Source organism: Zwartia hollandica (assembly GCF_019923725.1).
Lineage (GTDB): Bacteria > Pseudomonadota > Gammaproteobacteria > Burkholderiales > Burkholderiaceae_B > Zwartia > Zwartia hollandica.
On record NZ_JAHXRI010000010.1, the window covers coordinates 606438 to 664108 of the forward strand.

A 57671-nucleotide genomic window follows, 5' to 3' on the forward strand; every position below is an offset into this window, starting at 1 on the left:
CGGAGCCCACGCCCGTGGACCCGACCGTGACCTTACCTGGATTAGCTTTGGCATAGACGACCAAGTCTTTCAAGGTTTTAAACTCGCTCGATGTATTCACCGTAAAGGCACCGGGGTCATCAATCAAATTACCAATCAAGTCATAGTCCTTCCAGTGAAAGGTCGATTGGCGCTCAATTGGAATCGAGATCAAGTTAGGCGTGTTCAAAAAGCCAATGGTGTAGCCATCGGGTGCGGCTTTAGCTAGCTCGGCAAAACCGATCCCACCGCCCGCACCTGCCTTATTGGACACAACAATACGCGCGTTATTACCCAAATATTTTTCAATGTAGGGCGCAATCAATCGGGCAACCAAGTCCGTGCCACCACCTGGTGCATAGGCGATGATCATCGTAATAGGCTTGTTCGGGTACTGTGCTTGCGCACCACTGGACCACGCCAAGGCAGATAGCAAAGCCACGCCAGTCAGACGACTCAATTTACGGATGAAGCTACTCATACAATCTCCTTATATATTCGTGCTGCTTTTTATATTTTTGTACTACTTGTCTTTTCTAAGCCGAACTAAATATAGAGCCCTTCTGACGACTTGGATGTTATGACTTACCCGAACATCTTTTTATAACGCTCAACGAATACCGGCCAAACTTCGGGGTTGGCCATACGTGGCGCGCGCTCGCATCGCAACAACCCCTCTATTTGCTCGGCACCCATGCGCGCAGCATTACGCCGCGCCTCGTGCGTGACACCTGCTGTGTGATAAGTTGCAGTCACGTTTGGCAAAGACAATAGCGGGTTATCGACAGCGGGGGGCTCGACCGTCCAAACATCTAGGCCGGCGCCAGACAGATGTTTGTCGCGCAACGCCTCGTATAACGCTTTCTCATCGTGAATCCCGCCTCGCGCTGTCGAGAGAAATACTGAACCTTTCTTCATCGAACGATACTGATCAGCACCAAAAAGATTCAGGGTCTCTGGCGAGCGCGGACAATGCACCGACACGACATCGGACTGCGTCACTAACTGCTCAAAACTCACAGGTGTTGCCCCGCGCTTTGCGATTTCAGCGTCTGTTATTTTCGGGTCGTACCCGATCACCTGCATCCCAAAGGCTTTCGCCAGGTGTGCCACGCGGGTTCCGATATGACCTACTCCCACAATCCCGATCGTCAGCCCTTTTATCTCGTTACCCATTAGATCTTCGCGGGTCGTATAGGCATTGGCGCGCATCACACGATCGGACTCGGCAATGCGGTGCTTCACCGACAACAGCAGGCCGATTGCATGCTCGGCTACTGAGTCGGCGTTACAACTTGATTGATTGACCACCAAGACACCATGGCGGCTGCACGCCTCAAGATCAATGGGATCAAAACCCGCCCCCGATGCAGAGGCACACAACAGGTTCGGCAACTGCTTTAGCAGCTCCTCTCCTAGCCACCACTGCTTGGGCACTTCGTCGCGTGCAGCGCAAATATGATAAATCTGCGCCTCTTTGAGTGTTGCCAACGTTTTTTTATCGTCATCCGCATAGCGACAAATAGTTAGGTCAATGTCCTTGAATTTGGCGAGATGCTCGTCAAAGACCGGGTTAATCCAAAAATCGAAGCGCACAACCTTTTTTTTCATTTCAGAACACCTTTGGCGCGCAGGCTTTGGTCCACCCACTTACGATCCAAGGTTCCTTTGGCGATTTGCTTCAGAATGTCCTTCTCTTTCTTCTCAACCGCCATCACTAAGGCAGCCAACTCGTCGGCGACATCAGGACGAATTGCAAACACACCGTCATAGTCACCGACAATGATGTCACCGGGGTGCACGACCATGCCGTCGACCGAGACCGTGACGTTGATTTCGCCTGGACCTTCTTTGTAGGGACCACGATGCGAGATCGCACGTGCAAAAACAGGGAAGCTACTTTTGCCCAAGCTGTCGACGTCGCGAATTGGACCATCAATCACAAATCCAGCGATTTTTTTACTAGCTGCAAGCGTAGACATAATTTCACCGATGATCGCATTACGCTGCGCACCACCGGCATCCACCACAATCACATCGCCCGGTGCAGCCATATCAATCGCTTTGTGCACCATCAGGTTGTCGCCAGGTGCAGTCTTGACCGTGAACGCACGTCCCAAAATACGACCGCCCTTGTGAAAGGGACGCAGATCAACCGTGCCGTTTGTACGGCTCATGACATCACTAATATTTGCCACTGCGAGCTTGGCAAATTTTTTCAAGGTCGCATTGCTGACCGTATGCTTGTGCGTGTTGATCGCAAATCCAAGGTTAGACATATCTACTCCACATAAAATAAAAAGGACGGGGTTTAGTCTTTACGACCGACGTGTACTAAAAACTCTGGCGTCAACTCTTTCAGTGTGTTGACACCCATCATGGCCATGTTGCGCGAGACTTCTTGCTCTAGCAACGAAATCGCGTGGTCCACACCTGCTGGACCACCCACCGCGGCTGCGTAGTTAAAGGGTCGTCCTAAAAATACGCAACGTGCACCTAGGGCAATCGCCTTGACAATATCACTGCCGCGACGCACACCGCTATCAAGCATCACGGGGCCGTCTTTAAATGCATCAAGAATCTGGGGCAACATTCTCAAGGGCGCAACGGCACCGTCTAGCTGACGGGCTCCATGATTGGACACAATGACGCCGTCCATCCCGTACTGTCGGCAAAGCGCCGCATCAGCAGGATGCAGAATTCCTTTGATGACCATCGGTCCTTTCCATTGGGCGCGAATCGCTCGAACATGTTCCCAATTCAGGTGACCACGTGAAGAAAAGTCACGCATGACGTTAGCGGACATAATCGGCGCTCCGCGGGTGGCAAAGGAGTTCTCAAAATGCGGCATGCCGTGGTGCATGAGCGTTTTCAAAAACGTGCCAAATAGCCAGCGGGGATGAGTAATACCCTGCCACGCCAATCGCAGGCTGGGCCTTAACGGCGTGGAGAACCCTGTGCGCACGTTGTTTTCACGATTGGCTGAAGACGGAGTATCTACAGTAATCACTAGTGTTTTGAAGCCCGCCACAGCGACGCGATCAATCAAGGGAGCGATCTGTTCCGTTTTTCCAGGCAGATACGCCTGAAACCAAGCGTCTGGCGCTCGCTCAACCAACTCTTCCATACGAATCAACGAGGAGCCGCTCATAATCATCGGCACATTCGCACGTGCAGCCGCCTCGGCCAATACGATATCGCCGCGGTAGGCCGACATAGCGGTAATGCCCATTGGCGCCATACCAAAGGGTGAACTGTACGTCTTACCAAAGAGCTCGACTTGCTGGCTGCGCTGCGAGATATCGACAAGGATGCGCGTCAGAAATTCATACTCTGCAAAGACATCCCGGTTAGCCCTTAAAGACTGGCCGTCTTCACACGCACCGGCTACATAGCCAAAAATCGGGCGGGGCAAACGTTTCTCGGCTTCGCGTTCAAAATCAGCGAGGGATAGAATTTTTGCTAGTGCGGAAACTTGCGTCATGAAATGCTGCCGTGTGAATACTCAGTTTTTAGGGTAATGCGCTAGCAGTTGCTGAACAACCAGATTAGCTGCTGCGAACCCCATGGAAGCTGTGACATTAACGCTAGACCCATAGCCGGCGCAAGACAGTCCTTGCAAGGGGTCGTTTTGTTGCCATGCAGCAGGCAAGATTGTGGGCTGATCCACCCAAAGCACCCGGACGCCTAACTTGGCTACACGCTTACGCATTTGCCCTTGCGAATCTACCGCGCGCGGGTACCCATGACTGCGGCGCAGCACATTGCGCAGACGGGCCAACAACGCATCATGTGTTGCCTCCACTAGGTCGCCAGTACGTAAGGCAAGCGAGTCCGTTTTGCCTCCTGCGCCGCCACAAACAATGAGGGGGGTGTTGCAAGCCTTTGCATGCAGCACCATAGCGACTTTTGCAGCCATCTGGTCGGTGCAGTCGATAACAGCACTCAGCCCAGCTGGCAAACATAGTTCAACATTCTCAGGGGTTAGAAAATCATCAATGGTCGAAATCCGGCACTGAGGATTGATGGCCAGAATGCGCTCCGACATGGCAAGCACCTTGGACTCCCCCAGCGTTTGAGTCAATGCATGAACCTGGCGGTTTACATTGGACTCGGCAATATGATCAAGGTCTACAAGTGTTAGCGCACCAACAGCGTTTCGCGCCAGCGCCTCGGCCGCCCAAGAGCCCACCCCTCCTATCCCCACAACCGCCACATGCGCCGCACCCAGACATTCCAGGGTTTGCGGACCATACAAACGCAACAAACCGGCGAACCGGCGTTCAACATCGGCTGGGGTGTCATACGTGATCTCAGTCTGCGGCAAGGACATTTACGCTCGACATAAAGGGCAATGAATGATGCATTTTTGCATGTTCCGCGAAAAAACTTTGTTCTTGACTCGACAACACGCCTAGAGAGGAACACAATTTAGTCCTAACACCGTGAGCATGCCGTCCCCCACTCCTCCCCTCGCCAACAAACCGTCAAGTTTTGCCGGTCCCGTTGTGCTATGCCTGTTGGTCATGCTGTCGCACATCGCGATTTCCGGTGGACGCGTCGCCGTATCGCTCACGGCACTGCAATTAGGTCAAGGCACCCTCGAAGTCGGCATCCTGATCGCTGTCTTTGCCTTGCTACCCATGCTGTTCTCTATTCAAGCTGGCCGACTCATTGATGACATCGGCCCCTGGCAACCCATGCGGGCGAGCATCATTTGTGTGGTGATCGGGACGTCTCTGCCTGTGGTTTGGCAAAGTTTGACGGGTCTCATCGTTGCAGCGACGTTTGTTGGGGTCGGACACATGACCTTGCAAATCGCGGTCCAACGGCAGATGGGGCTCAGCAATGGCGAAGAACGCCTGCGTAACTTCTCCTGGCTTTCTTTGTCGATGGCTACCTCCGGGCTCATCGGACCCTTACTTGCTGGCGTATCGATCGACTACCTAGGCTATCGCTCCGTCTTTGCCTTGCTCGCCGTCGCACCGCTGGTCGGCCTCATTGGGTTGCTGAGCATGCGGGGTTATCTCAAGGCCTCACACATCAAGTCGGCACCTGTGACACAAAAGCAAAGCGTCAGTGATTTGTTTAGCAGTCCCTCGCTGCGGAAAGTCTTTATCGCCAACATGTTGCTTTCAGCAGCCTGGGACACCCACACCTTTGTCGTGCCGATTTTTGGGGTGCATGTGGGGTTATCGCCCACAACCATCGGCTTGATTCTGGCCTCCTTTGCCGCGGCAACCATCGTGATCCGGCTGGCACTCCCTTGGATGATGCATCGCATTCGACCCTGGCAGCTGATCAATTTCGCGCTAGTTGTCACGGGACTGAATTTTTTGCTCTACCCCTTCTTTGAGCAAGTTTGGATTCTTGTGTCGCTTTCATTCTTATTGGGCCTTGGCTTGGGTTCGACACAGTCAAGCATTCTTGCCTTGTTGCAACAGCATGCACCAAGCGGCAGAGCGGGAGAGGCATTCGGCCTACGTATGGCACTAGTGAACGGCTGTCAGGTCGCGCTTCCTCTGGCCTTCGGCGCACTCGGAACGTTCATGGGGGTAATGCCACTCTTCTGGTTAACCGCGGTCGGCCTAGGTGCAGTCCGCTGGTTCACCGACGACGCGGAAAAGCACGAAAAAAATAGCACTCAAGACACAGAGCCACCTACCCCCCCAAAAGATCGAACTTAATTAAGTTAAGGCCATGACGCGATTTGCCGATCTACCTATGCCCCCCGCAGTGAGCGCCTTCGTGCGTTGGTCTGAGGAAAAAATGGCAGAATCCATTGAGACTGCGCTTCGCGACTGGACCCCAGGGTGCGATGTCTGGATTTTTGGTTATGGGTCTTTAATCTGGCGTCCAGAGTTCGACTTTACAGAGAAGCGACCCGCTCAAATACAGGGCTTTCACCGGGCACTTTGCCTCTGGTCGCGAATAAACCGTGGCACCCCTGAAGTTCCTGGACTCGTTTTTGGGTTGGAGCAAAGTGGAAACTGTCAGGGAATGGTGTTCAAGGTAGAAGCCGAACGCGTTCGGTCTACCTTTTCGTCAGTTTGGAAGCGCGAAATGGGCACAGGGGCCTATCATCCAACCTGGCTCGACTGCATCACGCCAGAGGGCCCCGTAAAGGGCCTGGCTTTTGTCATCAATCAGGCCGGCCCTGCCTACGTCAGCGAACCACCTCAAGACGCCTTGGTTGAAATCATTTTGCGCGCGCGGGGGACCTACGGCACCTGTCTCGAATACGTGACGCAAACAGCCGATGCCCTGCATTCGGCTGGCATCGACGATCAACGCCTCATGGAGTTAGTGAAATGCCTTCGGCAATTACAACCCCGTTCCTGAGCACCTGAACCCCTAAAACTCAGTGGCGTCTTAAGGCCGAGCGTTCCATGCCACGGTACACTAGAACGAAGGCTTAGGTAGCGTTGCGCGGGTAGCGCGGCAAACCCGGCCGCCACGGAGCACCATCATGTCGATTGCAGATATTCGCCAGAGTTACGACAAGCACACCCTGCTTGAAAAAGACGCTAAAGGCTCGCCCTACGAGCAGTTTGGGGTATGGTTTAACCAAGCGCTTGATGACAAGGTCCCCGAGCCAACAGCAATGACGCTGGCGACGGCGAATGCACAAGGCAGACCTTCTGCACGTATCGTGCTGCTCAAGGGCTACGACGACAAAGGCTTTGTTTTCTACACAAATTATGAGTCCCGCAAGGGTAAAGACTTACTGGTGCAGCCGTGGGCGTCTCTACTGTTTTTTTGGCAGCCGCTTGAGCGTACCGTTCGAATAGAGGGCTTAGTCGAAAAGGTATCCGCACAAGAGTCTGACGAATACTTTCACAGCCGTCCACTTGGTTCACGTCTTGGCGCTTGGGCGTCCGCCCAAAGCCAACCCACCAGCATTGCAGAATTGGATGCTCGCCAACAAGCCATGACGGCAAAGTATGGCGATGCACCTCCACGGCCACCGCACTGGGGCGGCTATCGCCTGAAGCCCGAATATTTTGAATTCTGGCAAGGCCGTCCTTCACGGCTGCATGACCGTCTTACTTACATTCCCTCCGGCACAACTGGCTGGACAATTGGACGGATCTCGCCCTGACATGCATGCCTCATCACCGGATTTTGACTCCACTTTTTTTAGATCTGCGCTTGGACGTTTCCCGACTGGCGTGACGGTCATTACCGCATCGCTACCAGGCCAAGCTCCCGTGGGTCTGACTGCCAGTTCGTTCAATTCAGTCTCGCTAGATCCACCCCTCGTGGTCTGGAGTCTGTCACGCAACTCGTCCTCCCTTGCAACAATCCAACAATGCAAGCGCTATGTGATCCAAGTGCTGGCATCTGATCAAATGATGATCGCGCAGCGTTTTTCAAAGGGCACTGCGGCCGAGCGCTTCAGTGGCGTTCCATTAACAACAGCGCCCAATGGCTCACCTCGACTGCAAGCAGACTGCGCGGCCTGGTTTGAATGCTCCAATCGTAGTCAGTACGAGGAAGGTGATCACATCATTTTTGTGGGTGAAGTTGAGCACTGTGCGCGAAACGATAGCCTCCCATTGATCTATCACGCGGGCGGCTACGATCTAACTCCTCCCCCCGAAACAAAAAAACCTTAAACAATATGAGTACGGATATTGATTGCATCGTTGTTGGTGCTGGCGTTGTAGGACTCGCGATTGCACGCGCCCTTGCCCAGTCTGGACGCGAAGTCATGGTCGTCGAGGCCGCCGAAGGGATCGGTACAGGCACTAGCGCCCGAAACTCCGAGGTCATCCACGCTGGAATCTATTACCCCGCAGGCAGTTTGAAAGCAAAGCTCTGTGTACAGGGCAGACATATGCTTTATGCCTACTGCGCAGAGAAAGGTGTTGCACACAAGCGCATCGGCAAACTGATTGTGGCGACCAGCGAAGAGGAAATCCCCAAACTCGATGATATTTTGAGTAAGGCCCGTGTCAATGGCGTGGACGACATGGAACTACTCAGTGCAAGTGAGGCACAAGCGCTTGAGCCCGCCTTGTTTTGCACGGCGGCGCTATTCTCGCCCTCTACAGGCATCATCGACAGCCACGGCTTAATGTTGGCTTACCAGGGCGATGCAGAAAATGCCGGCGCGCAGTGCGTTTTCCATACGCCGTTACTTTCAGGAGAGGTACGCAGCGAAGGTGGGTTTAACTTGCAGTTCGGTGGCGCCGACGCAATGCAGTTAAGTTGCAATGTCCTGATCAATGCATCGGGTCTGCATGCGCCGACGCTCGCCCGCAAAATTCGAGGTGTACCGGAAGCTTCTATTCCCACCGAGTATTTGTGCAAGGGCAGTTATTTCACGCTACAAGGGCGAGCGCCCTTCACCAGATTGATTTATCCGACACCCCACCATGCAGGGCTCGGAGTACATCTGACCCTCGACCTTGGCGGTCAAGCGAAATTCGGACCAGACACTGAATGGATCGACAAGGTCGACTATGACATTGATGCAAGTCGATGCAAGGGATTTTACGAAGCGGTCCGCACCTACTGGCCTGGCATGCCCGACGCAAGCCTATCGCCTGGCTACACAGGCATACGACCAAAAGTTTCCGGGCCACACGAACCAGCTGCCGACTTCATGATCGTCGGACCGGCAACACATGGCGTGCCGGGACTCGTGAATCTATTTGGCATAGAGTCTCCCGGACTCACCTCAAGCCTTGCGATCGCCCAAGAGACTCTCGCACGCCTTCACGCTTAAAGTTCCTTTCGGAGACAGCATGTCCCATCCCGTCCCAGACTCTCGCGGTATCAACCTTTTTGAAGCGGACTCAGGTAAGGATCTACTCGCTTGCTATCTCCCAGAGGACTTGCACAAACACTTGCTGCCACATCTGACACGACTGGGCGCACTAGCTGGCTCTTTGCTGGACGAGTTAGCGGGTGTTGCAGATAAGCACCCACCAACCCTATCCGTTCGCAGCCGCTCAGGTATCGATGTATCGCAAGTTAATAAGCACCCGGCCTATGTCGAGCTAGAGCGTTTCGCGTACAGCGAGTTTGGGCTCGCTGCGATGTCGCATCGGGGGGGCGTTCTGGGATGGCCCACGGCGATGCCGCCTGCAGCGAAATATGCCCTCACGTATTTATTCGTTCAAGCAGAGTTCGGCTTGTGTTGTCCCGTCAGCATGACCGACTCTTTGGCACGCACTTTAAGAAAATTTGGCGATCCAAAACTCGTTGAACAAGTGTTACCGATGGTGACCACGCAGGACTTTGATGCCTTGCACCAAGGCGCGATGTTCATGACGGAACAAGGCGCTGGCTCCGACGTCAGCGCTACAGCCACGCAAGCAGCTCTGAACGCCAACGGGGACTGGCTACTTACAGGGGATAAGTGGTTTTGTTCCAATCCAGATGCTGGCTTTGCGATGGTCTTGGCGCGCTCCGAGGCCGTCGACGGACTACAGGGGGTCTCACTCTTTTTGCTGCCACGTACACGCCCTGACGGCACGCCCAACAACTACCGGATTTTGCGACTCAAAGACAAGCTCGGCACACGCTCGATGGCGAGCGGTGAGATTCGCCTCGAGGGTGCCTTTGCCTGGCTGGTCGGCGAACGCGGCATGGGCTTCAAGCAAATGTCCGACATGATTAACAACTCGCGCCTCTCGAACGGCGTGCGAGCTGCGGGCTTGATGCGGCGCGCCTTAACCGAAGCGCTATATGTTGCAAAAAATCGTCAAGCGTTTGGCAAACACCTCACCGACATGCCGTTAATGCAGCGTCAGTTAAGCAAAATGGCTATGCTGACCGAACAAGCAAGAACAATGGTGTATCAAACGGCGCAAGCCTTAGCTGCGGCTGATAGCGATCCCAGCAAGCGTGCCTTAATGCGCATTATGACCCCCTTGATTAAGTTTCGCGCCTGCAGGGATGCGCGCAAAGTTGCAGGGGACGCAATGGAGGTCCGCGGAGGCTGCGGCTATATCGAGGAGTGGAGCGATCCGCGGGTGCTGCGCGACGCCCATCTTGGCTCAATTTGGGAAGGCACAAGCAATATTGTTGCGCTAGATGTCTTGCGGGCGATTCAACGAGAAGACGCCTTGCCCGCGCTGCGTGCCCATGTTGCTGGACTGCTCGCAGACGGTCTCCCAGTTTCACAGGCCTTGGCGGCCCTGCAAGCGGAACGCATTGAACGCGCTTTTGGGTTTGCTGAGAGCGCCAGCGCAACCAATACCTCCGAGCAAGCGCGCCAAGCCGCGAGCGGCCTCTACCATGTTGTGACGATGGCTGGCATGCGCTGGGAAGCGAAACACGCGGCCATGCCCATTCGGGCAAAGCTTGCCGACTTGGTTTTAAAGCACCGCCTTGCCGCCAGAGACCCAATCGGCGACATATCCCTAGCGGATAGCGACCTGTGTGACTGGCTTGGCGCCCCAATTTAATTGGCATGACAGGGAAAAATGTCCTTGCAACACGATATGATTAAGCCCATTCCTTTCACCATAAATGACTAAAAAATAATGAGCCAAGCCCCTTCAGCCAAAAACCCCCGCACTGGCGGTCAAATTCTTGTCGGCCAGTTGGTCAGCCACGGTGTGAAGCACGTGTTTTGTGTGCCAGGCGAAAGCTTCTTAGCGGTGTTGGATGCGCTCGTTGACGTCAATATCGAAGTCACTGTTTGTCGGCAGGAGGGTGGCGCTGCCATGATGGCTGACGCACATGGCAAACTCACCGGACAACCTGGTATCTGTATGGTCACGCGCGGGCCTGGTGCCTCAAATGCCCTCGCCGGCATTCACATTGCCAAACAAGACTCGACCCCGATGGTTGTTTTTGTCGGACAAATCGAACGCGGCATGCGTGAGCGCGAAGCGTTCCAAGAAATGGATTACCGCGCCGTTTTCGGACAAGCGGCGAAATGGGCAACTGAAATCGACGACCCAGCACGTATTCCAGAAATCCTCTCGCGTGCGTTTCATGTCGCGACCTCGGGGCGTCCTGGTCCTGTTGTGATTGCGCTACCCGAAGACATGCTGGTCGAGCTCGCAACAGTGCCAGATGCGCCGCACTACGAAGCGATTGACTCGGCACCTTCCCTCGGCCAAATGGCGGATCTCGCCAAACGCTTGTCACAAGCCAAAGCACCTGTGGCTATCCTCGGTGGTGCGCGTTGGAGTGCAACAGCTGTCAAACAATTTGTCGAATTTGCTGAGCGTTTCAAGCTACCGGTTGCAGTATCGTTCCGTCGCCAGATGCTTTTCCCTGCGAACAGCCCTTGCTTCATCGGTGACGTTGGCATTGGACTCAATCCAGAGCTTCTCAAACGCGTACAAGATGCTGATCTGGTCCTGCTCGTGGGCGGCCGCATGTCCGAAATGCCCAGCCAGGCGTACACGCTCTTTGATATTCCAGTGCCAAAGCAAACGCTCGTCCATGTACATCCAGATAGCGGTGAACTTGGACGCGTCTACCGCGCAGCCGTCGCAATCAATGCCTCACCCATCGCCTTCGCTGCTGAGCTCAGCGGCTTAGCAACACCCTCGACTACCCCTTGGGCTGCCGGTACAGCCGCCATGCACCAAAGCTACCTAAACTGGAGCGACCCAGTCCCGATCAAAACCCCAGGCGCATTGCAAATGGGCGGCGTGATGGCCTACCTGGAATCCAAACTCCCAGCCGATGCCATCATGACCAACGGCGCAGGTAACTTTGCAACCTGGTTGCATCGTTTTCATCGCTTCACACAGTTCGGTACACAGCTCGCGCCTACTTCAGGATCCATGGGTTACGGCTTACCTGCCGCGGTCGGTGCAAAGCGTGTCGCACCGGACAAACTGGTTGTTTGCTTTGCCGGTGACGGCTGTTTCATGATGCACGGTCAAGAGTTTGCGACCGCTGTGCAATACAACCTGCCACTCGTGGTCGTTATTGTCGATAATGGGATGTACGGCACAATTCGTATGCACCAAGAGAAGCACTATCCAGGACGGATTTCTGCGACACAGCTTAAGAACCCTGATTTCTCGGCCTACGCACGCGCCTTTGGTGGTCATGGTGAGCGCGTTGAAAAAACCGAAGAATTTGGCCCTGCATTTGAACGCGCCGTTGCAAGCGGCTTACCAGCGATCATTCACTGTCTGATCGACCCAGAAGCGATCACGCCGACAACAACCATCGCTAAACTTCGAGCCGCTGCCCAAAAAGCCTAAGGTCTTTCACAAGCGACGCGACCGACACCTCGTACAATTTTTATAGTTAATTATCTGGAGCATTTCATGGCCTCTGACGCCACCTTCAACTGGGAAGATCCCCTTTTACTGGACAGCCAACTCACCGACGAAGAACGTATGGTGCGTGATGCTGCACGTTCTTATTGCCAAGACAAACTGGCGCCGCGCGTACTCGAAGGTTTTCGTCACGAAAAAACAGATGTGAATATTTTCCCCGAAATGGGCGAACTTGGTTTGTTGGGTGCGACCATCCCCACAGAGTACGGCGGCTCTGGACTGAATTACGTTAGCTATGGCTTGATCGCTCGCGAGGTTGAACGTGTTGACTCCGGTTACCGTTCGATGATGAGTGTGCAGTCTTCGCTCGTGATGGTGCCAATCAATGAATTCGGCAGCGAAGCGCAGAAACAAAAGTATCTTCCTAAGCTCGCTCGCGGCGAATGGATCGGCTGCTTTGGCTTAACAGAGCCTAACCACGGATCCGATCCCGCAGGAATGGAAACACGTGCGGTCAAAACCGCAAACGGCTATTCGCTGACCGGCAATAAGATGTGGATCTCCAACTCACCGATCGCAGACGTGTTTGTTGTCTGGGGCAAGTGTGTCGGCGGTGACCATGACGGACGTATCCGGGGCTTCATTCTTGAGAAAGGAATGAAAGGCTTGTCGGCTCCAGCTATCCATGGCAAGGTGGGCCTTCGCGCCTCGATCACAGGTGAGATCGTCATGGACAACGTTGAAATCGGTGACGAACAGATGTTGCCAGGCGTGTCTGGACTGAAAGGTCCTTTCACCTGCCTGAACTCTGCGCGCTTTGGTATCGCCTGGGGTGCACTGGGTGCAGCAGAATTCTGTTGGCACATGGCGCGCCAGTACACACTGGATCGCAAACAGTTTGGACGTCCATTGGCCGCGAACCAACTGATTCAGAAGAAACTAGCCGACATGCAGACTGAAATCACACTCGGACTGCAAGGTTGCCTGCGCTTAGGCAGGATGAAAGACGAAGGTACTGCAGCTGTTGAAATTACATCCATCATGAAACGCAACTCCTGCGGCAAAGCCTTGGATGTCGCGCGCATGGCACGTGACATGCTGGGCGGCAATGGCATCTCTGATGAATTTGGCGTTGCTCGTCACTTGGTCAACCTTGAAGTGGTCAACACTTACGAAGGTACGCATGATGTGCACGCGCTAATTCTGGGCCGTGCACAAACAGGCATCCAAGCGTTTTTCTAAATAGTAAAAAGGCGTTCGCATCCGTGCGAACGCCTGAATACTCTGGAGAGAGAGTTAAACGCCGAGCAAGCCTTTGAGCTTCCTCACGGCACAATCTGGGGTAGTCAATATTCTTGCAGTTGTTTTCACTTCAGGATGCAGTGCAGCCTGCGCCATTGAAAACTGCCCCAGAACGATTGTTGGATATTGGTTTAGACCGTTGACGCGTTGTGCAATCAGTTGATCGTGCTCATGTCCGTGTTGCCTCAGTAGCGCATCGAGCGCACCCTCCACCATAAACGAATCGACGTCGGGTTTAATACCCAACGCTGCCGCCATGTCAGACAGCTCACTGCGCAGCGCCTGCACTGAGGGGGTAAAGGTCGTCAGCATGGCGGCTTTGCCACCGATCTGAAGCAACTCTTCGAAGAGCGCCTGGTTGGGCGTTAAGATCGGGATTCTTTGTAAGGTCTTAAGATTGTTGATCGCCTCACCGAAGGCTGAGCAGGTAAACAATATCGCATCGGCACCTGCGTCCACGCAGTACTGCCCGAGTCTTGCAAACCGCTCCACCATGCGCGGTGTCATCTTTCCATCGGCCAGCATATCAATTGCTAGTGATTCGTCTAACAAATTGACGATGCTCGCTTCTGGCCACAGTTTTTTAAAACTGCTTGATGCCGGCGCCATAGATACATCTACGGCATGCACTAAAAATATTCTAGGTGCTGTGCTCATCAAGCTATTCCGGTTGAATACCTGCGTCTTTCACAACCTTCCCAGCTCGTGCAATCTCCGCATCCAATAACGCGGCTAACTCTTTAGGTCCCCCAATCATCGGCGCCGCACCAATCGATCGGATTTTTGCGTCGGTCTCCGGATCTGCGAGCACAATTGCCAACTCCTTGGCCAAGCGATCAATGATAGGCTTGGGTGTCTTGGCTGGAGCAAACACGCCAACCCAAGCGCTGTAGTCAAAGCCAGGTAAACCAAGCTCAGCAACAGTAGGTAACTCGGGGGCTTGCTGTACTCGCGTCAAGCTCGTCACTCCGATCGACTTAATTTTTCCCGATCTGATATTGGGCACTGAGGTAGCCACGGGCTCGCAAATAATCTCCAGTTGCCCGCCCATCAAATCATTGAGGGCCTGGGGCGAACTCTTGTAGTTGATCGTCTTTATGTCAATACCTGCAGCAGTCTTGAACATTTCCATACAAATCTTGGAACCAACCGTGGCCGTGCCGTAATTAAACTTTCCCGGGTTGGCCTTTGCCAAGGCAATAAACTCTTGAAGCGTAGTCGCCGAGACGTTAGGGCCTATGACAAGAATGTTATAGAAGTCCTTGAGCGCCATTGAGACAGGCTCAAGATCTTTGGTTGGATGAAACGGCAAGTTCTTGCGCAAATGAAAATTAGCGGCCAAGGTGGTGCTTGAACCCAACACCAGGGTGTAGCCATCTGGATCCGCTTTCGCGCCAGCGTTCACGCCAATGATGCCTTCGGCACCTGGACGATTTTCTACAACTACCTGCTGTCCCAAGCGCTGTGAGAGTTTTCCTGCCACGACCCGCGCCACGACATCTGTCGCCCCACCCGCTCCGAGCGGAACAATTAGCTTGATCGCTTTGGAGGGATAAGCATCTTGTGCCATGACGCTCGCGCCACAACCCAACATGATCGAAATGACGCCAACGATTGTTTTTAATAGCTTAGTCATGTTTGTCTCCTTACCGGTTTACCAAAATTTTCTATTTTTTATAAAAACCAACCTCATACCGTGGGGATCGATCCACCATCCACAGGCAACACTATTCCGTTCATATAAGCTGACAACGGACTCGCAAGCCAAGCCACCGCGTGCGCCACATCTTCAGGCTCACCCTTTCGTGCCATGAACTCTGGATTCGCCGTTGAAATTGTCGCAAGTTGCGCGGTCAAGGCATTCAAGCGCTCCGATACAATCGGTCCCGGTGCAATCGTGTTCGCACGAATCCCTTGATGCTGATATGCGTCCGCAATACCCTTAGTAAGAAGATTGATGGCAGCGTTCATGCTTCCTCCAGGCAAATGCGCAGGCGATGGCAGTCGACCCGCCTTACCCGAAATATTGACAATCGTGCCTCCGCCCACCTCAATCATGTGCGGTAGCACTGCACGCATTGTTCGAACATAGACCATCAACTTACTTTGAAAGGTCCGATCCCAATCAGCGTCTGTCAGGTCAGTGAATTTTCCAAAGGTTGGTAAAGCCGTCGAGTTCACCAATATATCGATGCGTCCCGCTTCGCGGACGATTGCATTTGCCGCCGCATCGACAGCCTCGGATTGCGTCGCATCAAGCACTTGGATCGAAGCACGGCCACCGGCCTGCGTAATTCGATCGCACACTTCCCGCAGTTTCATCTGGTTACGACCACTCAACCAAACTTCCACACCCAAGTCCGCCAACAACACGGCAATGGCTGACCCTATCGCACCCGACGCACCCAAAACCCAAGCGGATTTTCCTGCAAGCTTCAGATCAAGTCGGGTCATGTTAGACATCGCGCTCTCTATATTTTTATCAACGGCTCTTCGACTCAAGCCTCGTGTGCATCGTTCCACAGGGGGTGCCCTCTGTCAAGAACTTGTAGGGAATGCGAGTAAATATCCGGTAATATCAAACCGCACACAATAGATGGCAGCCACTGCCGCGTCGTATAAAAAAGGAGACAAGATGGGTACTAGATTTATATTTGGCTATGTCGCAGCACTCGCGACCGTCCTCGCCACACTCAGCCCGACGATATCGTATGCGCAAAGCGCATCGGACCGTCCAATCAATGTCATTATTCCGTTCGCGCCAGGCGGGGGTACTGACGTACTAGCACGACGCATTATGCCCAAGATTGCCGAAAAACTCGGCACGACTACAACGATCGAAAACAAGCCAGGCGCATCCGGTTCGATTGGCGCACAGTTCGTCGCACGCGCAGCGCCTGACGGAAAAACACTCCTTGTCGGTTCCGTTTCCGAAATTGGCATTAACCCCGGCCTGTATCCAAAGCTACCCTATAACGTTGACCGTGATTTTGTCGCAGTCACTGCATTGGCTGCTGCACCTATGGTCCTCGTCGCGCACCCGTCCTCTGCCGTGAAAACAGCAGGTGACTTAGTACGACTCGCCAAAGCAAACCCAGGAAAAATCAACTTCGGCTCAGCGGGTGCTGGAAGTGGCGCGCACATGGCTGCCGAACTATTTATCTTTGAAACGAAAATCAAACTCACCCACGTTCCGTATAAAGGCACGGGCGCAGTAACAGCAGACATGTTGGGTCAACAACGCGATATGGTGCTGTTTGCTCCCTTGCCCGCGGTCGCCGGCATTGTTCGGTCCGGACAACTAGTCGCCATTGCGCAAACCGGTAAGACACGATCCTCGGCTATGCCGGAGGTACCCACCTTCATCGAGGCTGGCGTACCTGGTTTTGACATGGACTACTGGTATGGTTTAGTGGCGCCTGCAAAAACGCCAGCCGATCTTCGTAACAAGATTCACTTGGCAGCGCTTGATATCTTGAGCCAACCAGAGGTCATCGCTGACCTAGCCAAGCTCGGTCTTGTGCCAACCATCACAACTGAAAAAGACTTCGCCGACTTCATTAAAGCCGACATGGCAAAGTGGGCGCGTGTTGTGAAGGCAGCAGATCTGAAGCTGGACTGAACTATTGATGGGAATGCATTGGCCGGCCTGGAACATCCAGGTTGGCTATCAACACGCATCCGCTCTCAGACTCAGTAATAAACAGTGTTCGGTTATCTTTTCCGCCATAGGCCATATTCGTTATCGCCAAGCCTTTGCATGAATCGATACGCATAATCGGCACACCAAGCGCAGAAAATCCCCAAACGATTCCGGCACCAACATGGGCCACCATCAAGTTGCCCTCGATATCCATTGCCATACCATCTGGCCCGGTTCCGCCAGACAGCTGTACGAATATACCTGTTCGTGCAAGCGCCCCTTCCGGCGTCAAATAAGAGCGCCAGACAGCATTGCCGCGCGTTGCGGCCACATATAGAAGCTTCTCATCAGGACTCATCACAATGCCATTCGGACTGGGAACATTGTGGAGGAGTCTTTCAAGGCGTCCGGCGACGTTCAAACGATAAACTTTTCCATTGGGATCATCGATGCTACTTTGCCCTTGATCCGTAAAATAAACATCGCCTTGGGTTGTCAGGAACAAATCATTAAGGCCTTTAAAGCTCTCCGTCATATAGCGCTCGACAACCGGCGATAGACCTCCCGTATTCGGATCCAGCAACAGTAGCCCTAACTTATGATCCGTGACAAAAATTCTTCCGTCGCGATGTATTTTTAAACCGTTAGGCTCGCCGTTGTACTCACACAGCACCTCAATATTGCCAGCGGGATCGACACGAAATATTCGGCTATAGGCAACATCAACTAAATATAAATTTCCCTTTAAATCAAACGACGGTCCTTCCAGAAAACAATCTGTCTTATCGCCACCTTTCGCAGCGGCACGCCGTTCGGCGTTGAGTTGACCCGGGCGCCGAAGATGATCAGGCACACGAAAGAAGACTTCTGTTTTGATGCTTGGCGGAGAAGGGTACATTACATTTAACCTTGCCTAAGATTAGCCAATAACCGTCCGTAGCCAGGGATCGACCAGGCGCCATCTATCAAATTCATGGTGGCCCAGATGGCACAGCTATTCGTACTCAGTACGGGCTTGCCAGTATCTTTTTCAAGCGCATCGATAACCTCCAACGTCATCCAGTTTCCGCAAGCTAAAAATATCGCATCCGCCTCAGGATGATCGGCCTGGCGTCCAAGATCATAGGCCGTTTGGGCAGAAAGATGGCCAACTTCGATGTTACTGACAATGCCCATGGCTCTCTGTTGCAGCACCTGCACTCCACTTGCTTCAATAAACGCAGCAACAGTTTGATTAGTACCCTCTCCCCAGGGAGCCGCCAAAACAATCTTTTTGATATTCAACAGAGTGAAAGCCTCAAGCATCGCTGTCGCGGCAGTCGTGGCTGGCTTTCCGCATGCTTGCTCGATACGAGCACAAATTTTCTTGTCATAGCCTTTCCCCAAACGAGTCGAGGGCGCTGTAGCCGAAAGCACGACAGCATCAACCGCGGCATCTTTGAGTTTCTGCGCTTCGGCTTCGAGCTCTTCAACAATTTTGATCGTGGATTCAGGATCGATATTACGCAAGGTCAGTCGTGCACAATGTAAAGATACGTCGCTAGGTAACACCTCAGCAAATTCAGGCTCTTGCGTAGTATTCGAAGAGGGCAAGAGCAAGCCAAACCGTTTTGTCTTTTTTTTCATGATACGCGTCCAACTACTGGGTTCGTTGCTACGTGACGACCTGCAAGTCGTCCGGAAATAAATGCCCAACCGAGATGATGTCCATGTCCCTCCAACAGCAACCCACCTTGTCCCGCTGAGCCGGCTGCGTATAGGCCTGGGATGACAGAGCCGTTCGCATGAAGAACTTGCAATTGCTCGTTAACGTTCAAACCACCATCGGTGAAAACAACATAGCTTTTAACTGGCCCTAAAGCAAAAAACGGACCCTGCACAATGGCTGGACGTTCTTGCCGTTCGCTTTCGTTGTATTGCCGAACACTGGCCGACAGAGCGCTTGGATCTACACCCATGCTACCTGCAAGACCCTCTATGCTGTCCGCCTGAAGGAAAATATCAGGCCGGTTACGGCGGTAGTCTGCAAGATAGGCATAAGCAACACCAGGCGCAGTTGAAATAAAGTAGGGCCAAGCGGAAAACTTCTCGGCTACCGACTGATCAAACACGATCCACCCAAGCCGGTCAGGTTGTTTAGCCATATCCCGATTGGGCTTAGTCAATTCATCCGTGAATCTCTGGCCAAGCTTGTTGATCAGAATGCCGCCCTGCTTATACAAGTCAGTCGAAGGGCTCACAGCCGTCGTGAGAAAACTCATCAGGAACGGGCGCAGAATACACTTCGGTAAATAGTTAGCCGACGCAGCGATCAACTGAGCAATCCACTTTTTTGGCGGTAGCTTTTGCAGCAAATTGGGACGCGTTGGCGCAATGAAGCGCATGATGGGTCCTCGTACGATGTCGCCATTGACGACTTTTGCGCCAATCTGCATCGCGATTCGATGTCCATCCCCCGTGGCGGTCGTATTGATCGCATCGACTAGAGCGACGTCGGGATTAGCCAAGCTTGCCTTCAAATCCGCCGCTGCGCTGTAATCACCACTGGCCAAGACAACTCCACAACGCGCCCGTATCTGCTGGAGCGTGCCGTCCGAGGTGCGGACCTGTGCGCCTACGACACGGTCACCTTCAAGCATCAGACTATCTAACGCCGTATTTAAGCGAATGGCGACACCAAGTTGCTGACAGTGACGCGTCAAGTGATATGCAAACGATTTGGAATTTGGTACGACGTTATGCATGCGGGCCACGCGGTGTGGCGGCTCTTCCTCAGGACCTACAAAGACAACCCCTAGCTTCATCAACCAATCAATCATCTCTGCAGTGTGATCGACGAGAATGCGACGCAACTTTAAATTGTCGCGAGGCGCCAGCTCACCAGCATGCTTAGCCATATCCTCGAAGTGCGCATCTGTACTGTCTACAATTCCGGCTTTGCGTTGATGGGGTGTGCCTGTCGCCGTAATGGACCCCACTGACCATGAGGTCGAACCACCCGTCTCAGCATTCTTTTCCAACAAAATGACTGCGCGCCCAGCCAATGCTGCCTCCGAGGCTGCCGCCAAACCAGCTCCACCCCCACCCACTACCAGTACATCTGTCTCAATCGTTGCTGCCACGTTATGTCTACCTTCAAGGAATAATTTTTTGTGATCTAAAGAAATCAAAACCTTCTAACCACATGTTCGTGGTATTAACGCGCTCATGAAAGCCATCCCGAGCTGCTTTATCCATAGAGGATACGACATCCCATTGCAATGACATCACATAGTCACCATAAGGCCACTGCGCAAGCGTTGTGAGGTCTGTCCTGCGCAACCCATATTTACTCACCATACCCGTCCACGTCTGCGCGTGCTGACGCGCAAAATCAACGAATGTGGCATCTTCTGGCGTCCCTAACTCCATCCCAAAGTAGTCGGCAAAGTGCGGCCAAAGCTCAGACCAACTCATGGGATCACCATTCACAATGTTATAGGCCTGGTTTGCGCAGCGTTCGTCCGTCATCATCCAGGTCGCCGCCCGCGCCAAGGTTGGCAACCATGAAAATTGTGTTTTAGCCCTGTAACTGCGCATAGTGCCAGGATAAACAAGCGGCAATCCTAGCTCTCGTAAAATCGATGCGTATAGCCCCACGAGTAAAATCATGTTTCGCGCTTCATCAACGCGATAGTTACAAAATGCGTGGGGCCGAGAGATCGACCACGACCACCTTTTACCGCGTTGACGTTGCTCAAGCAGGCATTGCTGCTCGTAATAAAAGCTATTGAAGTTTCCGCATGCATCATCCTCCTGATAAGGAGTTCGACGCTCTTTTACGGTGTGTCCATAGTATTTTGTACCGTGCACAAGGTGAATATGCTGCAGATTTCCGGAAACTGAATCTAGCGCATTCAACAAGTTTTCTAACATCCGCACATTCGTCTCGCGTGACTCAAGCTCTCCGCCGAAGTGATCGTAACGCGCCGCGTACAGGACATGCGTCACGTTTGATAGTGCCGCAATCTTGTTTAAACAGTCTTGTGCGTCTGTCAGATCGAGCGCCAACATTGGATATGGCGCATCCTTCTGGGGCGTACGTGCCAGACCAAGCGGATTCCATCCCTGTTGTTCGAACAAGTGCATACCTACACTACTACCAATTTGGCCGGTCGCTCCTGCGATTAAGGTAAGGCGTGATGAATCCATGGCGCTTCAATCCGGTCGGTATATAGCGATATCGGTACGATGAGACAAGCCTTGCGCCTGCAGTTGAGAGGCGACGCAAATGCCTCGATACGGCGTGGTGCGGTCTAGGCCCACCGCTCTTAACCACATAAACGACAACGCACTATCTGCTAGCGCCGGCGAGGGCTGATCCGTAACCAGTAACACTTCAGCATGCCGCAAGTGCGGCGCAGCGACTCCTATACCGTCGGTTTCACTATCGAATAAATTGCGCTTGTAGTAGCGCTTATCAATCAACGCTGACCATGGTCCCATCCCGCGAATTTTTTGATAGTACGGATCAATAAATACCTCGGGTGCTCGGATGGTGTACATCGCAAGCGAAGGTGACCAGTTCGGCGTTTGCGTAAGAAAGCGCTGGGCCGAATCGATCCCCTCAACCGTACACATGATCCGCAAGTGCTCGACATACCACTCGCGCCAAGCTGGCTCACCAGCGGGATCCGTGATCCCGCTTTGGCTCATGAAAATCATCTAGTTCATCTCGAGTCCAGAACCCTTAATAACAGGGCCCCATTTCTTTGTTTCAGCAGCGATATGTGCAGAAAACAACTCAGGCGCACCACCGACTGGCTCGTATCCCATCTGAATCAGGCGCTCACGCATCGCTGGGTCAGCCAACACTTTATTGAATGCAGCGTTGAGTCGCTTGATTGCTGCGTCTGGTGTTCCTGCTGGCGCAAGAAAACCATTCCACGAAGTGACCTCATACCCAGGCACAGCGACCTCTGCAATCGTAGGCAATTCAGGAACGCCTGGCGAGCGCTTAGCACTTGTGACGGCCAAAGCACGCAGCTTTCCACTTTTAACATGAGGCAACAATGGGGCAGGCTCACCAAAAATCAAATCAATTTCACCTGACAGAATCGCATTAGTCGCCGGTGCGCCTCCTTTGTAAGGAACGTGCTGGAGTTTGACACCCGCCATATCTGCAAACATTTGCCCAGCCAAGTGATTGATTGCACCATTGCCGCTCGAACCATAAGTAAGTTTGCCTGGATTGGCTTTCGCAGCCGCAATCACATCCGCAACGGACTTGAACGGGCTGTCTGTCCTGACCGTTAGCAACTGGGGAACCGACGCCACAAACACGATAGGCGCAAAATCACTTTCTTCAAACGGCATCGACTTATACAAATGTCGATTAATTGAATGTGTACCCGAATATGCAAAAGCAATGGTGTAACCGTCTGGGGTAGAGCGCGCAGCGGCTGTCGCACCAATATTGCCTGCAGCGCCTCCTCGGTTCTCAATGAATATTTGCGTACCAAGCTCATCGCCGACCGCTTTAGACAACAACCGAGACACAACATCGGCTCCGCCTCCTGGTGGCCACGGAACAATCAGCTTGATCGGCTTATCCGGATAAGCTTGTGCATGCGCATTGATAGGTCCAACCGCCAGACCTATTAACGCCAACAGTGCGTAAAAAAATTTATGCATAGTCGCTCTCATTTAGTATTGTTGACGATCGGATGACTATCAGATCGTTTGTCTTTGTGAAATTTGCGCCACCTAGCATAATTTAAATTTTTCAAATCACCTACAAATTCCAGAGGCGATCGCAACTTATATTATGAGGTTTTACTTAGGCGGCAGCGCGTCCAAGCCGGTCCGCTGCACCCAACCATTGCGCCCCCTGAGGAACAGCTTCCCAGAGGATCCGTTCGTAGCCCGCCTGGTCCAATGACCGCAACGTCGCGTACAGTGACTGGCCATATGCCGTAGGATCGCTGGGCATAGCTACCCAGTCGACATGGGAGCGTCGGATGTGGGTATCTGAGCGCAGCGTTGTCGCAACGCACACTATTTTTTTATTCTCGGCGATGACTAATTCGCGTGCACACTCAAGCAGAGCGGCTGCAGACAGCAAGGTGAGCGGTGTGCGCGGTGCATAATGAGATTTCAGTGCCCCAGAGACCCGAGGCGCTTGTGCATCAGCATCCAGCACGGGCTGTGCCAATACCGCAGCAATTTGCTCAGCGCTAATGTGCCCAGGGCGAAGCAAGACAGGCCCCACACCTAAGTTCAAACGTGACAAATCGATAATGGTCGACTCGATCCCGACGGTGGTTGCGCCGCCTTCTAATATTGCTAACCCCTTCGCCACAAGTTCCGGAAACTCATCGCGCACGTGGGCAACAAGGGTTGGCGATACTCGTCCAAACTTATTAGCGGAAGGACCTGCAATACCCGCCTGGCCAGACGGCTTGGTCGCAGCGAAGGCACGAATCAAACGCTGTGCAACGGGATGCGAGGGGCAGCGAAGACCGACGCTGTCTTGCCCTCCACTCACCACGTCTGGGATATGGGCTGCACGCTTCAAAATCAATGTTAAGGGCCCCGGCCAAAAGGCATCGATCAATAACTGCGCCTCAGGTGGAACTGTATCAGCCCAATACGTTAGGTCGGCTTCGGGTGCGACATGCACAATGACGGGATGATTCTGGGGTCGGCCTTTTGCAAGGTATATATCGTTCACAGCAGCCACGCTCTCGGCATCCGCACCCAAACCGTAGACCGTTTCCGTCGGGAAGGCTACTAAACCGCCCTCGGCCAGTATCTTCACAGCGCGGTCAATCTCGGAATCGGAGGCAAACACTTGTGTGCTCTGTGTCAAGCGGTTGCAGCGACAGGCAATCGTAGGAGACCGACAACCTGATTTGCAGCCTCTACTGCTTGCGCAAGGGTGCGCCCCGTGCAATTGACGTGCCCCATTTTGCGCGCGCGACGTGCCTCGCGCTTTCCGTACAGGTGCAGCGAGGTACCTCCAATCGCCAAGACGCCGGCCCAGTTTGGCTCCACCTGTACGTCCTCCACAGTGGGATACCAAACATCACCCAAAATATTCAACATCACCACAGGAGCGAGTAAGCGCGTGCTACCCAAAGGCAAACCGGCCATGACGCGTGCTTGCTGCTCGAACTGACTGGTCACGCAGGCATTCATACTGAAATGACCACTGTTATGCGGGCGTGGGGCAATCTCATTGACCAGCAACTGACCATCCCGCAGCACAAAAAATTCAACGCACAATACACCCTCATATTTAAGCCCACGTGCGATCGCAAGTGCCGCTTGCGTCGCGCGTTCAGTCATTGCAAAGGGCTCAAGGTCTAGTGTCGTCACAGCCAAAATGCCTTGCTCATGGACATTGCGTGCAACAGGAAAGACTTCACAAGCGCCATCCAGTCCGCGCGCAAGCACGACAGACAACTCTTCTTTTAAATCAAGCATTGCCTCAAGTACGCAAGGCACGCTGCCAAACTCTGCAAAGGCTTTAAGCGCCTCATCAGCGTTTCGCACTCTAGCCTGACCCTTGCCGTCATAACCGAGACGTGCAACTTTTAGAATCCCAGGAAACAGGTTCGCAGAGGCTGAGCATAGCTCTGCCTCGCTGCGAACTGCGGCATACGGTGCAACAGCGACACCTTGCGATGCAATAAAAGCTTTTTCAGCGATGCGATCTTGCACAATCTCAACCGCATGTGCACCGGGCGTAACACGACAGTGTGCCGCTAAAACTTCTAAGCTTCTCGCAGGTACGTTTTCAAACTCCGTCGTGACAGCGCGACAGCGTTGCGCAAGCTTCAGCAGCGCCGTCTCATCTTCGTACTCGGCCTGTATGTGCAGATCTGCGACCGAGGCAGCCGGTCCTTCACTCGCTGGATCCAGCACGGCTACGCGATACCCTAACGATTGTGCGGCGTGGCAGAACATACGGCCCAGTTGGCCGCCACCCATCAAACCCAACCACTCACCCGGTGCAATCACAAAGGTACCTTCATCGCACGCGCGGCCTCAGTCTGACGGGCACGAAATGCTTTAAGTTTTTCACGCAGGGCTACGTCGGTGGTGGCCAGGTTTGCAATCACGTGCAACGCTGCGTTTGCCGCGCCTGCCTCACCAATCGCAAACGTCGCAACGGGCACACCTTTAGGCATTTGCACAATCGACAACAAAGAATCTTCACCACGCAAATAGCGCGAAGGCACGGGCACACCAAACACGGGGACTTCGGTGAGAGCGGCCATCATGCCCGGTAAATGCGCGGCACCTCCGGCGCCCGCAATCACAGCACGCAAACCCCGGCCGGCTGCGGCTGCACCGTATTCCGCCATGTCCAACGGCATACGGTGCGCAGAGACAACGCGCGTCTCACACGCGACCCCAAAATCATTGAGCATCGAGACTGCGTGCTGCATCACCTCCCAATCACTGGAGGAACCCATGATGACACCGACAACCGGTGCGGCAGAGCTAGCAGGTGCGTTCATAACAAACTCTCGCAAGTCATAAAGATAATCATTTACGCACGCGAACCCAATGGGCCTGGCGCAAGGTAAGGGCTACGCTGTCAGTCGATCCAGCGCTTCACGGTATTTGGCCGCTGTTTTGGCAATTACGTCGGCGGGAAGTCTTGGCGCAGGAGGTGTCTTACCCCAGTCCTGCGTTTCGAGCCAGTCGCGCACAAACTGCTTGTCAAAAGAAGGTGGACTGATCCCCTCTTTATAGCCATCAGCTGGCCAAAAGCGCGAGGAATCAGGGGTCAGGACCTCATCCATTAAATGCAAGGTACCCTGCGCATCCAGACCAAATTCGAACTTTGTGTCGGCAATCATGATGCCTTTAGTCGCCGCATATGTTGCAGCCTCTGTGTAGAGCCGCAGAGTGACATCGCGAATGCGCTCAGCCATTTCGCGTCCGACTTCTTTGATAACGTGATCAAAATCAACGTTCTCATCGTGCAAACCGACATCGGCCTTCGCAGCAGGCGTAAAAATAGGTTGGGGTAACTTACCTGCTTGCTTCAAACCGATTGGCAAGGCAATGCCACAAACCGAACCGGTCTGTTGGTAGTCTTTCCACCCGGAGCCAATTAAGTAGCCACGCGCAACCGCTTCCACCAAAATCGGCTTCAGCCGCTTAACGACTACGGCGCGACCAACCACCTGCTCACGCTCCTCTGCCGTCACGACATCTTCAGGCCTGACTCCCGTCGAATGGTTTGGCAGAATGTGGGCTAATTTTTCTAACCAAAAATCGGTCAGCTCTTTTAGAACCTGACCCTTTCCAGGGATAGGATCATCCAGAATTACGTCAAAAGCAGAGATCCGGTCAGACGCCACGATAAGCAACTTGTCGTCACCCACCGCGTACATGTCCCGAACCTTACCTCGCGCGAGCAGAGGTAAGGATTTGATGCTGGACTGAAAAAGCGCTGCAGACACTATTGCACAACCTGCGACAGCTTGCCTGCAGCATATTGTGTAGCCACATCTTTAAGCGGAATTACTTTGATCTTGCTGGCCTGACCTGCAGTACCGAACTGCTGATAACGCTGGACACAAATACCTTTGGCCGCTTCGCGCGCTGGCTTCAAATACTCACGTGGATCAAACTTCCCAGGGTTTTCTGCGAAGAAGCGGCGAATCGCGCCTGTCATCGCCAAACGAATGTCCGTGTCGATGTTGATCTTGCGCACGCCAAACTTGATCGCCTCTTGAATTTCTTCAACAGGCACACCATAGGTTTCTTTCATGTCGCCACCGAACTGACGAATTTCTGCCAACAACTCTTGTGGCACACTGGAGCTGCCGTGCATGACCAAGTGGGTGTTGGGTAAACGCTTATTGATTTCTTTGATACGTGAGATCGATAAAATATCGCCGGTTGGCTTGCGCGTAAATTTGTAAGCGCCGTGACTCGTGCCAATCGCAATCGCCAATGCATCGAGTTGCGTCTTACGCACAAAGTCAGCTGCCTGCTCGGGGTCGGTCAACAACTGATCCATTGTCAGTTTGCCGTCCGCACCGTGACCGTCTTCTTTGTCACCTTGCATTGTTTCGAGCGAACCCAAACAGCCCAGCTCGCCCTCAACGGTGACGCCCAATTTGTGCGCCATGTCGACCACTTGCTTGGTGACCGCGACGTTGTAGTCGTAATCCGCAATCGACTTACCGTCTTCCTTGAGCGAGCCATCCATCATGACGCTCGAGAACCCAAGGTCGATCGCACCTTGACAAATCTTTGGCGACTGGCCGTGGTCTTGGTGCATCACCACGGGGATATGGGGATAGGACTCCACCGCGGCTTGAATCAAATACTTCAAGAACCCTTCACCCGCGTATTTGCGTGCGCCTGCACTGGCTTGCATGATGACGGGGCTGTCCGTTTGAGCAGCCGCTTCCATAATGGCCTGCACCTGCTCAAGGTTGTTCACGTTGAAAGCGGGGATGCCGTAGCCATGCTCGGCGGCATGGTCCAAAAGCTGGCGCATAGAGACGAGAGCCATGAATAATCCTTTTTAGAGCAAAATGTAGGGGTTACACACAAATAAGCCCACTATTTTACGGCAGCACGCCCGTATTTGCCCCAATTCGGGTCAAAACCTTATTTCACCCATTTTTTCTTACCTAAAGAGCCTGTCCATGCCCCTTGGCGCCACCCCCCAGCCATCTTCGCCCGTCATGGTTTCCTGGCTTACAGACGACCAGCCCCACACGCTACCGTGGCGGTCCGAAAATGGCTGGACGCCCCCGAAGCGTTGCTTAGCCGCCGACGACACCATGACGGCGGATATCGCTTATCGCTTCGCCAGTGAAGGCGTCGGCCTCATTTGGACAGGAGATTTTCAAAATGCGCGGCAATTATTACAAGCTCTTGCGCGCCGCGTTGCGAAACGGCGCACCAAATTCGCCGATATGCCCTACCCAGAACGCTTTCACCAAGTACGGCTCGCACGTGCCCAGCGCGCACGAACCTTAGGGATGCTGTGCCTGCCCTTTGGCGCACACCATACGCTGCCACACCGCCGAGCTCCAGATGTCCAACAAGCCTGCCAGCAGGCGCACGGCGACAATTCTGCTGGTTATGTCATGCCAATGACCGAACTGCTCGGCCTGATCAGTGCCTATGAATGGCGCAAAACCGGCATTGCCATTCAGGGCCTCGACACGCCGATTCACGCCCACTATGGCGTTTTCGCCCCCACCCGCGCCGAATACCTAGAACTGATTCGTCAAACCGCGCTTCCCCAAATCCCCAGCAAAACTGCCTTTGATCTGGGTACGGGTACGGGCGTGCTGGCAGCCTTGCTCGTCAAAAAAGGGGTCGTACACGTGATCGCAACGGACACGAGCGCCAGAGCTCTGGTATGCGCTCGTCAGAATATTGACTCGCTGGGCCTAAAGAAACAAATCACTTTGCAAGAAATCGATCTATTCCCAGCAGGACGCGCTGACTTAGTGGTTTGTAATCCTCCTTGGTTACCGGGACGACCAGCCTCCCCCCTCGAGCATGCCATTTATGACCAAGACCAACACATGCTGTCTGGTTTTTTGAGTGGCTTAGCCGAACACCTTAATCCCAACGGACAAGGCTGGCTGATCTTGTCAGACCTGGCCGAGCACTTGCACTTGCGCAGCCGCGAACAGCTCCTCGCGCACATTGAGGAAGCGGGGCTCGTCGTATTGGCGAAACACGACATTCGCCCCCATCACCCAAAAGCCAAAGAGGAACAAGACCCACTTGCCGACGCTCGGCAGGCAGAAACTACGTCGCTGTGGTGTCTGGGCGTCGCGCCGACTTAGGCCGAAAGGCCTTGACCACCTCGTCCCGTGTTTCGATGTAAGGGCCGCCGATCAAGTCAATGCAGTAGGGGACTGCGGCAAAAATGCCGGAGGCAACAACCGACCCGTCTTCACGCTTGAGACCTTCCAGGGTCTCACTAATGGCCTTGGGCTGGCCGGGTAGGTTGATAATTAATGCAGCGTGCTCAGCTGTTTCGCGCAACACAGCGACTTGTCGCGACAAGATGGCCGTCGGCACAAATTGCAAACTGATCTGCCGCATCTGCTCACCAAAACCTGGCATCTCGCGCGTGGCGATTGCGAGCGTTGCCTCGGGGGTGACGTCCCGTCGCGCTGGTCCAGTTCCACCCGTCGTCAAAACCAAATTGCACTGCTCCACATCCACTAGCTCGACGAGTGCCGCAGAAATCGTTGCTGTGTCATCCTGAATCAGGCGCGACACAATCTCTACCGGTGTTTTAACAGCGCGCGATAACCAAGCGGTCAATGCAGGAATGCCTTGATCTTCATACACGCCTTTCGATGCGCGATCTGATACAGACACTAAACCGATACGAATCGTGTCGGGATGGCGAGCGGTCGTCGTCATTGGAGTACTCACAGCTTGTTGATCGAATGCGTCAGATTATCGCCCAAGTTGTGCGCGTAAGGCTCTGATCTCTTCCATCAAGTCAGTCATTAATGCAGCGGCTTCGAGATTGACGTCAAAGTCGCGCTGCAAGCGCGAAACTTGACGTGCCCGGCCAACATAATGGCTCTCGAACACCCATTTATCTGGCTCTCCCTGCAAGTCAAGATTCAGTACACCCTCATGCACGAGCGTGATCACCCACTCAAGCTGTTGATCGCAAAGTCTTGCTAACTCGTGGACGCTTACAGGGGCGTGGTCATCCACGCTTACCGCTGAATACACTGTCATTGATTTCATGCTTGCACTCCAAGGTGGAGACGCGGATTGAATGCAGCCGCCTCCGCCAACTGTTGATACGCACGCTTAGCGGCCTCAGACTCTGCCGGTGGCCACACAACCTCCAACACCAGATACAAGTCGCCTGCTGGATCTCCGGGCAAGCCTTTGCCACGCAAGCGCATCTTGCTGCCTGAATGGCTGCCTGCCGCGATGCCGACTTCAACTACGCCTTCCATCGTGGGCGCGTGCACTTTTCCGCCCAGTGCCGCCTCCCAAGGAGTCACAGGCAGCTTCATCGTCAGATCTTTACCATCCACCTGATAGCGTGGGTGCGGAGCAAAACGTACAGTCAGGAACAAGTCACCGGCAGGGGCGCCCCCCTCACCTGGCATGCCTTGTCCAGCGAGACGAATCATCTGCCCCGCACGAATCCCAACAGGGATTTTTACGCTCAGGGTGCGATTCACAACTTGTGGACGGCCCTGAGCATCGAGTTGCACGGAGCGCAAACCCAAGTCCCTGGTCGCGCCAGAAAAACTATCTTCGAGCGACACTTCAATCTCTGCATGGTGATCGTCACCGCGCACGGCATATGTCTGCCCGGGCGCGGATTGTCGCTGGTGAGCCTGCCGCTGATGAGCAGCCTGCTTGAACAACCCATTCAGGAAGTCTTGAAACTCCGCCTCGCTCGGCCCTTGCCCCTCGCCACCCGAGAACTCGAAACCCCGCTCCCAACCTGGCCCTGGGGCAGCACCATTCGCGCCGGAAACGTTGGCTGCGAGCTGATCGTAGGCAGCGCGCTTCTCCGCATCGCGCAAGATATCATTGGCTTCGTTGATATCGCGCATGCGCGCCTCCGCGTCAGCCTCTTTGCTGACGTCCGGGTGATATTTACGCGCAAGCTTGCGATACGCTTTGCGGATATCATCCTGCGAAGCATCACGTGGCACTTCCAATATCTTGTAATAGTCTTTAAATTCCATGAGTGTGGCTGTGCTTAGACACGCCAAAAAAGTGACTACCCCTTCACAATGGGGGCAAACCTTAAAAAATTCAAGCTTTTATGAAAATCGACAATATTCCGTTTGGCACAACCGACTGGTCAGAGGTTCCGGCCACAGAGCATGCGGGAACCACAGGCAAAGCCTTTTGGCGCACGCGGCAATTCGGCACGATCCGGGTTCGGATGGTCGAATACACGCCTGGCTATTTAGCCGATCACTGGTGCGAGAAGGGACACATCCTGCTTTGCTTGAGTGGGTCGCTTCATACCGTCTTAAAAGATGGCAGGACGTTCGATTTAAAGCCAGGCATGAGCTATCAGGTCGCGGACGCGGCTGAGCCACACCAGTCCTCAACCGAGACTGGTGCGACGCTATTTATTGTTGATTGAGACTTATCGTCGGCTAGCGCTAGCCGCACAAAACTCTAATCTAATGCCCGTTTATGCAAAACATCCACTGCGGGTAAGGTTTTGCCTTCGAGGAACTCGAGGAAGGCACCGCCCCCTGTCGAGATGTAGCCAACTTTGTCGGTAATACCAAATTTCGCGATCGCAGCAAGGGTGTCGCCACCGCCCGCGATGGAAAACCCCGGAGAAGCAGCAATCGCCTGAGACAAGGACTCGGTTCCTTGAGCGAATTGCTCGAACTCAAACACACCGACCGGACCATTCCAGACGATCGTGCCCGCTTTTTTCAAGATATCCGCGAGCTGGGCAGAAGTCTGCGGGCCGATATCTAAAATCAAATCATCTGCAGCTACGTCTTTGGCAGCCTTAACTGTGGCTTTCGCCTGCGCTGAAAACTCAGTCGCGCAGACCACATCAACGGGTATTGGCACCGCAGCGCCACGCGCCTGCATCTTTTGCATCACCGCACGCGCCTGATCGATTTGGTCAGGTTCGGCCAACGATTTACCAATCGGCAAACCAGCTGCCAACATAAACGTATTGGCGATACCACCACCTACAATCAACTGATCAACCTTGTCAGCCAACGACTGCAAGATCGACAGTTTGGTTGAAACCTTTGAACCACCCACGATCGCCACCAGCGGGCGTTTGGGTGCAAGCAACGCACGCCCAAGGGCCTCGAGCTCTGCCTGCAGCAGCGGACCGGCACAGGCGGTTGCCGCGAACTGTGCAATCCCATGCGTCGTCGCCTCGGCACGGTGCGCGGTGCCAAAGGCATCGTTCACATACACATCACATAGCGCCGCCATTTTCTTGGACAACTCGGGATCGTTTTTCTTTTCACCCTTGTTTACCCGGCAGTTCTCAAGCAAGACGACTTGTCCTGGGGACACCTGGACACCATCAACCCAATTCTGCACCAAACTCACTTGCATACCGAGCAACTCGGAGAGTCGTTTGGCGATGGGCGCCAAGGAATCTTCAGCTGTCAGTGTGCCCTCTGTTGGACGTCCGAGATGTGAGGTCACCATCACCGCAGCACCGGCATCAAGCGCCAAGCGAATGCCGGGCACCGAGGCACGAATACGCGTGTCTTCAGTGATGTGGCCTGCATCATCAAACGGAACATTCAAATCGGCGCGGATAAACACCCGCTTACCGGAGAGTTTGCCAGACTGAGCCAGAGCAGAAAGGGTTTGAACAGTCGTCATAGTTTGATTTACTTCGCTGCCATTAGCGCCACAGTGGTGTCGAGCATACGGTTGCTAAACCCCCACTCGTTGTCGTACCAGGAGTTCACTTTGACCAAGGTGCCAGACACCTTAGTCAGCGTTGCATCAAAATTGCTCGAAGCAGGATTGTGGTTGAAGTCTACCGACACGAGCTGCTCGGTGTTGTAGGTCAGAATGCCTTTGAGCGGGCCCGACGCAGCGGCTGCTTTAAGGATGTCGTTGACTTCATCAACTGTAGTTTCACGCTTGGCGATAAAAGTCAGATCAACGATCGATACGTTGATGGTTGGCACGCGCATTGCAAAACCATCGAGCTTGCCATTCAGTTCAGGCAGTACCAAACCAACGGCAGCAGCAGCACCCGTCTTGGTAGGAATCATGCTCATTGTTGCCGAGCGCGCGCGACGAAGATCTTCGTGATAAACGTCCGTCAATACTTGGTCGTTCGTGTAGGCGTGAATCGTTGTCATCAGACCCGTCACAACACCCAACTTCTCGTGCAGAGGCTTAACCAGTGGTGCCAAACAGTTCGTTGTGCAGGAAGCATTGGAAATCACGGTGTGCTCGCTCTTGAGCACGTCCTGGTTCACGCCATACACAATCGTCGCATCAACGTCTTTGCCGCCAGGTGCCGAGATGATCACTTTCTTTGCACCACCTTTGAGGTGGGCCGATGCTTTTTCTTTGCTTGTAAAGAAGCCTGTGCATTCGAGCACAACATCTACTTTGAGTTCGCCCCAGGGCAACTCAGCAGGATTACGGTTGGCCAATACGCGAATCTTGTCGCCATTCACAACCATGTACTCGCCCTCAACGCCGACGGTACCAGGAAAACGTCCGTGTGCCGTGTCGTACTGTGTGAGGTGCGCATTCGTCTTCGGGTCGCCCAAGTCGTTGATCGCTACGATTTGGATGTCATGCTTTTTGCCACCTTCGTAATGAGCACGCAGAATATTGCGACCGATACGACCATAGCCGTTAATTGCAACACGAATCGTCATGGAACCACTCCTATTTATTTAAAGTTTATATAACGCGCACTTAGAGAATGCGCTTAACCGCTTCCGCAACTTTCTCTGCGGTCAGACCAAAATGTTTAAACAATGCACCAGCGGGCGCCGACTCGCCGTATGTATCAATTCCCACCACTGCGCCATCTAGACCGACATACTTATGCCAAAACGCTGTGACGCCGGCTTCCACGGCCACACGAGGCATGCCTTTGGGCAATACTGACTTACGCCAAGCCTCATCTTGCTGATCGAACACATCGGTGCTGGGCATCGAGACCACACGCACCGCAATACCTTGCTCAGCCAACAGCTTTTGTGCCTCGATCGCGATGGCAACTTCAGACCCTGTCGCGATAATCGCCGCACGTGCATCTTTCGCTTCTTGCAACACGTAGCCACCACGCGCCACGTTTTTGAGCGTCTCAGCATTGCGTGCAACAAAAGGCAGGTTCTGGCGCGACAACAAGAGCGCTGTCGGACCACCTGCATGCACATCCATGCCAATACTTGATGGGCGGCCCACCGCGGCCAACCATGCGGCTGTCGTTTCGACCGTATCGCAAGGACGCCAAACAGATAGATTGGGAATCAAACGCAAGCTGCTTGCATGTTCGACCGACTGATGCGTTGGGCCGTCTTCGCCCAAGCCAATCGAATCATGCGTAAACACGTGCACCACGCGTTGCTTCATCAGCGCAGCCATACGCAAAGCGTTGCGCGAGTAGTCAGAGAAGGTCAAGAAGGTGCCGCCAAACGGCAAGTAGCCCCCGTGAAGCGCCATCCCATTCATCATGGCAGCCATGCCGAACTCACGCACGCCGTAGTTAATGTGGCGACCGAATTGAACACCTTGCGAGTTCGCACGCACAGGCACAGCACCTTTCCAGTCCGTAAAGTTCGAGCCAGTCAGATCGGCTGAGCCGCCCAACATCTCTGGCAACAACTCAACCAATGCCGTAATAGCCAGCTGAGAGGCTTTACGCGACGCAATCGTTTCAGCTTTCTCGTTAGTCGCCGCAAGCAACTTCTGTGCAGCCTCCGCGAACCCTGCCGGAAGCTCACCGCGCATACGGCGCATGAACTGTTGTGCTTGTTCAGGATATTTCGTGGCGTACGCATCAAAGGACTTCTGCCAGACCGACTGAGACTGTGCCCCAGCAGCTCGTTGATCCCAACCTTTGTAAACCGACTCTGGGATTTCAAAAGGTGGATGCGGCCAACCGATCGCAGCGCGCGTTGCCGCAATTTCATCGGCGCCAAGAGGTGCCCCATGGACCTTGTCGGTGCCAGCCACGTTCGGTGCGCCTTTACCAATCACTGTGCGACAAATCACGAGCGTCGGCCGTACGTTTTGCTTACCCAATTGTTGGGCTTGCTTAAGCGCATGATCCACAGCATCTACGTCATGGCCGTTTGCGACGCGCACAATATTCCAGCCGTAGCCCTCAAAGCGTTTGGCAGTATCGTCAGCAAACCAGTTCTCTACCTTGCCATCAATCGAGATGCCATTGTCGTCATAGAGAACAATTAACTTCGACAAACGTAAGGTGCCTGCAAGCGAACACACCTCGTGCGAGATGCCTTCCATCAAACAGCCATCACCGACAAAGGCGTAGGTGTGGTGATCAACGATCTTATGATCCGGACGGTTGAACTCAGCGGCAAGCAAAGCCTCTGTAAGGGCCATACCTACAGCGTTTGCCAATCCTTGTCCCAAAGGACCTGTCGTCGTTTCAACCCCGTGCGTAATGCCAACTTCTGGATGTCCCGGTGTTTTAGAGTGCAGTTGCCGAAACTTACGCAGCTCTTCCATCGGCAAGTCGTAGCCCGTTAAGTGCAACAAGGCATACAGCAACATCGAACCATGACCATTGGACAGCACAAAGCGATCTCGATTCGCCCAAGCGGGATCGGCTGGGTTGTGTTGCAAATGACGCGTGAACAGCGCCTGCGCCATTTCGGCCATTCCCATCGGTGCGCCCGGATGCCCGGAGTTCGCTTGCTGAACAGCATCCATAGCCAGTGCGCGGATAGCGTCGGCCAGTTTGACAGGGGTATGGTTGGGTTGGCTCATGCGGTGTGTCCCCGACCAGAAGGCCGCGAGATCAAAAAATGGGTTACAAAACACAAGAGTTTAGCACCCGTATATCCCCTTACACCCCGACTGAGTAGCCTTGATGACAGCTCCACGCTTTTACTGTCAGGACCCGATTTCCGGCAATCAAACCCTCACACTTCCAGCAACGGTTGCGCACCACATCAGGGTGCGTCGCCTGGCCGCGGGTTGTGAAATTGTTCTGTTCGATGGGCGAGGCGGAGAAATCGCCGGAGTGCTTGATTTTGATGGAAAAACTGCACAAGTGCGGCTCTCAGATCATCGTCCAAGAGAAGCTGAAGTGGCGGGGAGGATGACACTTATTCAAGGTCTCCCGTCGGGCGACAAAATGGACTGGGTCATTGAAAAGGCAGTGGAGCTTGGCGTGCAGCGCGTGATCCCGGTTGCCGCGCACCGCAGCGTCCTTAAGTTATCCGGTGATCGCCTGACCAAGCGCTTGATGCATTGGCAAGGCATCATCATCGCCGCTTCGGAACAATGTGGCCGCAATCGTTTGATGCAAGTACTGCCCCCTCAAAGTCTTGAGCAAACGTTGACTCAAACAGATTTAGGTTTTGTATTGCTTTGCGATCCCGCCGCCAACGACGATCTGGCTACCACGATTCACGGCAACAACGATGCAGCAAACACTGGTCTCAGTTTCTTAGTTGGGCCCGAAGGCGGCTGGAGTGCGGAAGAGCTCGCGATCTGTCGCCGCCAGCAGGTGAGAAGCGTACGGTTTGGAGCGAGGGTATTACGCAGCGAAACCGCCGGGCTCGCTATGGCAGCCGCCTCCACCGCCCTGCTTGACTGGTAACAGAGCAAAATCGAGCTTTGCCCTAGACCAGAGCGCTAGCTCGGTTCATCACTCCAATTGCGGACTACGCCAGGCTTAGCATCATCATGCTTCCCGGCATGATGGATGCCGTAAATAAAAACCAACCCATTTTCACGCGCGTAGCTGACCGTGTCGTTGAGGACCTGCAAAAACTGGTGTCCGTCCATCACGATCGCTGGGTCCTCAGAGTGCAACTTATCGAGAACTAGCACGAGACCGCCATCTTTTTGATCTTGTAGCGTATCTCGCAAGCAATCAAACAATCCGTCAAAATCGCTACCAAAAAACTGGGGATAATCCACAGCCTTCACGATTGCACGAAAAACAGCCGAGCGACTGCGGGCTTTATCGCAGTCCGCAACACACCAGGCTAAACCGTGCTCTTTGGCCGCAGCGGACATCAGATCGAGCCCGGTCAGAGGATCGAAGTCCCCCCCGCGCTTTAACAGCTGACGCAATGCTGGATCAACCGCCTTACCCATACACATGGCTCCTTGAATAGGTTAGGACAATAACTCGACAGTGGCCGGTTTGGAAGTGGCTAGACACCTTTCTTTGCCAGAAGAACACAAAAATCGATGGTGGAAAGCATCACGCCCACCAAGTTTTGTAGCGTTGGTGAGCGTGGATATCTTATTTTTTCTATTTATTACAGTAACTTAGCTTGCATCGCGCTATGCCGAGGGTCGTTCGCTTCCACGACGGTTAATGCTGTCATATTAACGATACGGCGCACAGTCGCGCTGGTCGTCAAAATATGCACAGGAGCATTCGCTCCCAATAAGAAGGGCCCGACAGCGACATTGCCTCCGGCTGCCGTCTTCAGCAAGTTGTACGCGATATTGCCAGAATCGACGTTCGGGCATACCAGGAGGTTAGCGGAACCTTTTAGGGTAGAGGACGGAAGAATGCGTAAGCGCAACGCTTCGTTCAAAGCACAGTCACCGTGCATTTCTCCATCGACCTCAAGCTCGGGGGCTTTCGCTCGAATGATTTCGAGCGCTTTTTGCATTTTGCTTCCCGAGGCAGAGCTGCCCGAACCGAAGTTCGAGCGCGACAGCAACGCCGCTTTCGGTGTCAAATTTAAGCGGCGCATTTGATCGGCCGCCGCAATGGTGAACTCAGCGATCTGTTCGGCAGTAGGGTCGTCATTGATGTGCGTGTCCACTAGCGCCAGCGTCTGCTCAGGCAGAAGCAAAATATTCATCGCAGCATAGGTCGTCGCGCCCTGGCGTTTACCAATCATCTCGTCCACAAACTTTAGATGATCGTGATAGCCACTCACCGTGCCGCAAATCATGCCATCAGCATCGCCCATTCTCACCATGGTCGCACCGATCAAGGTCAGGCGCCGACGCATTTCTACACGGGCCATTTCCTTGGTCACGCCGTTACGACACATTTTTTCCCAGTAAGCGGTCCAATATTGATTAAAGCGCTCGTCGAACTCTGGGTTCGTCACCTCGACGTCCTCACCAAGCCGCAGGCGCAAGCCAAACTTCGAGATGCGGTCTTTCAACACAGAGGGTCGGCCAACCAGAATCGGCTTAGCAAGTTTTTCGTCAACGATTACCTGCACCGCACGCAAGACGCGCTCGTCCTCGCCTTCGGTGAACACAATACGTGCGCGTCCACCCTCGCGCACACGCGACTTGGCAGCAGAAAACAAGGGGCGCATAAATGCACCCGAGCGATAGACAAACTGCTCGAGTTGCTCAACGTAAGCGTCAAGATCAGCAATCGGACGCGTCGCGACTCCGCCTTCCATCGCCGCTTTTGCCACAGCCGGCGCAATGCGCACAATCAAGCGTGGATCGAAAGGCTTTGGAATAAAAGAGTTCGGCCCAAAGGATACGTCATAGTGCCCATACGCCGCAGCGACAACTTCACTTTGCTCTTCTTGCGCTAGCTTGGCAATTGCGACAACAGCCGCCTTTTCCATTTCGCGCGTAATGGTTGTCGCTCCCACATCCAACGCCCCACGAAAAATATAGGGGAAGCACAAGACGTTATTGACCTGATTAGGGTAATCGGAGCGTCCAGTTGCCATCACAATATCGTCACGGACTGCATGCGCTTCCGAAGGAAGAATCTCTGGGTTTGGGTTCGCCAAGGCCAAGATCAACGGCCGCGCGCCCATGACCTTCACCATCTCTGGTTTGAGCACGCCGCCGGCAGACAACCCAAGAAACACGTCAGCACCAGAAATAATATCTGCAAGCTTGCGGGCATCCGTTTTTTGAGCGAACCGCTCCTTGTCTGGATCCATCAAAGTGGTTCGGCCTTCGTACACAACGCCCTCGATGTCTGATACCCAAATATTTTTGAGCGGAAGGCCAAGGTCGACCATCAAGTCCAAACACGCCAGAGCTGCAGCGCCTGCACCCGACACCACCACCTTTACTTTGTCAATATCTTTACCAACAACTTTCAGTCCATTGATGAATGCGGCAGACACACAAATAGCAGTACCGTGTTGATCATCATGGAATACCGGTATGCGCATGCGCTCACGCAATTTGCGCTCAACGGTAAAGCACTCTGGTGCCTTGATATCCTCTAAGTTGATTCCACCAAAGGTCGGCTCAAGCCCAGCAATAATCTCAACAAGTTTAAGAGGATCTTGTTCGTTAATTTCGATGTCGAAGACATCGATGCCCGCAAACTTTTTAAATAAAACAGCCTTGCCTTCCATGACAGGCTTCGACGCAAGCGGACCAATATTGCCCAACCCAAGCACCGCTGTGCCGTTCGTGATGACACCTACTAAATTTCCTCGCGCGGTATATCGAAACGCATTGGCAGGATCCGTCACGATTTCTTCGCAAGCCGCAGCGACACCTGGCGAATAAGCCAAGGCTAGGTCCCGTTGGTTAGACAGCATTTTTGTCGGTGCGATAGAAATCTTGCCAGGACGACCTTGCTCGTGATATTCGAGCGCAGCTTTGCGAAACGTTTCTTCCATAATGAAAGGCACCAGTGATTTCAATAAGAGAAGTTAATTTTAGTCGCTTTACTCGGAAACCGAGCCGAAGACCCCAGAGGGATCTAGGATCTGCTTCACACTGCGATCAATTGAAGCGAAAGGGATCGACAAAGCGTCCGAAAAGTTCTCTGCAGATCGCTGCGACATACCGATCGCTGCATCCGAGGGACCACCCGCGCCGACAATTGTCCGTCCAGTCGCCGCGAACCAAACAGTCTGCACCCACCCCAACGCACCACCATGTCCAATGAATAGCCAAGCCAAGTTCGGCTCGCTCGGGGCCTTGGGCCTCAGAGCATCTAGCCTAAAACGCAACGGCCAAATCGCAGCAGCCATACCTTGCTCGACCGGTGCGCTATGTGCGAGCTCAAAAAGTTTGGGAATAATTCGCTGGGTCGCCAAACTTTGCAGCGGCGCTTGTGCAGTCGCTCCGAAGGGGCCCAACACCTCAGTTGTGCCATCAGCGAGCACTGCCTGTAGCTGTACGATACCGCTCAGGTCGCACTGGCCGGTCGGCCAGCGACCACAACCTCGACTCGCCACCCATTGCGCAACCGTTTGTTCGGGATCCGCCATATCCAATGACGCGATACCGAGCCCCTGAAGCGCACCGAGTAAGCAACCCGCGTCTGCTCGCCAAAGGGTTTGCGCGGCATCGACTGCAACAACGGTTGCCCACGGTGCGCGGGCCGACACCCAAAGTGCACCGCGACCCGGGTCAGGACGGCCATCCGAGTCCGCGAGCAAATACTGCACGCCAAACTCGCGGCACAAGGCAAAGGCATGGGTGAGATCGCCCTCGCGGGCAGGCTCTAGCCACGCCTGCATCGTCTCTTGGCTTTCGTCCCATCGCACGCGTCCCAGACAAGTACGCGACAACCTTGCACAAAAAGTACCCCACGGTGTCGCCGGCGTGCGGCGTCCCGTCAGAAAACTGCGTCGCGAAGGTTTTGTAACCACTACAATTCGCATCCAAGGTTGGAGAGATGAGACATGACAGTACTCGCGGCACGCACACATGACACGGTAACGTTCCACGCGGTCGAGCTTTTAAAGGAGGCCTCGGCCCTGACCCGCTCGGGTATCGACATTATCAGCCTTGGCGTGGGTGAACCAGACTTTACCGCCGCACCCCGGGTCGTCACGGGTCTCGATAGCGCGGCTCGCGCCGGCAAAAGCGGGTACTCACCTCCTGCAGGTCTACCGGAATTGCGCGAAGCCATAGCGAATTTTTACACGAACCAGCTCGGTGCGCGCGTAGACCCCGCCAGAGTGATTGTCACCTCAGGCGCGAGCGGTGCCCTGTTACTGGCAGCGATGGCACTGATCAACCCAGGCGACGAAGTGCTCATGCCCGATCCCTGTTACCCACCCAACCGCAACTTTGTTGGCGCAGCCGGCGGGACCACCAAACTCATTCCCACTAGTGCAGATACCCGCTTTCAACTTAGCGCAGCCGATATCGCCAGCCACTGGGGACCGCAAACACGCGGCGTACTGATTGCATCCCCTAGCAACCCAACGGGCACCTCCATCACACGCGAAGAGCTCAATCGAATTTTTAAGGAAGTACGCGCGCGCCACGGCTTTGTCATGATGGATGAGATTTATCTCAGCCTATCGTACGACGGAGCTCCGCAATCGGCGCTTGCGCTTGACGACGACATCATCATTCTCAATAGTTTCTCCAAGTACTTCAACATGACCGGCTGGAGGCTGGGCTGGATGATCGTTCCACACCATCTTGTAGCCCCGATCGAAAAAATGGCTGCGAGTTTGGCCATCTGTGCACCCACGCTCGCTCAGTATGGCGCACTCGAATGCTTTCACCCCGAGTCACTGGCCATCTATGAAACACGGCGCGAAGCGTTCCGCCAGAGACGAGATTACCTCGTGCCCGCGCTTGAGTCCCTCGGCATCACAGTTCCCGTTATGCCTGATGGCGCGTTTTACGTCTATGCTGATATCTCTGCTCACGCCTCAGATAGCAGTGCGTTCTCGGCAGCCCTACTACACGGCGCGCGCGTAGCGGCCGTCGCAGGTCTAGATTTTGGTCCTGCACACGCTGCACACACGATGCGCTTCGCCTATACAACGAGCCTTGAACGACTACAAGAAGCCATACATCGCATCAAAGGTTTTTTGAGCTAACGTCCAACACCAAACGACTCAATCGCTTCTAACGCTTGAAGGGCAGGTACCTTGAAATACAAAGATCTTAGAGACTTCATTTCGCAACTCGAGCGCAATCATGACCTCAAGCGCATTCAGGTACCTGTTTCGTCCTCATTAGAAATGACTGAAATATCGGACCGTGTACTCAAAGCGCAAGGGCCAGCGCTAATTTTCGAGCAGCCAATGCATAACGGCACTCGAGCAAGCATGCCAGTCCTGACAAATTTATTTGGGACTCCCACCCGTGTCGCGCAAGGGATGGGTGCCGAGAACACCGCTGCATTGCGAGAGATCGGGGAGTTACTGGCGAGCCTGCGAGAGCCTGAGGCCCCCAAGGGACTTAAAGACGCAATAGCGAAAGTCTCCATGCTCAAAGCGGCCCTCTGGGACATGAGCCCAAAAAATGTACGCGGCGCACCTTGTCAGGAAATCGTATGGGAAGGCAATGATGTTGATCTTGCCAAACTGCCGATTCAAACCTGCTGGCCCGGAGATGTTGCACCCTTACTGACCTGGGGTCTAGTCATCACGCGCGGGCCTAATGCAAAACGCCAGAATCTCGGGATCTATCGACAACAGGTGATCGGCCGCAACAAACTCATCATGCGCTGGCTATCGCACCGAGGTGGTGCGTTGGATTTCAGGGATCACGCGCTTGCCAATCCCGGTAAACCGTTTCCCATTGCCGTCGCGCTTGGTGCGGACCCTGCAACAACACTTGGCGCGGTTACTCCCGTGCCCGACTCACTTTCGGAATATCAGTTTGCGGGGCTTCTGCGTGGCGGTCGCACCGAGGTCACGCAGGCGCTCGGTAGCAACCTCTCCGTTCCGGCGACCGCAGAAATTGTCCTTGAGGGCCACTTGCTGCCAAGTACCGACCCACGCGCCATCACCCCAAACGTACCACCTGGGGTAAATCCGCCGCCCGCTTCGGATTACGAACTTGCGCTCGAAGGACCTTTTGGTGATCACACCGGCTACTACAACGAACAAGATTGGTTTCCGGTATTCACGGTAGACCGCATCACCATGCGTCGCAATCCCATTTATCATTCCACCTACACCGGCAAGCCACCAGATGAGCCTGCAGTGCTGGGCGTTGCACTCAACGAAGTGTTTGTGCCACTACTACGCCGACAAATTCCGGAAATCGTAGACTTCTATCTGCCCCCAGAGGGATGCAGCTATCGCCTTGCTGTCGTTTCAATTCGTAAGCAATACCCCGGTCACGCGAAGCGGGTGATGTTTGGTCTCTGGAGCATTCTGCGTCAGTTTATGTACACAAAATTTATCGTTGTGGTTGACGCAGACATTAACCCACGCGACTGGAAGGAAGTGGTGTGGGCGATGACCACGCGCATGGATCCGGTACGGGATACGCTGCTTGTAGAGAACACGCCAATTGACTACCTTGATTTTGCCTCGCCCGTCTCCGGACTAGGCGGAAAAATGGGGATGGATGCGACCAATAAATGGCCGGGAGAAACACAACGAGAATGGGGCACACCTATTCAGATGGATGCCGCAACCAAGTTGCGTGTAGACGCGATTTGGAACGAGCTCGGACTATCTTAAGCAGAGCGCTTTGCGTGACGCAATAGCAGGGCAATAAAGAAAGGTCCGCCCACCAAGCTGGTGATGACACCAACCGGTATCTCTGCGGGCATCACCGCGACGCGTGCGAGCCAGTCTGCCAGCACGAGAGCGATCGCGCCCGCAACCCAAGAAAGTGGTAATAGCACCCGATGGCCTGCGCCAACCCAGCCTCTCAGAATATGTGGAATGACCAGTCCGATAAAAGCAATGCCCCCTGTCGCAGCAACGAGCGGGCCCACAAGTAGCGCGATCAAAAGAATCAACGTACGACGCACTTTTGCTATATCAAAACCAAGGTGATGTGCTTCACGCTCACCTAGCAGTAACGCATTTAGAACACGCCACTGACGGAGCAATAAGGTCGAGCAAATAAGCGTCCATGGCAGCAACCAGCCCACCTGATCCCAAGAAGCACGGGTCAAACTGCCAAGCGACCAAAAACCAAAGCTACGGAACTGAGACTCAGAAATGAAGGTGGTCACTAAACTCACCACGCTCATCATGGTGGCGTTGATCGCAATACCTGCCAACAATAAACCAGCGACTCCCGGGTAGCGTCGCCCCAAAAAATAAGCCGACAGGGTGGCGAGCATGGCGCCAATAAAACCTGCAGCGCTGGTAAACCAGTGGCTATTGAACCCAAGCAGCAGTGTTAGGACGACCCCGAGCGACGCACCGGCCGATATTCCCACAAGACCGGGCTCCGCCAAGGGATTGCGAAACAACGCTTGCATCACCGCACCGCTCAGCGCAAGCGCCCCGCCCGCCACAGCCGCGAACAAAACGCGTGGCAACCTTAGCTCTAAAAGTACGGAACGCTTTAAGGGATCAACATCCGCGCCAACGCCAACGATCGCAAATACTTCGGACCACTGTATCGGCACTGCGCCGGACTTAAGCGCCAGGATCACCGTCATCAACAACGCAAACACCGCAACCATCCACAGAAGGAACGGCCGAGTAGGAGGTGATGAAGTGATCTGCATCAACGAACCGTCTTGACCTCAATCACTGCGCGCTGACCAGCTTGTTCAATTTCCTGTTTCATCACAAGACTCACCGCAGGGCAGTACCAGTCCGTGACATAAGACTGCACCGCTGGAATGGCGATGACCACACCACGTATGTTCGCCATCGTTTGCTCGGTGCCTCGCGGATATCTAACCGGCCAACATAATTGCGGCCCTAACGCGGTATCGATCGACTGACGGGTACCCACAATTTTCTCGCCAACGCGAACCGTTAGCGCAGTGGTGGGTCCCTTGCGAGGATCCCCAATCGCAAGCCGAAAATTTTGTGGCGCCAACCGTTGTCCTGGTGCTTTGATCACAGTTCCATAACCAAAAATACTGACCATCTGCATATCAAACGCTTCTGCCTCAGCCGTCTGACCAGGACCGCTTTTAATCAGCTTCGCCTGCAAGTCGTTGGCCGTCAGGACATGATCGAGCTCCGCAGCACCTGTTAACAAACCAAACAAGGCGTAACTCGCATTACCTTTGACTTGTGCCTGACAGCTTTGTTTACCGGTTTTCTTAACATGACTAAAAGTCATGCGTGCGTTGACTTGAACGATGCCCTTACCCGTGATTTCTATCAGTCCACCATTATGAAAAAACTTGGCATCACAAATACCGGCGTGCGCTGATACGCCAGACAGTAGGACCACTACACCCAAGAGGGCATGACGAACATTCATGGGTGCTTACCAGGTTGCATCGGTTAAATTTATTTCGCGGTAAGCCAAGCGATTAACGCATTTTCAAAAGACCGCGCATCATGCGCACGATCATGATTGACCATACTGACAACTATATAGCGTTTGCCGCTGCTCGACCAGACATAGCCTGCAACGGAACGCACGTCGCGCAACGCACCCGTTTTAAGATGCGCCATAGACTTAGTAGCGGGATCGCGTAACCGGTTACGGGTCGTCCCATCAGTACCAAGAATTGCCAGCGAAGATACGTATTCAGGCATCACAGGAGACATCCACGCTTTTTGCAGCATTTGCGCCAGACTATCCGCCGATACCACCCCATTTCGAGATAAGCCGGAACCGTTATCCAATACCAGCCCCTTCATCGGCAGGCCTTGCCTTGCCAAGACGTCTTGCGCGATCTGCACACTACCTGAAACATTCGCAGGACGTCTGCCTGCCTCAGCGCCAAGCGTCAACAACAGCACACGCGTCATCACGTTATTGCTACGTTTATTAATCAAGCGAATCACCTCAGACAAAGGCGGCGACTGATGCGACGCAATGGCGGTGGCATTCGATGGAATGGAACCCGTTCGGACCTGACCGGTCATCGTGCCGCCAAGCTCTTTCCATAATGTTTGTAATACTTTTGCACCAAACTCTTGCTGGGAGAAGGCCAAACGAAACACATCAAACTCGCCACAGGACCCAGCGCCTCTGCCACTCACGCGTATCCGAACCGTCGACCCATCTGACGTGGTGTCTGTAGTCACGGCAGGTGACCCCGGACATTGTCCGTCGGCCCATTGCACGTTGCCCTCAACGACAACACCAGGGATTGGAGGGTCGATGAACGACTTCCAGGTTCGACTCGCCGGATCGGGGGAGAAAACAAGCCGAACGGCCCCAAAGCCCACCATGAAGGCATCCGGGCTAGCGTTATAAGGACGATCTGCGGCGCCGTCGAATGCACCAGGGTCTATCGTGACTTCACCAAAAACCGATCGATCCACAACGATATCGGAAATCTCTCGGATGCCCCGCAAACGCAAGTCTCGCAAGAGGCGCCACACATCTTGCAACATCAAAACAGGATCACCGCCGGCGCGAAGATACAAAGGTCCTTTCAGTACACCCTGGTCACTAACCTGAGAGTCTGGACTTAATAGGAAACTCGTATTCCACACATAATTCGGACCCAAGCGCGAGATTGCAGCGTAGGTGGTCACTAGCTTCATCACGGAGGCGGGGTTACGTGGGGTCTCGGGGGAGATTGCGAACAGTCTGGGCCCACCAATTTCCTGCACCAAGACAGACAAAGAAGACTCTGGTAGCTTGGTCTTGGCCCAGGCTTGTGCTAACTCGGGGGGCAACCCGCTCTGGGCTTGAACTTGCCATGCCGCCCCCGCACCGCCCAACAGCGTCGCCAACACCGCACACCTGCCCAGCCACATGCTGACCTTCGCTTTGCCTACGATCATTACGTCACCTATTTAGCGAGTTGAACCGACAGCATACAAAAAAAGCGTCTGCCCGGCTTAAAATGCGCCCTCTTGTAAAAAAGCGAACAAAACGCGTGTCGACCTCTTTGTCTCTTTCTGATTTTGACTACCACTTGCCGCCTGAGCTAATTGCTCAGGTGCCTGCGGCCGTGCGCTCCAGGAGCCGCTTATTGCATGTCGACTGCAAGGGCGATCGACGCGATCTTGGTTTTGGGGACTTGGTGTCCCTATTGACCTCGAAAGATTTACTGGTACTCAACGATACACGGGTCATACAAGCGCGTTTAATCGGACAGAAGTCCAGCGGCGGTAAGGTCGAGGTCTTGGTCGAACGCATTACCGAGGATAACCAAGCCCTTGCTCATGTGCGCGCTAGTAAGTCGCCGATCCCGGGCACCCTGCTGACACTGGCCGAAACGATTTCGGTCAAGGTCTTAGGCCGAAGCGACGACCTATTCGTTCTGCAGTTTGATCGGCCTGTACTCGATGCCCTCGCTGAGCATGGCGCCGTCCCCCTGCCGCCTTACATCACCCACCAGCCAGACGCAAGCGACACTGAGCGCTACCAAACCGTTTACGCTCGCGAACCCGGTGCCGTTGCTGCACCGACCGCTGGTTTGCATTTTGATCAAGAAATGTTTGAACGCCTGGATGCGCTTGGCGTAACAAGAGCCTTCGTGACCTTACATGTTGGCGCAGGAACCTTCCAACCTGTGCGCGATAACAATCTTGAAACGCACATCATGCACGCCGAGCGCTACACCGTACCACAGGCGACGATCGATGCGATTGCCCAGACAAGGGCTCAAGGTGGCCGTGTCGTTGCAGTAGGCACCACCAGTGTCCGTGCCCTAGAGTCTGCAGCCCAAGCACAACCTGCATTGACTTCTCCACAATCGGGTGACACCCGCCTGTTCATCACCCCTGGCTTTCGCTACCGGGTGGTAGACGCTATGTTGACTAACTTCCACTTGCCGCAATCTACATTACTGATGCTCGTTGCGGCCTTTATTGGGCTCGACAGTATGAAAGCCGCCTACCAGCATGCGATTGCAGAGCGCTACCGTTTTTTTAGTTACGGCGACGCAATGTTTCTCGAACAGAGGAAGACCCCATGACCGACACCCCAAAACCTGTAAACGGCCTCTCTTTTGAGCTGCAGGCTACTGACGGTCTGGCTCGTCGTGGACGCATGACGTTGAATCACGGCGTAGTCGAGACACCGATCTTTATGCCCGTAGGCACTTATGGCAGCGTCAAAGCGATGATGCCGCATGAATTAACAGAGGTCGGTGCGCAAATTGTGTTGGGGAACACCTTTCACTTGTGGTTGCGTCCAGGCACCGAAGTCATCGCCAAACACGGTGGGCTGCACGGTTTCATGCAATGGTTCGCCCCGATCCTGACGGACTCTGGCGGTTTTCAGGTATTTAGTTTGCAGGGAATGCGGAAAATTTCCGAAGAAGGCGTGAAGTTTGCCTCGCCCATCGATGGCGCAAGATTATTTCTAACGCCGGAAGAATCCATGCGGATTCAGACGGCGCTGAACTCCGACATTGCAATGGTTTTTGACGAATGCACGCCCTACATGATCAAGGACAAGCCAGCCACCTCCGAAGAGGCAGCCCGATCCATGCGTATGTCTTTGCGCTGGGCTCGCCGCTCGCGCGAAGCGTTTGATTCTCTCGAAAACCCCAACGCGTTGTTTGGCATCGTGCAGGGGGGGATGTTTGAGACCTTACGCGATGAGTCCTTAGCGGGCCTAGAAGATATCGGTTTCCAAGGCTATGCCATTGGCGGGCTCTCTGTGGGCGAACCTAAAGAAGACATGTTACGGATTTTGAAGCATGTTGCCCCCAAACTGCCGGCAAATGCCCCCCGCTACCTAATGGGAGTCGGCACACCAGAGGACTTGGTCGACGGTGTGGCTCAAGGAATCGACATGTTTGACTGTGTCATGCCCACTCGCAATGCCCGCAATGGCTGGCTATTTACCCGTTTTGGTGACGTAAAAATCCGTAATGCCCGTTACCGGGACGACACCCGACCACTAGACCCCAGTTGCAGCTGCCACACGTGCGCGAATTTTTCCCTCTCGTACTTGCATCATTTACAGCGTTCAAACGAAATAACGGGCTCAAGACTCAACACTCTTCACAACTTGCACTTCTACCTCACTATCATGCAGGAAATGCGAGAAGCCATCGCCGCGGGAAGGTTTCAAGCCTGGAGAATGCAATTTGCTCGAGATCGCGCCACCAAATCGTTACAATAGCCAGCGTTTCGCATATATCCAAAGGAGACCTTAATGTCTGCTCAATCAGTTTCCAGCCTCGTGCTGGCTCAAGCCAGCGACACGGCTGGCTCGCTAATGGGGATGGCCCCCATTATTTTGATGTTTGTCGTTTTGTACTTTTTGATGATTCGTCCCCAGATGAAACGCCAGAAAGAACACAAAGCATTGATTGCCGCGTTAGCCAAAGGTGACGAAGTCATCAGCGCTGGTGGTTTGCTGGGCACAGTGACAAAAGTCAGCGACAGCTATGTCACGATTCAAATTGCCGAGCATGGCGACAAAGCTGTAGAAGTCGTTATGCAAAAAGCATCGGTGTCAGCCGTCTTGCCAAAAGGCACGATCAAGGCGCTGTAATTTTTTTTGTACCGCCCCGCCGCATGTTGCGGTGGGGTGCAATCCCTTTTGATCCCCGTCGGCAATGAACCGCTATCCCCTTTGGAAATACCTGACGGTGCTGATCGCGGTTGTGATCGGCCTGCTCTACACCCTGCCAAACCTGTACGGCGAATCGCCCGCTGTGCAAATTTCTAGCGCCAAGGCCACACTGAAGATCGATGCTGGCATGCTCGATCGCGTGCAGGGTATTCTTCAACAGGCAAAGATCGCGAGCGCAGGTGCCTCGTTTGATCAAAACGGCCCTGTTGGAACCATACGAGTGCGTTTTGCGAACACCGACACTCAAATTCAGGCGCGCGACCTGATTGAAAAAGCACTTAACCCTAATCCATCAGATCCTAGCTATACGGTAGCACTCAACCTGTTACCTGCCTCGCCAAGCTGGTTAAGCGCAATCGGCGCCAACCCGATGTATCTGGGTCTGGATTTGCGCGGAGGGGTCCATTTCCTGCTGCAAGTTGACATGCAAGGGGCACTGACCGCTCGCTACGACTCACTGGTCACGGATCTGCGGGCCATCCTGCGCGAGCAACGCATTGAAAGCGGTGGCGTTGAACGCAGCGGCATGTCGGTTGTTTTGTCTTTCAGCAACGCGGGTACACGCGACCGTGCAATCTCTGCCTTGCGTACGCGACACCCAGACTTGCAAATGACAGAGCGCACAGATGGTGCGCGCCTGCAAGTTGTCGGTGTCTTGAGTCAAAGTGCTATCACGACAGTGCAAGCGAAAGCACTCTCTCAAAATATCACCACACTTCATAACCGGATTAATGAGCTCGGCGTGGCCGAGCCTGTCATACAACAACAAGGATCTGACAGGATTGTTGTGCAATTGCCTGGTGTCCAAGATGTGGCAAAAGCAAAGGATATTCTGGGCCGTACGGCGACCCTTGAAATTCGTATGGTGGATGACACCCCCGCAGCGGCAAGTGCGCTGGCCGCTGGCACAGTTCCGTTTGGTCTTGAGCGTTATCAAGACCGAGACGGACGACCCATTCTTGTTCGACGCCAGGTTGTGTTAACAGGTGAAAACTTGCAAGACGCACAAGCGGGGCGTGACAGCCAATCACAACAAGCCGCTGTTCATCTGACACTTGACCAAAAAGGCGCACGCATCTTCCGCGACGTGACACGCGACAACGTTGGCAAGCGTATGGCTATTTTGCTATTTGAAAAGGGTCGTGGTGAGGTAGTCACAGCGCCAGTCATTCGTGGCGAAATCCCTGGCGGGCAAGTTCAAATATCAGGCAGCATGAGCGCAGAAGAAGCCGCAGATACTGCACTGCTATTGCGTGCGGGCTCACTGGCAGCTCCTATGGAAATCATTGAGGAGCGTACGATCGGACCAAGCTTAGGAGCCGACAATATCGCCAAAGGCTTTAACTCAACGCTCTATGGCTTCATTGCGATCGCTATTTTCATGCTGGTCTACTACCACCTGTTTGGAGCGTTCTCCACTGCCGGCTTAGCTCTGAACATTCTGTTGTTGCTTGCAATCTTGTCAATGCTGCAAGCGACCCTGACCTTACCGGGTATTGCTGCGATCGCACTGACGCTTGGCATGGCAATTGATGCGAACGTCCTGATTAATGAACGGATACGTGAAGAGTTGCGTAACGGCGAATCACCACAAAACGCCATCCATCTAGGATTTGAACGCGCCTGGGGCACGATTCTTGACTCGAACCTCACCACGCTCATCGTTGGTGTTGCGCTCTTGGTTTTTGGTACAGGACCGGTTCGAGGCTTTGCGGTCGTGCACTGCCTCGGCATTCTGACCTCGATGTTCTCGGCTGTTGTTGGTGTGCGTGCACTAGCCAACCTCTGGTACGGTCACAAAAAGAAGCTCCAATCGATCTCGATTGGAACAGTCTGGAAACCAAAGGACTGACATCATGGAATTATTCCGAATCGGCCGCACCATCCCATTCATGCGCAATGCGCTGGTGCTGAATGCCATTAGCTTCCTCACCTTCGTTGCTGCCGTATTCTTCATAGCAATCAGAGGTTTTCATCTGTCGATTGAATTCACAGGTGGAACGGTCATGGAGGTGAACTACGCTCAAGCCGCTCAGCTCGAGAAAGTCCGTTCTGCATTGACGGGGCTCGGATACACCGACTTTCAGGTGCAGAACTTTGGTACCTCGCGCGACGTCATGATCCGGCTGCCACTTGCCGCAGGACAAAGCTCAGCGACACAAAGTGACACCGTCATGAAGGCGCTAAAGGCGTCAGACTCAACAGTCGAATTACGACGCGTTGAATTCGTTGGTCCTCAAGTGGGTAAGGAACTTGTTGAGAACGGGTTGCTAGCCCTGCTTTTTGTGGTGATTGGCATCACGATATATCTTGCAGTGCGTTTCGAATGGAAGTTCGCTGTCGCTGGTGTGCTGGCGAACCTCCATGACGTGGTGATTATTCTCGGCTTCTTTGCGTTTTTTCAGTGGGAGTTTTCTCTCTCTGTTTTAGCAGGCGTACTGGCGGTTCTTGGGTATTCGGTAAACGAATCCGTGGTGATCATGGACCGAATTCGTGAAAACTTCCGTCGGGATCGTGGCGCAACCGTCCGCGAAGTTATTGATGGCGCCATCACACAAACCATTTCTCGAACCATCATCACGCACGGCTCTACGCAAATGATGGTACTGGCCATGCTCATTTTTGGTGGTCCCACCCTGCACTACTTTGCCCTCGCACTCACAATCGGCATTTGGTTTGGTATTTATTCTTCCGTGTTTGTGGCTGCCGCCATTGCGATGTGGCTCGGCATCAAACGCGAAGACATGATTAAACCGATCAAAAAGGCCGATGAAGTCGAAGAGGTTTATCAAGAATAATTTTTCTGCCCACGGGATCAACACCCGCTCCGGCAATATCATGCAAAACAAAGACAATGCTGTACCGGGTGATAAACCCGCAAATCCAAAAAGAGTATTCATTCGTACCTTCGGGTGCCAGATGAATGAATACGACTCCGACAAGATGCTCGATGTGCTTGGCCAAGAGCGCGGGGTCGTCGTCACAAATAATCCTGAAGATGCCGACGTCATCCTCTTTAATACCTGCTCGGTGCGCGAAAAAGCGCAGGAAAAAGTATTTTCAGATCTCGGCAGAGTCAAACATCTTAAGGCCTTAAACCCGGATCTCATCATTGGCGTAGGCGGTTGCGTTGCCAGTCAGGAAGGCAGCTCTATTGTCGATCGCGCCCCCTATGTCGATGTCGTGTTTGGGCCCCAAACGCTACACCGGCTACCAGACCTGATTGCACGACGCAAGGCCGAGGGCCGTTCACAAGTCGACATCAGTTTCCCTGAAATTGAAAAGTTTGATGCGATGCCGCCGGCGCGCGTGCAAGGCGCCACTGCCTTCGTGTCGATCATGGAAGGCTGCAGCAAGTATTGCAGCTTTTGTGTCGTGCCTTATACCCGTGGTGAAGAGATGTCACGGCCGTTCGAAGATGTGTTGATCGAAGTCGCTGACTTGGCCGATCAAGGTGTAAAAGAAGTGACCTTGCTTGGTCAAAACGTGAATGCATACCGCGGCAAGATGGCGGAGGACGAACATGGCAAGACTGAGATTGCCGACTTTGCGACGCTATTGGAGTACGTGCACGAGATTCCCGGCATCGAACGCATTCGCTACACAACATCGCATCCAAAGGAAATGACTGCGCGCATGATCGACGTCTATGCGCGTCTACCAAAGCTTGTCTCTTTTTTACACTTACCAGTGCAGGCGGGTAGCGATCGTGTACTCGCCGCGATGAAGCGTGGCTACACCGCGATTGAATTCAAATCGGTCGTACGTAAGCTGCGGGCTGCACGTCCCGGCTTGACGCTTTCTTCAGACTTTATTGTTGGCTTCCCGGGGGAAACCGAAGAAGACTTCGAAAAAACAATGAAGCTTATCGACGATATCGGCTTTGACACCTCGTTTTCGTTCGTCTACTCGCGCCGTCCCGGCACCCCAGCCGCTGACCTCACTGACGACACACCTCAAACTGTGAAGCTGCAGCGTTTACAAAAACTACAAGCGCGTATTAATGAACAGGCCCACGCCATCGCACGCAGCATGGTGGGCTCAACCCAACGAATCTTAGTGGAGGGTACATCCACACGCGATGCGAACGAATTAAGTGGCCGTACAGAGAATAATCGCATCGTGAATTTTGCTGGTCACCCGCGCTTAATCGGTCAAATGATTGATGTCGTGATCACCGATGCAATGACCAACACCTTTCGTGGACGCGTGGCACACACATGAGTCGCTCACCCGCCAAAACTTCGACGCGTGGCCGCGTCGTCCCAGTAAAAGTCAAACTGGAAGGTAGCAACCAGCAGCTTTCTAATCTGTGCGGGCCATTGGATGAGAATCTACGACGAATCGCGGACGGCCTTGATCTGGATCTTTCTCGACAAGCGGATACGATTTCCCTGCGGGGCCCTTACGCCGAAGCTGCGGGAACAATGTTGTTAGCCTTATTTGAGCGTGCCGCACAGCGTGCGCTGTCTATTGATGACATACAGCTTGCCTTGGTTGAGATTGGCGTTGGCCGCTTAGCGCATCCAGCCGTTCAGCAATTCGACCCCAAAGATTTTCCTCCGCTCGATGATGAAAGCGGTACGATCGCGCTACGCACGCGCCGCAGCGATTTGCGTCCTCGCACGCCACGTCAGCGGGATTACTTGAACAACATTTTGAAGCATGACATCACTTTCGGAGTTGGCCCTGCCGGCACGGGGAAGACCTGGCTCGCAGTCGCCTGCGCAATTGATGCCATGGAGCGCGACACAGTTCAGCGTCTCATTTTGACGAGGCCAGCGGTCGAGGCAGGCGAGCGTCTGGGGTTCTTACCCGGAGACCTCGCACAAAAAGTTGACCCATATTTGCGCCCGCTCTACGACGCACTATACGACTTAATGGGCTTTGAACGCGTACAACGTCTGTTTGAAAAACAAACCATTGAGATCGCACCGCTCGCCTACATGCGAGGACGCACGCTGAATCACGCCTTTGTGATCCTAGATGAAGCACAAAACACCACGCCAGAGCAAATGAAAATGTTTCTGACACGTATTGGCTTTGGCAGCAAAGCAGTCATCACTGGCGACCCCTCGCAAGTCGATCTTCCCAAAGGCCACAAAAGTGGGCTCGCCCATGCTGTTCAGGTGCTGCAAGATGTGAAGGGAATTGCGATGACCAAATTCACTAGCAAAGATGTTGTGCGTCATCCTTTGGTTGCGCGCATCGTGGATGCCTATGAGCAAGCCGAACAAACCAACAGTTAAGCTCGCACTGGCAGTTCAATACGGCGTGTCAGCGCCGCTCTTGCCACGCTGGCGCATTCGGCGCTGGGTACAACGCTCTTTAATAGCCGCTCTGCGCGATCAAGCTTTTACATTTTCTACTTTTGCGGTCGTCGTAAGAATAGAAGGCACAGCGGATGCGCGCGCCCTTAACGCGCAATATCGTGACAAAGACTACGCCACCAACGTTTTGACCTTTGAGTACGGTCTAGCACCGGATGGCATTGCGTCAGCCGACATCGTGCTGTGCTTGCCGATTATTAAGCAAGAAGCGCGCACGCAACGCAAAGACTTTCTTTGTCATGCGGCACACCTGACTGTGCACGGAACATTACACGCGCTCGGTTATGACCACTTGCGCGTCCGTGATGCAAAAAAAATGGAAGCTCTTGAAATTGAAATTCTCGCCGAAATGGGAATAAGTGATCCTTATTACCTGGCATAACGCCTCTCTCGAACACCATTCGTCGGAGATACACAACTAATCGGCCACTTTCAGGTTATCCTAAGGCTTCCTCCACTCTGTCCCCGGACAATGTCAGATCCCTATCCTGCTGCCGAAGTGACCAGCCCTTCGGCCAAGTCAAACAGACCCCGCCTGCTAGATCGCCTGCTTTCCCTTATGCGCCGTGAGCCCGAAGATCGGGAAGGTATCGTATCGGTGCTCGAGGCCGCGCGCGAACGTAATCTCATCGATGCCGACGCCTACTCGATGCTGAAAGGCACCTTGGCTGTCGCCGAACAGACCGCGATGGATGTCATGGTGCCGCGGGGCAGGATGGATATGCTTGATGTCGAGGAGCCAATCACTGCCCTCATGCCTGAAATCATTGAGACCGCACACTCGCGATTCCCCGTGTTTGAAGGCAGTCGTGACAATATCATCGGTATTGTGATGACCAAAGATCTACTACGTTTAATGGTGACTCCCGATTTATCTCTCAAAGACTTCGTCCGTCCTGCGATTTTCATACCTGAAACAAAACGCTTGAATGTTTTGCTACAAGAGTTCAGACGCAATCGGAACCACCTAGCGATTGTGATTGATGAACATGGTGGCATTACCGGCCTGGTCACACTCGAAGATGTACTCGAACAAATCGTCGGATCGATCGAAGACGAATATGACGTCGATGGAGAGAAAACCATTTTTTCCGATGGAATACGCGCTTGGCGTATTCTTGCTACAACTGAAATCGAAGCGGTCAATGCGGCACTTAACACCGATATTCCGGTGGGCGAGTACGATACCGTTGGCGGATGGCTGGCACACGAGCTTGGAAGAATTCCCAAGCGGGGTGATATTCAACAGCACGGAGACTATCGGTTTGAAGTTATGCGTGCTGATGCACGACGCGCGCTATGGCTGCGCGTGAAACAGCGCACGGGAGCTGAATCCCTCCGGGTTCCCCAAACATCGTGAGGCATTTCTGGCTCAAATGGCGTTTAGCCTTTGGGCTACTCGCCGCAGGTGCAACGCAAGCGCTCACTTATGCACCAGAGCCTCTGCCCAGTTGGTCCCTAAGCTTTGTCCAATTCGCGACGATGGCGCTACTGGTGGCTTGGGTCTGGCGCGCGCCGAGTCCGTTACACGCCGCTCGTCGGGCTTGGCTCTTCGGATTAGCGCACTTTGCAGTTGGGCTTTACTGGCTAACGATCAGTATGCATGTGTATGGATTGATGCCACTGCCCATTGCAATTATTTCGCTGCTCGCGCTGAGCGGCTATCTTTCACTTTTTATCGCACTTGCCGCTTGGTTGACGAGGCGCTTTGGCTTTGACCCTACCCGCGCACCGAACGCGCTGAGTGCGCCAGTTTGGGCTTCTCTCATTTGGGCCGCTGCCTGGACGTTTAGTGAATGGCTACGGGCAAACTTGTTCACTGGCTTTCCTTGGTTAAGTAGTGGCTACGCGCATGTGGATAGCTGGTTCGCACCGTGGGCAAGCCTGCTCGGTGTGTACGGGGTATCTTTTATCACCGCCTTTGTGGCTGCAGTGATCGCAGGGCTGATCATGAAAGACCCACAAAAGCGCGTTGCCTCTCAACCGTCGTACGCAATGGCAGGTGTCATCGCACTAATGATCGGATTACTCGGCTGGGGTCTTGGGAAAATAAACTGGACACAACCGGTTGGCTCGCCAATCGCATTGCGCCTCATACAAGGCAATATCGAACAAGGGCTCAAATTTACGCCCGCTCACTTGCAAGAGGCGATTGCTCAGCATCTGAAGTTGGCCCAAACACCAACCCCGACAAATAGCCCAACACCGGCGGCCATCCTTTTACCTGAGACGGTGCTGGCCGTTTTTCAGCATCAACTCGCACCCTCGGTTTGGCAGGCGTGGATCGAGGTGGCAAAGCAACAGTCTGCGACACTGCTGATGGGAAGCGCACTTTTCAACGCACAGGACCGCAGCTATACCAACAGCGTGATCGGCATCACCCCGGACACGACCGTCGAACAAGTCCAACTCGCGGCAACTGGTTTACGCTATGACAAGCATCATCTCGTGCCTTTCGGAGAATTCATCCCCTGGGGATTTCGTTGGTTCGTAGACTTGATGTCAATTCCGATGGGCGATTTCCATCGCGGCGCGAAGTCCCAGCCTCCATTCCTCGTGAAAGACCAGCACATTGCTGCAAACATTTGCTACGAAGATATCTTCGGCGATGAACTGCTTAGCGCAATTACTCAAACGCCGAACACGGTATCTACGATATCCGGTGCGACCATCCTCGCTAACTTTAGCAATCTTGGTTGGTTTGGTGACTCCTGGGCATTGCGACAACACTGGCAAATGGCACGCATGCGCTCCATCGAAACCTCTCGACCAATGGTGCGCGCAACAAACACAGGTGTTACGGGCGCAATCAATCAGCACGGACAAGTGATCGCAACATTACCCACGCATCGCTCCGGGGTACTAGATGTCAGTGTGCAAGGGCAGCAAGGTACAACGCCCTACGCACGCGTTGGCGACTGGGCAAGTTTGCTGCTATCGCTTGCCATACTGAGCGCAGCACTGTTGATGAAAGCACGCGTTGACAAGCGGCAGCACCCAACCGCATGAGCGCAATCCGCATAGAAGCGCTCGACCGAATGGGTGACATTAACGCCAAACTTTGGGATGCACTTGTCAGCGAAACCGGTGGCTCTGTCCTTAGCAGCCACGCCTTTTTAAGCGCCTTTGAAGAATCAACAAGCGTCTCCATAAAGA

The 57671-nt window shown here is 53.8% G+C and carries 56 protein-coding genes (2 of these 56 cut by a window edge); 25 read left to right on the forward strand and 31 right to left on the reverse strand.

The genetic code is table 11. The features are described 5' to 3' along the window. From KZZ10_RS13645 to KZZ10_RS13665, 5 genes are all read right to left on the reverse strand, one after another. Positions 1-499 carry the 5' portion of a Bug family tripartite tricarboxylate transporter substrate binding protein gene (locus KZZ10_RS13645; RefSeq protein WP_259662071.1) on the reverse strand. It extends 482 nt beyond the left edge of the window, so the window shows 499 of its 981 coding nt (coding positions 1-499); its start codon is at positions 497-499; the stop codon falls past the left edge of the window. Positions 500-603: 104 nt separating this feature from the next. Further along, positions 604-1629, reverse strand: coding sequence for a hydroxyacid dehydrogenase (locus KZZ10_RS13650; RefSeq protein ID WP_259662072.1), 1026 nt, complete (start codon positions 1627-1629; stop codon positions 604-606). Next, entirely contained in the window at positions 1626-2297 is a 672-nt protein-coding gene (locus tag KZZ10_RS13655; protein ID WP_259662073.1) for an RraA family protein, read from the reverse strand. Before KZZ10_RS13655 ends, KZZ10_RS13650 begins: the two co-directional genes overlap by 4 nt. A 32-nt stretch (positions 2298-2329) precedes the next feature. Continuing rightward, entirely contained in the window at positions 2330-3502 is a 1173-nt protein-coding gene (locus tag KZZ10_RS13660; RefSeq protein WP_259662074.1) for an alpha-hydroxy acid oxidase, read from the reverse strand. A 21-nt stretch (positions 3503-3523) separates the two neighbouring features. Beyond that, positions 3524-4351, reverse strand: a complete 828-nt coding sequence (locus KZZ10_RS13665) for a tRNA threonylcarbamoyladenosine dehydratase (protein WP_259662075.1) — start codon at positions 4349-4351, stop codon at positions 3524-3526. 112 nt (positions 4352-4463) lie between these two features. Here KZZ10_RS13665 and KZZ10_RS13670 point away from each other — a divergent pair, with 112 nt between their 5' ends. The 8 genes from KZZ10_RS13670 to KZZ10_RS13705 all read left to right on the forward strand — a co-directional run bounded on the left by KZZ10_RS13670 (position 4464) and on the right by KZZ10_RS13705 (position 13466). Then, positions 4464-5705: an MFS transporter gene (locus tag KZZ10_RS13670; protein WP_375372572.1), complete on the forward strand. Its 1242-nt coding sequence runs from the start codon at positions 4464-4466 to the stop codon at positions 5703-5705. Between the two features lie 13 nt (positions 5706-5718). After that, positions 5719-6360, forward strand: a complete 642-nt coding sequence (locus KZZ10_RS13675) for a gamma-glutamylcyclotransferase (RefSeq protein ID WP_259662077.1) — start codon at positions 5719-5721, stop codon at positions 6358-6360. Positions 6361-6487: 127 nt separating this feature from the next. After that, positions 6488-7120 (forward strand): pyridoxamine 5'-phosphate oxidase, encoded by a 633-nt coding sequence (gene pdxH, locus KZZ10_RS13680; RefSeq protein ID WP_259662078.1) that lies wholly within the window; start codon positions 6488-6490, stop codon positions 7118-7120. A gap of 1 nt (position 7121) precedes the next feature. Further along, the gene (locus KZZ10_RS13685; protein ID WP_259662079.1) at positions 7122-7637 is read left to right on the forward strand and encodes a flavin reductase family protein; all 516 of its coding nucleotides are present in this window, start codon (positions 7122-7124) and stop codon (positions 7635-7637) included. A 5-nt stretch (positions 7638-7642) separates the two neighbouring features. Continuing rightward, positions 7643-8752, forward strand: a complete 1110-nt coding sequence (lhgO, locus tag KZZ10_RS13690) for an L-2-hydroxyglutarate dehydrogenase LghO (protein ID WP_259662080.1) — start codon at positions 7643-7645, stop codon at positions 8750-8752. A 19-nt stretch (positions 8753-8771) separates the two neighbouring features. After that, positions 8772-10439 (forward strand): acyl-CoA dehydrogenase family protein, encoded by a 1668-nt coding sequence (locus tag KZZ10_RS13695; RefSeq protein ID WP_259662081.1) that lies wholly within the window; start codon positions 8772-8774, stop codon positions 10437-10439. Between the two features lie 78 nt (positions 10440-10517). Then, the gene (locus KZZ10_RS13700; protein ID WP_259662082.1) at positions 10518-12206 is read left to right on the forward strand and encodes a thiamine pyrophosphate-binding protein; all 1689 of its coding nucleotides are present in this window, start codon (positions 10518-10520) and stop codon (positions 12204-12206) included. Positions 12207-12272: 66 nt separating this feature from the next. Beyond that, positions 12273-13466 (forward strand): acyl-CoA dehydrogenase, encoded by a 1194-nt coding sequence (locus tag KZZ10_RS13705; RefSeq protein WP_259662083.1) that lies wholly within the window; start codon positions 12273-12275, stop codon positions 13464-13466. Between the two features lie 54 nt (positions 13467-13520). Here KZZ10_RS13705 and KZZ10_RS13710 read toward each other — a convergent pair whose 3' ends face one another. The 3 genes from KZZ10_RS13710 to KZZ10_RS13720 are packed head-to-tail and all read right to left on the reverse strand — an operon-like array spanning position 13521 to position 15989. Further along, complete coding sequence (locus tag KZZ10_RS13710) at positions 13521-14183, reverse strand: aspartate/glutamate racemase family protein (protein ID WP_259662084.1); 663 nt, start codon at positions 14181-14183, stop codon at positions 13521-13523. Between the two features lie 4 nt (positions 14184-14187). Next, on the reverse strand, positions 14188-15162 hold the full coding sequence (locus tag KZZ10_RS13715; protein ID WP_259662085.1) for a Bug family tripartite tricarboxylate transporter substrate binding protein: 975 nt from the start codon (positions 15160-15162) through the stop codon (positions 14188-14190). Between the two features lie 53 nt (positions 15163-15215). Next, the gene (locus KZZ10_RS13720; protein ID WP_259662086.1) at positions 15216-15989 is read right to left on the reverse strand and encodes an SDR family NAD(P)-dependent oxidoreductase; all 774 of its coding nucleotides are present in this window, start codon (positions 15987-15989) and stop codon (positions 15216-15218) included. A gap of 172 nt (positions 15990-16161) precedes the next feature. Here KZZ10_RS13720 and KZZ10_RS13725 point away from each other — a divergent pair, with 172 nt between their 5' ends. Beyond that, positions 16162-17148 (forward strand): Bug family tripartite tricarboxylate transporter substrate binding protein, encoded by a 987-nt coding sequence (locus KZZ10_RS13725; protein ID WP_259662087.1) that lies wholly within the window; start codon positions 16162-16164, stop codon positions 17146-17148. A 1-nt stretch (position 17149) separates the two neighbouring features. Here KZZ10_RS13725 and KZZ10_RS13730 read toward each other — a convergent pair whose 3' ends face one another. From KZZ10_RS13730 to fba, 11 genes are all read right to left on the reverse strand, one after another. Further along, the gene (locus KZZ10_RS13730; RefSeq protein ID WP_259662088.1) at positions 17150-18067 is read right to left on the reverse strand and encodes an SMP-30/gluconolactonase/LRE family protein; all 918 of its coding nucleotides are present in this window, start codon (positions 18065-18067) and stop codon (positions 17150-17152) included. 5 nt (positions 18068-18072) lie between these two features. Continuing rightward, entirely contained in the window at positions 18073-18795 is a 723-nt protein-coding gene (locus tag KZZ10_RS13735; protein ID WP_259662089.1) for a maleate cis-trans isomerase family protein, read from the reverse strand. Beyond that, entirely contained in the window at positions 18792-20291 is a 1500-nt protein-coding gene (locus KZZ10_RS13740) for an FAD-dependent oxidoreductase (RefSeq protein WP_259662090.1), read from the reverse strand. The genes KZZ10_RS13735 and KZZ10_RS13740 overlap by 4 nt, the downstream gene beginning before the upstream one ends. A 13-nt stretch (positions 20292-20304) precedes the next feature. Then, complete coding sequence (locus tag KZZ10_RS13745; protein WP_259662091.1) at positions 20305-21360, reverse strand: NAD-dependent epimerase/dehydratase family protein; 1056 nt, start codon at positions 21358-21360, stop codon at positions 20305-20307. Positions 21361-21366: 6 nt separating this feature from the next. Continuing rightward, positions 21367-21864 (reverse strand): hypothetical protein, encoded by a 498-nt coding sequence (locus tag KZZ10_RS13750; protein WP_259662092.1) that lies wholly within the window; start codon positions 21862-21864, stop codon positions 21367-21369. 9 nt (positions 21865-21873) lie between these two features. Further along, the gene (locus KZZ10_RS13755; protein WP_259662093.1) at positions 21874-22842 is read right to left on the reverse strand and encodes a Bug family tripartite tricarboxylate transporter substrate binding protein; all 969 of its coding nucleotides are present in this window, start codon (positions 22840-22842) and stop codon (positions 21874-21876) included. A gap of 145 nt (positions 22843-22987) precedes the next feature. After that, positions 22988-24001 (reverse strand): L-threonylcarbamoyladenylate synthase, encoded by a 1014-nt coding sequence (locus KZZ10_RS13760; RefSeq protein ID WP_259662094.1) that lies wholly within the window; start codon positions 23999-24001, stop codon positions 22988-22990. Between the two features lie 14 nt (positions 24002-24015). After that, positions 24016-25143, reverse strand: coding sequence for a 5-(carboxyamino)imidazole ribonucleotide synthase (locus KZZ10_RS13765; RefSeq protein ID WP_259662222.1), 1128 nt, complete (start codon positions 25141-25143; stop codon positions 24016-24018). A gap of 26 nt (positions 25144-25169) precedes the next feature. Further along, positions 25170-25676, reverse strand: coding sequence for a 5-(carboxyamino)imidazole ribonucleotide mutase (purE, locus tag KZZ10_RS13770; RefSeq protein ID WP_259662095.1), 507 nt, complete (start codon positions 25674-25676; stop codon positions 25170-25172). 72 nt (positions 25677-25748) lie between these two features. Next, positions 25749-26630 carry a phosphoribosylaminoimidazolesuccinocarboxamide synthase gene (locus KZZ10_RS13775; RefSeq protein WP_259662096.1) on the reverse strand — a complete coding sequence of 294 codons (882 nt, stop codon included), beginning with the start codon at positions 26628-26630 and terminating at the stop codon, positions 25749-25751. Then, entirely contained in the window at positions 26630-27694 is a 1065-nt protein-coding gene (gene fba / locus KZZ10_RS13780) for a class II fructose-bisphosphate aldolase (protein WP_259662097.1), read from the reverse strand. The genes KZZ10_RS13775 and fba overlap by 1 nt, the downstream gene beginning before the upstream one ends. 136 nt (positions 27695-27830) lie before the next feature. Here fba and KZZ10_RS13785 point away from each other — a divergent pair, with 136 nt between their 5' ends. Continuing rightward, positions 27831-28991, forward strand: a complete 1161-nt coding sequence (locus KZZ10_RS13785; RefSeq protein ID WP_375372573.1) for a methyltransferase — start codon at positions 27831-27833, stop codon at positions 28989-28991. On the opposite strand, the gene mog is transcribed toward KZZ10_RS13785, so the two are convergent. From mog to KZZ10_RS13800, 3 genes are read right to left on the reverse strand one after another with little or no spacing between them, the layout of a single operon-like run. Further along, the gene (gene mog, locus KZZ10_RS13790) at positions 28954-29580 is read right to left on the reverse strand and encodes a molybdopterin adenylyltransferase (protein WP_259662098.1); all 627 of its coding nucleotides are present in this window, start codon (positions 29578-29580) and stop codon (positions 28954-28956) included. The genes KZZ10_RS13785 and mog overlap by 38 nt on opposite strands. 36 nt (positions 29581-29616) lie before the next feature. Beyond that, positions 29617-29919 (reverse strand): chaperone modulator CbpM, encoded by a 303-nt coding sequence (locus KZZ10_RS13795; protein ID WP_259662099.1) that lies wholly within the window; start codon positions 29917-29919, stop codon positions 29617-29619. After that, entirely contained in the window at positions 29916-30884 is a 969-nt protein-coding gene (locus tag KZZ10_RS13800) for a DnaJ C-terminal domain-containing protein (protein WP_259662100.1), read from the reverse strand. The genes KZZ10_RS13795 and KZZ10_RS13800 overlap by 4 nt, the downstream gene beginning before the upstream one ends. 80 nt (positions 30885-30964) lie before the next feature. Here KZZ10_RS13800 and KZZ10_RS13805 point away from each other — a divergent pair, with 80 nt between their 5' ends. Next, positions 30965-31294 (forward strand): DHCW motif cupin fold protein, encoded by a 330-nt coding sequence (locus tag KZZ10_RS13805; protein WP_259662101.1) that lies wholly within the window; start codon positions 30965-30967, stop codon positions 31292-31294. A 35-nt stretch (positions 31295-31329) separates the two neighbouring features. Here KZZ10_RS13805 and KZZ10_RS13810 read toward each other — a convergent pair whose 3' ends face one another. The 3 genes from KZZ10_RS13810 to tkt are packed head-to-tail and all read right to left on the reverse strand — an operon-like array spanning position 31330 to position 35634. Then, on the reverse strand, positions 31330-32526 hold the full coding sequence (locus tag KZZ10_RS13810) for a phosphoglycerate kinase (protein WP_259662102.1): 1197 nt from the start codon (positions 32524-32526) through the stop codon (positions 31330-31332). Positions 32527-32534: 8 nt separating this feature from the next. Next, a complete protein-coding gene (gene gap, locus KZZ10_RS13815; protein ID WP_259662103.1) occupies positions 32535-33548 on the reverse strand; it encodes a type I glyceraldehyde-3-phosphate dehydrogenase in 1014 nt (337 codons plus the stop codon). 40 nt (positions 33549-33588) lie between these two features. Continuing rightward, complete coding sequence (tkt, locus tag KZZ10_RS13820) at positions 33589-35634, reverse strand: transketolase (RefSeq protein WP_259662104.1); 2046 nt, start codon at positions 35632-35634, stop codon at positions 33589-33591. A 103-nt stretch (positions 35635-35737) separates the two neighbouring features. Between tkt and KZZ10_RS13825 the strand changes: the two genes are divergently transcribed. Beyond that, positions 35738-36472 carry a 16S rRNA (uracil(1498)-N(3))-methyltransferase gene (locus KZZ10_RS13825; RefSeq protein ID WP_259662105.1) on the forward strand — a complete coding sequence of 245 codons (735 nt, stop codon included), beginning with the start codon at positions 35738-35740 and terminating at the stop codon, positions 36470-36472. A 35-nt stretch (positions 36473-36507) separates the two neighbouring features. On the opposite strand, the gene KZZ10_RS13830 is transcribed toward KZZ10_RS13825, so the two are convergent. The 3 genes from KZZ10_RS13830 to KZZ10_RS13840 form a co-directional block, all read right to left on the reverse strand. Then, a complete protein-coding gene (locus tag KZZ10_RS13830) occupies positions 36508-36975 on the reverse strand; it encodes a barstar family protein (protein ID WP_259662106.1) in 468 nt (155 codons plus the stop codon). Positions 36976-37142: 167 nt separating this feature from the next. After that, on the reverse strand, positions 37143-39458 hold the full coding sequence (locus KZZ10_RS13835) for an NADP-dependent malic enzyme (protein ID WP_259662107.1): 2316 nt from the start codon (positions 39456-39458) through the stop codon (positions 37143-37145). Between the two features lie 48 nt (positions 39459-39506). Continuing rightward, complete coding sequence (locus tag KZZ10_RS13840) at positions 39507-40439, reverse strand: hypothetical protein (protein ID WP_259662108.1); 933 nt, start codon at positions 40437-40439, stop codon at positions 39507-39509. Positions 40440-40472: 33 nt separating this feature from the next. Here KZZ10_RS13840 and KZZ10_RS13845 point away from each other — a divergent pair, with 33 nt between their 5' ends. Together KZZ10_RS13845 and KZZ10_RS13850 are read left to right on the forward strand one after the other, a co-directional pair. Continuing rightward, a complete protein-coding gene (locus KZZ10_RS13845) occupies positions 40473-41630 on the forward strand; it encodes a pyridoxal phosphate-dependent aminotransferase (protein WP_259662109.1) in 1158 nt (385 codons plus the stop codon). A 51-nt stretch (positions 41631-41681) separates the two neighbouring features. Further along, entirely contained in the window at positions 41682-43229 is a 1548-nt protein-coding gene (locus KZZ10_RS13850) for a UbiD family decarboxylase (protein WP_259662110.1), read from the forward strand. On the opposite strand, the gene KZZ10_RS13855 is transcribed toward KZZ10_RS13850, so the two are convergent. The 3 genes from KZZ10_RS13855 to dacB are packed head-to-tail and all read right to left on the reverse strand — an operon-like array spanning position 43226 to position 46433. Next, positions 43226-44191, reverse strand: a complete 966-nt coding sequence (locus KZZ10_RS13855) for a FecCD family ABC transporter permease (protein ID WP_375372579.1) — start codon at positions 44189-44191, stop codon at positions 43226-43228. The two genes, KZZ10_RS13850 and KZZ10_RS13855, sit on opposite strands and share 4 nt — an antisense overlap. 44 nt (positions 44192-44235) lie before the next feature. Continuing rightward, positions 44236-44949, reverse strand: a complete 714-nt coding sequence (locus tag KZZ10_RS13860; RefSeq protein ID WP_259662112.1) for a hypothetical protein — start codon at positions 44947-44949, stop codon at positions 44236-44238. Positions 44950-44978: 29 nt separating this feature from the next. Continuing rightward, on the reverse strand, positions 44979-46433 hold the full coding sequence (gene dacB / locus KZZ10_RS13865; protein WP_375372574.1) for a D-alanyl-D-alanine carboxypeptidase/D-alanyl-D-alanine endopeptidase: 1455 nt from the start codon (positions 46431-46433) through the stop codon (positions 44979-44981). A gap of 62 nt (positions 46434-46495) precedes the next feature. Between dacB and queA the strand changes: the two genes are divergently transcribed. The 11 genes from queA to KZZ10_RS13920 all read left to right on the forward strand — a co-directional run. Next, positions 46496-47572 carry a tRNA preQ1(34) S-adenosylmethionine ribosyltransferase-isomerase QueA gene (gene queA, locus KZZ10_RS13870; RefSeq protein WP_259662113.1) on the forward strand — a complete coding sequence of 359 codons (1077 nt, stop codon included), beginning with the start codon at positions 46496-46498 and terminating at the stop codon, positions 47570-47572. Then, the gene (tgt, locus tag KZZ10_RS13875; protein WP_259662114.1) at positions 47569-48729 is read left to right on the forward strand and encodes a tRNA guanosine(34) transglycosylase Tgt; all 1161 of its coding nucleotides are present in this window, start codon (positions 47569-47571) and stop codon (positions 48727-48729) included. Before queA ends, tgt begins: the two co-directional genes overlap by 4 nt. Positions 48730-48762: 33 nt before the next feature. Continuing rightward, positions 48763-49104 (forward strand): preprotein translocase subunit YajC, encoded by a 342-nt coding sequence (gene yajC, locus KZZ10_RS13880; protein WP_259662115.1) that lies wholly within the window; start codon positions 48763-48765, stop codon positions 49102-49104. A 64-nt stretch (positions 49105-49168) separates the two neighbouring features. Continuing rightward, positions 49169-51037 (forward strand): protein translocase subunit SecD, encoded by a 1869-nt coding sequence (gene secD, locus KZZ10_RS13885; RefSeq protein ID WP_259662116.1) that lies wholly within the window; start codon positions 49169-49171, stop codon positions 51035-51037. Between the two features lie 4 nt (positions 51038-51041). Beyond that, positions 51042-51983 (forward strand): protein translocase subunit SecF, encoded by a 942-nt coding sequence (gene secF, locus KZZ10_RS13890; RefSeq protein ID WP_259662117.1) that lies wholly within the window; start codon positions 51042-51044, stop codon positions 51981-51983. Between the two features lie 40 nt (positions 51984-52023). Continuing rightward, on the forward strand, positions 52024-53409 hold the full coding sequence (gene miaB / locus KZZ10_RS13895; RefSeq protein WP_259662225.1) for a tRNA (N6-isopentenyl adenosine(37)-C2)-methylthiotransferase MiaB: 1386 nt from the start codon (positions 52024-52026) through the stop codon (positions 53407-53409). Continuing rightward, on the forward strand, positions 53406-54434 hold the full coding sequence (locus tag KZZ10_RS13900; protein WP_259662118.1) for a PhoH family protein: 1029 nt from the start codon (positions 53406-53408) through the stop codon (positions 54432-54434). Before miaB ends, KZZ10_RS13900 begins: the two co-directional genes overlap by 4 nt. Beyond that, the gene (gene ybeY, locus KZZ10_RS13905; RefSeq protein ID WP_259662119.1) at positions 54406-54897 is read left to right on the forward strand and encodes an rRNA maturation RNase YbeY; all 492 of its coding nucleotides are present in this window, start codon (positions 54406-54408) and stop codon (positions 54895-54897) included. The genes KZZ10_RS13900 and ybeY overlap by 29 nt, the downstream gene beginning before the upstream one ends. A gap of 90 nt (positions 54898-54987) precedes the next feature. Then, a complete protein-coding gene (locus KZZ10_RS13910; RefSeq protein ID WP_259662120.1) occupies positions 54988-55875 on the forward strand; it encodes a CorC family transporter in 888 nt (295 codons plus the stop codon). Next, positions 55872-57524, forward strand: coding sequence for an apolipoprotein N-acyltransferase (gene lnt, locus KZZ10_RS13915; RefSeq protein ID WP_259662121.1), 1653 nt, complete (start codon positions 55872-55874; stop codon positions 57522-57524). The genes KZZ10_RS13910 and lnt overlap by 4 nt, the downstream gene beginning before the upstream one ends. Beyond that, on the forward strand, positions 57521-57671 hold the start of the coding sequence (locus tag KZZ10_RS13920) for a GNAT family N-acetyltransferase (RefSeq protein ID WP_259662122.1). It continues 1001 nt past the right edge of the window; only the first 151 of its 1152 coding nucleotides appear in the window; it begins with the start codon at positions 57521-57523; its stop codon lies beyond the right edge, outside the window. The genes lnt and KZZ10_RS13920 overlap by 4 nt, the downstream gene beginning before the upstream one ends.

Bases quoted from the DNA above. Each gene is read 5' to 3' on its own strand.
- KZZ10_RS13650 (WP_259662072.1), bottom strand. From the start codon at position 1,629: ATGAAAAAAAAGGTTGTGCGCTTCGATTTTTGGATTAACCCGGTCTTT.
- KZZ10_RS13655 (WP_259662073.1), bottom strand. From the start codon at position 2,297: ATGTCTAACCTTGGATTTGCGATCAACACGCACAAGCATACGGTCAGC.
- KZZ10_RS13660 (WP_259662074.1), bottom strand. From the start codon at position 3,502: ATGACGCAAGTTTCCGCACTAGCAAAAATTCTATCCCTCGCTGATTTT.
- KZZ10_RS13665 (WP_259662075.1), bottom strand. From the start codon at position 4,351: ATGTCCTTGCCGCAGACTGAGATCACGTATGACACCCCAGCCGATGTT.
- KZZ10_RS13675 (WP_259662077.1), top strand. From the start codon at position 5,719: ATGACGCGATTTGCCGATCTACCTATGCCCCCCGCAGTGAGCGCCTTC.
- pdxH (WP_259662078.1), top strand. From the start codon at position 6,488: ATGTCGATTGCAGATATTCGCCAGAGTTACGACAAGCACACCCTGCTT.
- KZZ10_RS13685 (WP_259662079.1), top strand. From the start codon at position 7,122: ATGCATGCCTCATCACCGGATTTTGACTCCACTTTTTTTAGATCTGCG.
- lhgO (WP_259662080.1), top strand. From the start codon at position 7,643: ATGAGTACGGATATTGATTGCATCGTTGTTGGTGCTGGCGTTGTAGGA.
- KZZ10_RS13695 (WP_259662081.1), top strand. From the start codon at position 8,772: ATGTCCCATCCCGTCCCAGACTCTCGCGGTATCAACCTTTTTGAAGCG.
- KZZ10_RS13700 (WP_259662082.1), top strand. From the start codon at position 10,518: ATGAGCCAAGCCCCTTCAGCCAAAAACCCCCGCACTGGCGGTCAAATT.
- KZZ10_RS13705 (WP_259662083.1), top strand. From the start codon at position 12,273: ATGGCCTCTGACGCCACCTTCAACTGGGAAGATCCCCTTTTACTGGAC.
- KZZ10_RS13710 (WP_259662084.1), bottom strand. From the start codon at position 14,183: ATGAGCACAGCACCTAGAATATTTTTAGTGCATGCCGTAGATGTATCT.
- KZZ10_RS13715 (WP_259662085.1), bottom strand. From the start codon at position 15,162: ATGACTAAGCTATTAAAAACAATCGTTGGCGTCATTTCGATCATGTTG.
- KZZ10_RS13720 (WP_259662086.1), bottom strand. From the start codon at position 15,989: ATGTCTAACATGACCCGACTTGATCTGAAGCTTGCAGGAAAATCCGCT.
- KZZ10_RS13725 (WP_259662087.1), top strand. From the start codon at position 16,162: ATGGGTACTAGATTTATATTTGGCTATGTCGCAGCACTCGCGACCGTC.
- KZZ10_RS13730 (WP_259662088.1), bottom strand. From the start codon at position 18,067: ATGTACCCTTCTCCGCCAAGCATCAAAACAGAAGTCTTCTTTCGTGTG.
- KZZ10_RS13735 (WP_259662089.1), bottom strand. From the start codon at position 18,795: ATGAAAAAAAAGACAAAACGGTTTGGCTTGCTCTTGCCCTCTTCGAAT.
- KZZ10_RS13745 (WP_259662091.1), bottom strand. From the start codon at position 21,360: ATGGATTCATCACGCCTTACCTTAATCGCAGGAGCGACCGGCCAAATT.
- KZZ10_RS13750 (WP_259662092.1), bottom strand. From the start codon at position 21,864: ATGAGCCAAAGCGGGATCACGGATCCCGCTGGTGAGCCAGCTTGGCGC.
- KZZ10_RS13755 (WP_259662093.1), bottom strand. From the start codon at position 22,842: ATGCATAAATTTTTTTACGCACTGTTGGCGTTAATAGGTCTGGCGGTT.
- KZZ10_RS13765 (WP_259662222.1), bottom strand. From the start codon at position 25,143: ATGGGTGGCGGCCAACTGGGCCGTATGTTCTGCCACGCCGCACAATCG.
- purE (WP_259662095.1), bottom strand. From the start codon at position 25,676: ATGAACGCACCTGCTAGCTCTGCCGCACCGGTTGTCGGTGTCATCATG.
- fba (WP_259662097.1), bottom strand. From the start codon at position 27,694: ATGGCTCTCGTCTCTATGCGCCAGCTTTTGGACCATGCCGCCGAGCAT.
- KZZ10_RS13785 (WP_375372573.1), top strand. From the start codon at position 27,831: ATGCCCCTTGGCGCCACCCCCCAGCCATCTTCGCCCGTCATGGTTTCC.
- mog (WP_259662098.1), bottom strand. From the start codon at position 29,580: ATGACGACGACCGCTCGCCATCCCGACACGATTCGTATCGGTTTAGTG.
- KZZ10_RS13795 (WP_259662099.1), bottom strand. From the start codon at position 29,919: ATGAAATCAATGACAGTGTATTCAGCGGTAAGCGTGGATGACCACGCC.
- KZZ10_RS13800 (WP_259662100.1), bottom strand. From the start codon at position 30,884: ATGGAATTTAAAGACTATTACAAGATATTGGAAGTGCCACGTGATGCT.
- KZZ10_RS13805 (WP_259662101.1), top strand. From the start codon at position 30,965: ATGAAAATCGACAATATTCCGTTTGGCACAACCGACTGGTCAGAGGTT.
- KZZ10_RS13810 (WP_259662102.1), bottom strand. From the start codon at position 32,526: ATGACGACTGTTCAAACCCTTTCTGCTCTGGCTCAGTCTGGCAAACTC.
- gap (WP_259662103.1), bottom strand. From the start codon at position 33,548: ATGACGATTCGTGTTGCAATTAACGGCTATGGTCGTATCGGTCGCAAT.
- tkt (WP_259662104.1), bottom strand. From the start codon at position 35,634: ATGAGCCAACCCAACCATACCCCTGTCAAACTGGCCGACGCTATCCGC.
- KZZ10_RS13825 (WP_259662105.1), top strand. From the start codon at position 35,738: ATGACAGCTCCACGCTTTTACTGTCAGGACCCGATTTCCGGCAATCAA.
- KZZ10_RS13830 (WP_259662106.1), bottom strand. From the start codon at position 36,975: ATGGGTAAGGCGGTTGATCCAGCATTGCGTCAGCTGTTAAAGCGCGGG.
- KZZ10_RS13835 (WP_259662107.1), bottom strand. From the start codon at position 39,458: ATGGAAGAAACGTTTCGCAAAGCTGCGCTCGAATATCACGAGCAAGGT.
- KZZ10_RS13845 (WP_259662109.1), top strand. From the start codon at position 40,473: ATGACAGTACTCGCGGCACGCACACATGACACGGTAACGTTCCACGCG.
- KZZ10_RS13855 (WP_375372579.1), bottom strand. From the start codon at position 44,191: ATGGTTGCGGTGTTTGCGTTGTTGATGACGGTGATCCTGGCGCTTAAG.
- KZZ10_RS13860 (WP_259662112.1), bottom strand. From the start codon at position 44,949: ATGAATGTTCGTCATGCCCTCTTGGGTGTAGTGGTCCTACTGTCTGGC.
- dacB (WP_375372574.1), bottom strand. From the start codon at position 46,433: ATGATCGTAGGCAAAGCGAAGGTCAGCATGTGGCTGGGCAGGTGTGCG.
- queA (WP_259662113.1), top strand. From the start codon at position 46,496: ATGCGCCCTCTTGTAAAAAAGCGAACAAAACGCGTGTCGACCTCTTTG.
- tgt (WP_259662114.1), top strand. From the start codon at position 47,569: ATGACCGACACCCCAAAACCTGTAAACGGCCTCTCTTTTGAGCTGCAG.
- yajC (WP_259662115.1), top strand. From the start codon at position 48,763: ATGTCTGCTCAATCAGTTTCCAGCCTCGTGCTGGCTCAAGCCAGCGAC.
- secD (WP_259662116.1), top strand. From the start codon at position 49,169: ATGAACCGCTATCCCCTTTGGAAATACCTGACGGTGCTGATCGCGGTT.
- secF (WP_259662117.1), top strand. From the start codon at position 51,042: ATGGAATTATTCCGAATCGGCCGCACCATCCCATTCATGCGCAATGCG.
- miaB (WP_259662225.1), top strand. From the start codon at position 52,024: ATGCAAAACAAAGACAATGCTGTACCGGGTGATAAACCCGCAAATCCA.
- KZZ10_RS13900 (WP_259662118.1), top strand. From the start codon at position 53,406: ATGAGTCGCTCACCCGCCAAAACTTCGACGCGTGGCCGCGTCGTCCCA.
- ybeY (WP_259662119.1), top strand. From the start codon at position 54,406: ATGAGCAAGCCGAACAAACCAACAGTTAAGCTCGCACTGGCAGTTCAA.
- KZZ10_RS13910 (WP_259662120.1), top strand. From the start codon at position 54,988: ATGTCAGATCCCTATCCTGCTGCCGAAGTGACCAGCCCTTCGGCCAAG.